We start from the raw sequence: 56,407 nt of genomic DNA on the forward strand, positions 1-56,407 counted from the left end.
CCCCCCCCCCCCCCCCCCCCGCGTCCGTCGGTCAGTCGCGGGTGAGGCCGAGGGCCGGCTGGAGCGTGCGCTCCTGGTCCTCGACACCGAAAATGCCGCCCCGCGTTTCGCCGGTGGCGCTGCCGAGCTCGATCAGCTCTTCATGCTTGCAGTCGTGCTTCATCATCTCTCTCCTTTCATGGACGTCATGGCCATGACGGAAGAAATATAGCCTCCAGTACATTCGATAATAACATTATAGGACGATTGCAGCGGGATTGTTCGGTGTGCTCATCGCGAGCGCCAAATCTGGTCGCACAGAGCCCCGGTTCCTGCGACTTGCGTCGTCCTCGACGGGCAGTTGGAGGCCGTTTCGGCCAAGAGAAAAGGGGTGCGCGCCGCTGGACGCGCACCCGTGGAGATCAGTCGTCCGACAGACCCGATCCATGGAGCCACTTGGTGCGCTCATAATCCTCCGCACCTTCCATCCCGCCCCTCGTGACGACGCTGGCGGTGCCGAGATCGAGTTCGTGGTCGTGCTGTTCGCAATGCATGACAATCCTCCTTCTGGGGTGAAGTCATGGCCATGACCAGCCTATCCTAGAGCACCGAATGTTGGATTACGCAGTTATAATACGGCAACTCTGCGAATGTATGAAAATGCGCGATCCATCGCGCGGTCGGATATGGAAGAGAAGCCGGGCGATGAGGACATGCCTGAACATGCGCCGACACCTTTAACCTTGCAGTCTGGACATTCGCATCGGCGACCCGGCAGCCCCATTCCGGCCCACTCCCCTCGTTGGGGATTGGCTCAGCCTGTTTCTGATTGGATTCAGTTTAAAACTCAAGCGCTTCTTGCCCTCTGGGAGAAGCGCAGTGACAATAGAGCCGGATTGACTCATTCCGCTGCGCACGACGGCGATTTGTTCACCGCGATACTCGCAGTCCTGGCGAGCACGTGCAGCTGTCAGCTGTCTCACCGCCGGGCGCCGCCGTATCAAAGCTGTCTTTCCGACGTGCCCTTCCGGCGGAACAGTAGCGGGCAGCCTTCTTCTTCTCGCCCCCGGTCGTGTACACTGCTCCTCCGCGGCCGGCGCGACTCGCGACGAGTAAACGGAAGTACAATCTTGGCTGTTGTCGATCTGGAGAACAGCGATGGCTCGTTACCGCCTGTACCGACTGGATGCACGAAGCGGCCGCATCCTCGACTTCGAGGAAATCGACGCCATCGATCACGAGGCGGCGGCAACCGCGAGCATCGCCCGGCTGGGCACTCATCCGCTCGAACTGTGGTCCGGCAAACAGAAGGTCGCCAGATTCGAAGTCGGTCAGATGACCTTTGCGAGCCGGTCAGGGTGGGGGTGATCTAGCAATAGGGACCGGCGCCGGCGGGATGCACTACAGCTTCCCGGTCCGGATGATCCTCGATGAGATTACCGATGAAAGCCCCGGCGGAGCGAGCATGACCGCCCGCGGCGACGGATCATGCCAGCCGAGCGTGAACGCGTTCGCCGACGCACGATTCCAAGATCGACATGTCACCGACATTGCCAAGCACCTTCCCCCTCTCGGGCAGATCCCGCTACCGAGCGCGGCGGCGACGCATTCCTGCTGCAGCGGCAGGATTGAACCGGCTGCTGCCAGGGGTTCCCGAGCCTGCCCAGCCGATGCGCGATCTCCCATGACCGATGACGCGGAGCCCCCCTTTTGCCTCGGGAAGGGCCCCGCCGTCGTCTGCCGAGGCGGAAGTCGAGGCGACCCGGTGTTGCGTTTTTGGAAACGCCGAAGTTCGTGATCGCGGGCTGGCGAATGCGCGTTTGGCAAAGCAGATATGAACAGACGCTCGGAAGGCGCGTCGTACCGCAGGAGCACGGAATGAGCAGAACCAGCATAGCGTTAGCAGGCTTCGCGAGCGTGATTGCCGCTCTGGGAGCAGGCCAGCTCGCCAGCCAAATTGGTTCCGGGATCGCCCTCGCCCAAGTAGCACCGTCCGCCACGGATGGAGCGGCCCAAACCCCGGCAGGAACCTACCGGCTTGATGCCGACCACACCCAGGTGCTCTGGTCCGTCGACCATTTCGGTTTCTCCCGGCTGTACGGAATGGTGGGGAGCATGAGCGGTACGCTCGAGCTGGATCCGGCGCGCGTCGCGCAGTCCCGTCTGCAGGTCGACATCCCCTTGTCGGGGCTTACGGTGACCTCTGACGGCTTTGCGGAACATCTGACAACACCTGACCTGTTCGACGTGGCGCGGTTTCCGGTCGCACGCTTCGTTTCGCGCAGGGTCGAAGTGCGAGGAGAGGAAGCCACGATCACTGGCGATCTCACGCTGCGCGGCAGAACCCGCCCGGTGGTCCTTGAGGCCCGGCTTTACGGGGCTGGATCCAACCCGATGAACAGGGCGCAAACGGTTGGATTCTCGGCGCGGGGTCAGCTGAAGCGCAGCGAGTTCGGGCTCGGCTACGCCGCACCGGCGGTATCGGATCTGGTGGAGCTGGAGATTACGGCAGCCTTCGAAAAAGCGGACGGTTAGCGACTTCGGCCGATTGCAGATGAGGAGCTGCCGAGCTGCCCCGACACCGCTGGATTTCACTGGCGGGTTCGGGTGACCGCGACATCCGCCTGCCCTACCGCCTTTGGACCGCAGAAGTTCCACGTATAGGCCTGCAGGCCTCCTTCTCCTATCATCCCGGCAATCCGCCGAGGCCACACCTTCCGGTGGACAGGGGCAGAGACGAGCGCTCGTTCTCTGCCCCGTTTTGTGGGGAACCGGCATTTTCCACTACAGCTGCACTTCGAAGGCCGCACTCTGGGGGATACCCGCTGGCCAGCGGCATCAAGCGAGCAGACTGTCCTTCACCTGACCACGTCTCAGTGCATGCGGGCTCTCCGATGGAACCGTTCCTGGAGGAGTGCAGCCAGGTTTACCAGCTATTAGGCACTGCGAATTAGCTCCAGTAACGAAGGCGGCACTCGAACGCGCCAACTGCTGCTGCAGGCCTTCGGGGAGGGGAACCGATCATTGTACGAACGAGTAAAACGTCGTGCAGTCTCCGCCGCTCAGCCATTCGCATGGCCACACGGCGATGAGCCTGAACAGACCGTTGTCAGCATCAGCAAGACTTCGCGACCAATGGCTTCGACCCGAAGTCAGTCCATTCTACAAGCGGCAGCCGTCATCAAAAGGTCGCGCTTACCCGTCACCGAGTTACTCAACCAGGTTCGGCTGGGCAAAGCGATCGAAATAGATACTGTATTGAATGTAGTCAAAGATGTACAAAGGTCTGTTGAGCAAAGTCCCTCGGCTTTGATTAGTCTTACGCGGATCCGATCGAAGGACGAGTTCACGTACATGCACTCCATTGCGGTGTGCGCATTGATGATAAATTTAGGACGTGAACTGGATTTTCCTGCTTCATCTCTCCAGGAGATAGGGATTGCGGGGCTCCTGCACGACATCGGCAAGATGCTGATCCCGGAAGCAGTTCTGAACAAGGCCGGCGCGCTTTCGCCAGCTGAAACGAATATTGTCCGCACCCATGCCGAGCGAGGTTACGAGATCCTTCAACGATCAAGGCACCTGCCCGAGGTAGCCATGGACGTCTGCCTGAGCCATCATGAAAAGATAGATGGGTCAGGCTATCCCCGTCGTTTGGCGGGAGCCGGAATTAGCCTTCCTGCACGGATGGCCGCCGTGTGTGACGTCTATGATGCGATGTCCTCGAAGCGACCCTACAAGGAGGCAGGGACTCCGTCCGAGTGCCTGCAACATATGTTCAGCTGGCAGGGTCACTTCGATGACAAGATATTGGCTGCATTCATCAAGAGCATAGGAATCTATCCGGTCGGATCGCTTGTGAAACTGGAATCAGCACACCTCGCTTTGGTAGTTGATCAGCATAAACAAAATTTGACCCGCCCTATCGTTCGCGCCTTTTATAATATTCATAAACGGACGAAGATACAAAGTTTCGAAATCGATCTTGCGAGCGAATCGGATCGAGTGGTCTCAAGGGAGGATCCAAGGAGGTGGGGTTTCCTGGATTGGGACAGGCAGTGGCCGAGGATGATCCGCTGAGCCTGGCGGACTCGATCACAGAAGAGTGGCCGTGTGCTCGTTGCAACAACCTTTCTCTCGTCAGCTGTCGGTGAGTTTAGAGGAGCAAGCGTCGCTGGTTGCGTGAGGATTCTCGCTCAAACGGGGCCTTCCCCGGACTCAACCTTCCAGGCGAGGGGCCGCGCTGACGGCATACATCGTAAAACCGGCTCACGATCTACCGGCGCGGGCCCTTCAGCAGCTCAGCGGGAGCAACAAGCCCTTCCGTCACGAGGTCCGCCCACTCCTGTGCGATCTCCCGACGCCGCTCCATGTACGCTGCGCGATTGTACGCTCCCTCAACGGTGTTCGGCGGGATGTGCGCGAGCATGAGATCGATGACAGCGCGATCTCCAGGGCGGCCAGCCCGCTCGGCCCGCTCGTTCATGATGGTCGAGAATGCAGCGCGCCACCCGTGCGGGACATGGCGCCCATGATAGCCCTCGCGATTATAGAGGTAGCCGATCGCATTCTCGCTGAGTGGCCGATGGAGGTGGCGCGCGCTCGGGAACACGATTGGGAGCCGCTTAGTCAGCGGCCAGATCGCCGACAGCACCTCCACGGCCTGACTTGATAGCGGGACCAGATGCTCGAACGCGTCATCCCCTTTCCGATCCAGCACCAATTTCATCCGATCGGACGGGATACGCCAGAGCGGGTCTTTCGCCTCCTCGGGATGTGCCGATTCCCAGTCGATGCCCTCGAACTCGCCCCAGCCTATGCCTCGCAGGACGCCCGGTCTGACGGCAGTCAGTGCAAGCAGTCTCGAAGCAAGCTTCGTCACCGGCGTCGCACCAGAAGCCTCCACCTTCCGAAGGAGCGCGCGGAGATCCTCCAGGTCGGTGATGGCCGGCTGCCTCGTCTTTTTCGGCGCCGGGCGGAGTGCCTTGGTCACGCGAGCGGCCGGGTCGTCGCCGCAGACGCCCGTAGCGATGCCGTGGACGAACACAGCCGACATGCGCTGCCGGACACGTTTCGCAGTCTCCAAGGCTCCTCGCTTCTCGATCTTTCGAAGGACGGCGAGAACCAAGGGCGCGTCAATCTCCCTGAGAGGAACAGACCCGAGATAGGGGAACACTTCCGCCTCAAGGCTCTTCAGGACATCGGCGGCGTGAACGGGAACCCACCGTGGCGTCTGCATCTCGTGCCATTCGCGGGCGACCTTCTCGAAAGTGGCTTGGGCCGCCGTGGCCGCGATGAGGCGCCGCTTCTGAGCTTCCACCGCCGGATCGCGATACTCCCGCAGCATCTTTCTTGCCTCGTCCCGGCGATCGCGTGCCTCAGCAAGGGAGACCTCCGGATATCTGCCGAAGACGATCCGCTTCTCTTTCCCGCCAAAACGGTATTTGAAGCGCCAGGACTTTGCCCCGGCCTTGGTGACGAACAGGTAGAGGCCTCCTGCATCGCCCAGCCTGTAATCGGCCCCATTCGGCTGGGCCTTTCTCACCTTTAGGTCGGTAAGCATCCGATGCCCCCAAAGTCCTGATTTCGGTGCCCCCAAATGCCCCCACTCCACTCCGGAAATGGGCGCATCGCGGCGGCCACCAATGGACACAGGCTAGCTGTAAAGCCGCGGAAAACCTAGGTTTTTGGGGTCGGAGATGGACGCGTGTGGACAGGAAAATGGCGGAGAGGGAGGGATTCGAACCCTCGGTACCCGTGAGGGCACAACGGTTTTCGAGACCGCCCCGTTCGACCGCTCCGGCACCTCTCCGCATGGGGGACGGCCGCGCCCTGGAAGGGCCGGCCGGGTCGATGAGCCGCGCGCATTAGACCAAGGAAAGCCGCTTGCCAAGCATGCTTTCTTGCCTCCCGCCCGCCGCCTCCTACATAAGGAGGGCATGAACGGCAGGCACACTCCCACCGGTTCCGAACCGCGCGGCATTCCCGAGGCGCCGCCGGTCTCGCACGCCGGCTTCGCGATCGGCGACGTCGTGCGCCATCGCATGTTCGATTTTCGCGGCGTGATCTTCGACGTCGATCCGGTCTTCGCCAATACCGACGAATGGTACGAGGCGATCCCGGAGGAGATCCGGCCGGCCAAGAACCAGCCTTTCTACCACCTCCTCGCCGAGAATGGAGAGACGAGCTACGTCGCTTATGTCAGCCAGCAGAATCTGGTGCCCGACGACAGCGACGAGCCGGTCGACCATCCGGCGATCGGCGGCATTTTCGATCGCTTCGCGGACGGCCGCTACCGGCTGCGCCGCGAGCATCGGCACTGAGCGTTCGGGCGGGGCTTTTCCGGCCCCGCTCGGTTGACAAGCGAGGCGGCCTTATGTAGCAGCCCGGTTCCCGCGCGGAACCTCCGGGTTGCCGCGCGTCACGCTATGTAAGGTCATTGGAAAAAGCCATGTTCGCAGTCGTGCGCACGGGCGGCAAGCAGTATCGCGTCGCCCCCGGAGACAAGATCGTCGTTGAAAAGCTCGCCGGCGAGGCGGGGGAAACCATTGAGCTCGGCGATGTCCTGCTCGCGGGCGAAGGCTCGGAGCTGAAGGCGACCGACGGCCTCACCGTCTCGGCCGAGATCATCGCCCAGGCCAAGGGCGAGAAGGTCATCGTCTTCAAGAAGAGGCGCCGGCACAATTACCGCCGCAAGAACGGCCACCGCCAGCTGCACACGATCCTGAAGATCACCGCGATCGGCGACCATCGCGCCGATGCGGCCGACCAGAAGCCGAAGAAGGCGAAGAAGGAGGCTCCGGCCGCCGACGCCGCTCCGGCCGCCGAAACGGGTGCCGAAGCTCCGGCCGAGGCGCCGAAGAAGAGCCGCAAGAAGGCTGCCGCGCCGGCCCAGACCGAGGCCCATGTTCAGGAGCCGCTCAAGGTCCATGGCGAAGAAAGCCCGATGACGGACACTCCGACCGAAGACAAGAACACCGACGCGTGAAGCGGCGGCAGGCTGAGAAGGCAGAGTAGAGATGGCACATAAGAAAGCAGGCGGTTCGTCGCGCAACGGCCGCGATTCGGCGGGCCGGCGCTTGGGCGTCAAGAAGTTCGGCGGCGAAGCGGTCGTCCCGGGCAACATCATCGTGCGCCAGCGCGGCACCAAATATTATCCGGGCCAGAATGTCGGCATGGGCAAGGATCACACGCTGTTCGCGCTGACCGGCGGCCGCGTCGCCTTCCGCGACGGCAAGCTCGGCCGCAAATATGTGTGCGTCGACATGGCCGTGGAAGCGGCCGAATAGACGGTCCTCGCGGCCGTCCCGGGGACGGCCCGCGCGGGTACCAGCGACACGCGATCCAAGGGAGAGGGGCCGCCCCCCTCTCCCTTTTTCGCGTCTCTCCCCCGCCTCTGTCGCCGGCCTGTAACGGCCCGCGTGCAAAGGCGGCGCGACAGGAGGAGAGAGAGATGTTCGCGCGTACCCCAAGACTGCTGCTCAGGCCCCCGTTCGCCGAGGACGCCCCTGCCCTGTTCCGCGCGGTCGCGGACGAAGGGATCGTGCGCCAGCTCGCCAGCGCGCCCTGGCCCTATCTGCCGGAGCATGCCGAAGCCTTTGTCGGGACCGAGCGCACGGCGGACCAGCCCGCCTGCCTCGTCTTCCGCCGCACGATGGGCGCGCCGCGCCTGATCGGCGCCGCCGGCCTCGGGCGGCGCCCGACCGGCGAGACCGAGCTCGGATACTGGATCGCACGGCCCTATTGGGGACTCGGCTACGCCACCGAAGCGGCGGAGGCGCTCGTCGGCTATGCCCGCGAGACGCTGCGCCTGCCGCGGCTCGGCGCCGCCCACTTCATCGACAATCCGGCCTCGGGCCGGGTCTTACGCAAGCTCGGCTTCGTCCCGACCGACGAAATCGCCGCCCGCTTCAGCGCCGGGCGCGGCGGGGCGGCGGCGTGCCGTGTCTATGCGCTGGACCTGGCGAACGTCGCGCAACGGCCCGCGCTGGAGAAGGTCGCGGCCTGAACAGCCTCTTCAGGCGTAGGCCGGTTCGGCCTTCAGCTCGCCCTCGGCCGCGGCGATGAGATCGCGGTCGTCATGGTTCCAGGGGTGGAAGCCGGGCAGGAAGAAGCTCGCCCAGGCGGCCGCCACCTTGCGGAACATGCCGGGGCGCACCCAGACGTACCAGAACAGCCGCGCCCAGGCCTTGGGACCCGTGATCCCGTCCTGCCGCAGCAGCTCGAGCGCGCCGGCGGTGCGGTCGACGACGAAGTTGCGGGTGACGAGCAGCATCACCTTCGCCTTCACCGACCAGCGCTTGAACCGCGGCCAGTCGCGGGTGGCGTGCAGCCAGGTGTCGTAGGCGACGCCCTTATGCTCGATCTCCTCGATCGCGTGCCAGCGCCACAGCGCCCGCGACTCCGGATCGGCGGCGGCGAGATGGCGCGGATCGCGCAGCAGCTCGTGAGCGAGGATGGCGGTGAAATGCTCCAGCGCCATGGTGGCGGCCAGGCTCGCGATCGGCGGGCGCGACTTCACCAGCTCCAGCCGCTCGTCCACCCGCCGGTCGAGCGGTCCGAGGTCGTAGCCCGCCTCCACGGCGCGCTTGTTGAAGGCGACATGCTCGCGGCTGTGCATCACCTCCTGGGTGACAAAGGCGCGGATCTCCGCCTCCAGCTTCGGCGGCGTGCCGTCGCGGAAGGCGCGCACGCTTTCGACGAAGAAGGCCTCGCCCTTGGGGAAGGTGGCGGACAGCGCATTGTAGAGCGCGGTCGCGACGGGATCGCCGTCCATCCACCAGCGTTCCTGCCGCGTGCCGCGTCCGAAGCGCCGGTCGCGCGGCGTGATGGTGAGGTCGGAGGGTGTGATTTCACGCGCCATTGTGTATCTCCCTAGCCGAACGAACTAATTGGTACTTACAACTATGTCAATAGCAGTGCGTGAACGCCTGTCCCCCGAGGAGAGCCGCGCGGCGGCGCTGGAGGCGGCACGGCGGCTGCTGATCGACCATGGCCCGCAGGCGGTGACGCTGAAGGCGGTGGCGGCCGAAATCGGCAAGACCCACGCCAACCTCCTCCACCATTTCGGATCGGCCGCCGGGCTGCAGGGCGAGCTCGCCCGCTTCATCGGACGCCGGGTCACGGCCGAGATCGCCGAGGCGGTCGCGAGGGCGCGGCAGGGCGAGGCCGATCCGATCGAGATCGTCGACCGCACCTTCGACGCGTTCGGCCGGGAGGGCGCCGGCGCGCTTGCCGCCTGGATGATCCTGTCGGGCAACCGCGATGCGCTGAACCCCATCCTGGAAGCCATTCACGAGCTGGTCGATCAGCTCGGCGAGGGGCATGAGGACAAGCCGGTCCACGACCACACCCTGTGGCTGGTGCTCGCCGCGCTCGGCGACTCGCTGCTCGGCGGGCCGATGGCGGAAGCGCTCGGCCTGCCGCGGGAGCGGGCCAGAGAGCTGGCCCGCGCGCACCTGATCGCCGGCATGCCCCGCGAAGACGAAGGCGGCGGCGCCTAGGCGTGGGCCCGCCCGTCCAGCTCCTCCCGGATGCGGGCGGCGAGCTGGTGGAGCGCGAACGGCTTCTGGAGGACGGCCCCGTCCGCCGCATCGCCGGCATTGTCCGGTGAGTAGCCGGTGGTGAACAGGATCGGCAGGTCCGGCCGCAGCCGCCGCGCCGCTTCGGCCAACCGGCCGCCGGTCATTTCCGGCATCACCATGTCGGTGAACAGCAGGGCGATGTCCGGATGGCGTTCGAGCAGCGCCAGCGCCTCGACGCCGTTCGCCGCTTCGAGCGTGCGATAGCCGAGATCGCGCAGGCTCCCGGCGCTGAGCTCGCGCAACTGCTCCTCGTCCTCCACGACGAGCACCAGCTCGCCCCGGCCGCGCGGCAGAGCCTCCGGCACGGCCTCCTCGTCGACCGGTCCCGCGGCGTCGGGTCCGTCATGGCGGGGCAGATGGATCTCGACCGTCGTGCCGGCGCCGGGCGAGGACAGGAGGCGGAACGCGCCGCCCGATTGGCGCACGAAGCCGTAGACCTGGCTGAGGCCGAGCCCGGTTCCCCGTCCGACCTCCTTGGTGGTGAAGAAGGGTTCGATGGCGCGCTCGGCGATGTCGGGGCTCATGCCGTGGCCGGTGTCGGACACGGCGATCGTCACCCAGCTCCCCCCCTGCCCCTGCGGCCCGCGCGCCGTCGTCTCGATCTTCAGCACGCCGCCGTCCGGCATCGCGTCCCGCGCGTTGATGGCGAGATTGAGGATCGCGTTCTCGAGCTGGGTGGGATCGGCGAAGACGGGTCCCACGTCCTTGCCGAGCGCCGCTTCCAGCCGGATCGTCTCGCCGATCGTGCGGCGGATAAGCTCGGACATGGAGGCGACGAGAAGGTTCGGGGCGAGAACCCGGGGCGACAGCGCCTGCTGGCGCCCGAAGGCGAGCAGGCGGGCGGTGAGGTCGGCGGCCTTCTCGGCGCCGGCACGGGCGTTGTGCACCGCCCGCGCCATCTTCTCCGGATCGCCGAGGCGCCGCTCGACGATGTCGAGATTGCCGATCACGACCGCCAGCATGTTGTTGAAATCGTGGGCGATGCCGCCGGTCAGCTGGCCGATCGCCTCCATCTTCTGCATCTGCCGCACCTGCGCCTCGGCGGCTTCGCGGGCTTCCGCCTCGGCGACGAGGCTGCGGTTGGCGGCGGTGAGCTCCGCGGTGCGCAGGGCGACCTCCTGCTCGGTCCGGGCGCGGGCGCGGGTTTGCTGCAGCATGAGCGCCGCGATCAGCAGGGTGACGAGCGTTCCCGCCAGGCCGGCGATGACGGAGGCGGTCAGCGGCGACTGGCTCTGGAATTGCGGGCCCGGCGCGACGCGCACCAGCCATGTGTGTCCCGCCGTCTCGATCTCGCGCACCGTCTCGCGGGACGGCGCGTCCGCGATTTCGCCCGTGCGGAAAAGGAGGCGGTCGGGCCGGATTTCCTGATCGTAGATCTCGAGCACGGCGCCATCCAGGTCGTCCTCGTCGAAGATCGCGTCGAACAGATCATAGGCACGCAGCGGACTGTACACCCATCCGATCAGCGCGTCCGGGTCCAGCCGCTCGCCCGCTTCGCCGTTCTGCCCTTCGTAGATTGGGACGTAGATGAGAAAGCCCGGCTGCTTCACCGGGTCGATCTCCTGGACGAGCTGCACCCGGCCGCTCAACTGCGCGCGTCCCGTGCGCCGTGCTTCCGCCATGGCCGCCCGCCGGGTCGCCTCCGACATCATGTCGAAGCCGAGCGCCGCCCGGTTCATCCGGTTCATCGGTTCCAGATAGAGGATGGTCGAATAGCCCGGCCGCGCGCCGTCCGGCCAGGCGCGAAACTCCGCCCCCTGCTCCGCCCGCCCGCGCGCGGTCACCATGCCCAGCTGTGCCGCATCCTGCGACCAGGCGGAAAAGCCGATGCCCAGCACGCCGGGATAATTCTGGTCCAGCCGCAACCGCGCGACGAACGCCCGGAAATCCTCACGCGTCACCTCGTCCGAGCCGTTGAAGAAACCCGCCGTTCCGCGCAGCAAGGTCAGCTGCACCAGCATGCGGCTCTCGATCGCGCCGACGATCCGGCCGGCGACGCTTTCGAAGCGGATCGCGCGCCGTTCCTCGTCCGCGCGCGCCAGCAGCCAGGCCGCGAACAGGCTGGCGAGAAGGCCCAGGAGGAGGGTAACGATCGGCAATGCCCGCCGGTGCTGCATCGTGGCGGAGTAGCAGCGCGCGCCGCACCGTCAACCGGGCCGCCGTTTGATTTCGCCGCCAATGCGCCTAAGTGGCCGCAATGCATTTCCTCGATCAGGCCAAAATCTACGTCCGCTCCGGCTCCGGCGGCCCGGGCGCGGTCAGCTTCCGGCGCGAGAAGTTCGTCGAATATGGCGGGCCCGACGGCGGCGACGGCGGCAAGGGCGGCGATATCGTGTTCGAAGCGGTCGAGGGCCTGAACACCCTGATCGACTTCCGCTACACGCAGCATTTCAAGGCGCCGCGCGGCAAGGGCGGCGCGGGGCGCAACCAGACCGGCGCCTCTGGCAAGGATCTCGTCATCAAGGTTCCGGTGGGGACACAGGTCCTGTCCGACGACAGGGAACATGTGCTCGCCGACTTCACCGAGATCGGTCAGCGCATCGTGCTGCTTCGCGGTGGCGACGGCGGGCGCGGCAATGCGAGCTACAAGACGTCGACCAACCGGGCGCCGCGCCAGCACGGCACCGGCTGGCCGGGCGAAGAGGCCTGGGTGTGGCTGCGGCTGAAGCTGCTTGCCGACGTCGGCCTGGTCGGGCTTCCCAATGCCGGCAAATCGACCTTCCTCAACGCCGTGTCCAACGCCAAGGCGAAGGTCGGCGACTATCCCTTCACGACGCTCCACCCCAAGCTCGGCGCGATCCGGCACAAGGGCCGCGACTTCGTCCTTGCCGACATTCCCGGCCTGATCGAAGGCGCGGCGGAAGGCGCCGGGATCGGCGACCGCTTCCTCGGCCATATCGAGCGGACCCGGGTCCTGCTCCACCTCGTCGACGCCAACCATGAAGATGTGGCGGGCGCCTACCGCACCGTGCGCGACGAGCTCGAAGCCTATGGCGCGGGCCTCGAGGACAAGGTGGAGATCCTCTGCCTCAACAAGGTGGATACGATCGACGCGGAGCTGACGGACGCGCTGGCCGCGGAACTCGAGGAGGAAAGCGGCAGCCGCCCCTTCCCCGTCTCCGGCGCGACCGGCGCGGGCGTGGAGGCGGTGCTCGACGCCATCATACGGCATCTCGATCCGTCGGCGGCCGCCGAGGAAGCCCCGGAGGACGAGGGCCGATGGTCGCCCCTCTAGCGCCGGGGCGCCGGCCGCCGGGCGCCTTCCAGACCCTGGCGGTGACCGGCGGCACCGGCTTCGTCGGCGGGCATCTCCTGCGGATGGCGCCGGCCGCAGGCCACGACGTGCGCGCGCTGACGCGCGGCTGGAAGCCGCCGGAACCGGAAATCGCCTGGGTGGACGGCGCGCTCGACCGGTCGGACAGCCTGGTGAAGCTCTGCCAGGGGGCGGATGCCGTCATCCATATCGCCGGCCTGATCAACGGCCGCGACCGCGCCGCCTTCGAGAAGGTGAATGTCGGCGGGACCGCCAACATGATCGACGCCGCGCGGCGGGCGGGCGTGCGGCGCTTCATCCACATCTCCTCGCTGGCCGCGCGAGAGCCGGAGCTGTCCGATTACGGCTGGTCCAAGATGAAGTCGGAGCGCCTCGTCGCGGCGTCCGGCCTCGATTGGACGATCGTCCGCCCGCCCGCCGTCTACGGCCCCGGCGACAAGGAGACGTTCGAGCTGTTCCGGATGGCGCGGCGCGGCTTCGTGGCGCTGCCGCCGCCCGGCCGCTTCTCGATCATCCATGTCGCGGACCTGTGCCGCCTGATCCTCGCCATCCTGGACCAGCCCGACACGACCTCCGAGACCTACGAGCCCGACGACGGGCGCCTCGACGGCTGGGAGCACCGGCACTTCGCCCGCACGCTCGCCCAGGCGATCGGGCGCCGCGCCGCGACCCTGTCCGTGCCGCGGCTGGTGATGCGCGGCGCCTCCCGGCTCGACAGGCTGTTCCGGCGCGGCAACGCGAAGCTGACGGCGGACCGGGTGCGCTATTTCTGCCATCCGGACTGGGTGGTGACCGCCGGCCGCCGGCCGCCCGCGGCGCTCTGGGCGCCGGAGGTCGATACCCCGATCGGGCTCCGCGACACGGCCGAATGGTACCGCCGCGAAGGCTGGCTGCGCTGAGCCCGGTGCCGCAAAAAGCCGCTTTGTTGCCCCAATCGCTTGGCAGAGCCGTGCCGCAGACGTAAGGGCGAGCCCATGACCGACCGAGAAGAAACTTTCGCCAAGGTGGCCGAGCTGATCCGTCCCTTCAACAAGAAGGAGGTGGAGCTGAAGGAGGAGACGACCTTCGCCGGCGACCTTGAATGGGACAGCCTGATCGTCATGGATTTCGTCGCCTCGGTCGAGGACGAATTCGACATCCTGATCACGATGAACATGCAGGCCGAGATCGAGACCGTCGGACAGCTCGTCGACGCGGTCGAGGAATTGAAGAGCGAGGGATGAGGGGGATCTGAGGGACACGGGCGCGCCCCATCCTCCCTGCCGCGCAGCGGTGGGGAAGGGGACCATGCGAAGCATGGTGGAGGGGCAGCAGGCGCCCGTCGCCCCTCCACCGGCTTTCAGCCGGTCCCCCTCCCCACGAGGCCGCGCCTCGCAGGGAGGAATTTATGACTGAAGCCGTTCGCACGCCGTTCGATCCCGCCGACGAGACCGGAGTCGCGCCGTCCGGCGGGCGCGACCTTTTTTCCAAGTTCGACGCCTTGATCGCCGAGCGGCAGGCGCTGCTCGACACCGGCGTGCGCGATCCGTTCGGGCTGGTGATGGAGAAGGTGCTCTCCCCCACCCGGGCGATCATCAAGGGCAAGGAGACGATCCTCCTCGGCACCTACAATTATATGGGCATGACCTTCGATCCGGACGTGATCGCGGCCGGCAAGAAGGCGCTGGACGAATATGGCTCGGGCACCACCGGCAGCCGCGTCCTCAACGGCACCTATCAGGGCCATACCGAGGTCGAGGAGGCGCTGAAGGAATTTTACGGCACGCGCCACGCCATGGTCTTCTCGACCGGCTACCAGGCCAATCTGGGGCTGATGGCGACGATCGCCGGCAAGGAGGATTACATCATCCTCGACGCCGACAGCCACGCCTCCATCTACGACGGCTGCGCGATGGGCAACGCCCAGATCGTGCGCTTCCGCCACAACAGCGTCGAGGACCTGGAGAAGCGCCTGAAGCGGCTGCCGGCCGACGGCGGACGGCTGGTCGTGCTGGAAGGCGTCTATTCGATGCTCGGCGACATCGCGCCCCTCAAAGAGATGGTCGAGGTCTCCAAGCGCCACGGCGCGATGGTGGTGGTGGACGAGGCCCACGGCATGGGCTTCTTCGGCCCGAACGGCCGCGGCGTGTTCGAGGAAGCGGGCGTCGAGGATCAGGTCGACTTCGTGGTCGGCACCTTCTCCAAATCGGTCGGCACGGTCGGCGGCTTCGTCGTATCGAACCATCCCAAGTTCGAAGTGCTGCGCCTCGTCTGCCGCCCTTACGTCTTCACCGCCTCGCTGCCGCCGAGCGTGGTCGCGACCGCCGCCACCTCGATCCGCAAGCTGATGCATGCCGGGAACAAGCGGGCGCATCTCTGGGAGAACAGCCGCCGCCTCCACCAGGGGCTGCGCGATCTCGGCTACAAGCTCGCCACCGACACGGCGGAAAGCGCGATCATCGCCGTGCTGCTCCCCGACCAGCAGACCACGGTCATCACCTGGCAGGCGCTGCTCGAGGCCGGGGTCTATGTGAACATGGCCCGCCCGCCCGCGACCCCGGCCGGCATGTTCCTGCTGCGCTGCTCGCTCTGCGCCGAGCACAGCGCGGACGAGGTCGAGCAGATCCTCGCCATGTTCGAAGCGGCCGGCAAGGCGACCGGCGTCATCTGACCCGAACGCCGACCCAGGGCCAAAAGGAGACCGCCCCGCCCGCCGAAGCGGACGAGGCGGCCCTCACAGCAGGTGGTTTCGATCAGGCCTTGCGGCGGCCGAAGCGCCAGCCGAGACCGGCAAGACCCGCCGCGAACAGCCACAGGCCGGCCGGCGCCGGGATCGGATGTCCGCCCGTCGAGGTGGTGCCACCGGTGGAGGTGGTGCCGCCCGAGGAGGTGCTGCCGCCCGGCGTTCCGCGTCCGATCGCCGACGTCGGGGCGTGGGCGCCCTCGATCGACTGATAGCGGACGAAGAAGTTGCTGAGCGTCAGTTCCGACGGGAGCGACGAGAAGTTCAGCGTCAGCGTGCCCGTCGCCGTGTCGCCCATCTGGACGCCGACGCCGCCGCCGCCGCTGCAGTTCGGTCCGCCGGCGCCCTTGAAGCAGACGTCGACCCGGCCGAAGCCGCTCGGCACGTTGCTGTTGGTGGCGGTGCGGCTGAACAGGCCGGTCGAGGTCGCGCCGGTGATGTTCGGATCGGTGTCGAACCCGAAGATCGAGATGCGCGAGGCGTCGATCGGCGCCGCGGACGTGTTGGTGACGGAATAGTTGAAATTGTAGCTGTTGCCCGACACGCCGGTCAGCGTGAAGGTGGCTTGGCCGGTGAGGCCCGCGATCACGCTCCCGTCGGCAAAGCCGTCATAATTGACGGTGTAACTCTGACCGATATTGCTCGGGTTGACGGTGATGACGCTGGCATTGGCCGCAGTCGCGGTCGCCATGAAGGCGGCGGCTGCCAATGCAAATTTGGTGAACGACATAGCCTGCTCCTCGCTTCGCTGCTGTGTGGCGGCAGAGGAGCAACAAGCGTGCCAGACACGGAAAAGCGCGGCTGTCGATGGTAAACGCAGCGGCCAGTGTAAAGGATTTCGACGGGTAAAAAGGTTAATCAGCGCACCGGCACGATCGTGGCCGTGGGCCGCTCCGAGGTCCGGCCCGGAGCCGGCGCGCCTGCAAGCGCGGCGAGGAACGTCTTCCGCCAGCCGGCGAGATCCTCCCGCACCAGCCCGTCGAACAGGGCCTGCCAGCGCGCGATGCGCTCCGACCGGGGCATGGCGAGCGCGCGGGCAATGGCGTCCGCCACATCCTCCCGGCTGTAGGGATTGACCAGCAGGGCCTGGCGCATCTGCACGGCGGCGCCGGCGAAGCGCGACAGGATGAGGACGCCGGGATCGTCCGGGTCCTGCGCCGCCACATATTCCTTGGCCACGAGGTTCATGCCGTCGCGTAGCGGGGTCACCAGGGCGGCGCGGGCAGCCCGGAAGATGCCGGCGAGCTCCTCCCGGTCGTGGGCCGAGGTGATGTAGCGCAACGGCACCCAGCCCCGGGTACCGTAGGCGCCGTTGATCCGTCCCGCCGAGGCCTCCAGCGACTGGCGGATGGCGGAGTTGGACGGATCTTCGAGCCGAGGCTGACCGATCTGAAGCATGAAGACGCGGCCATGGGCCTCGTCATGCTGGGCGAGGAAATGCTCATAGCCGGCGAATTTCTGGTCGAGGCCCTTGGCCGGATCGATCCGGTCGACCGAGACGATCATCGCCCGCCCGGCGGCGCTGTCCACCATCTCGCGATAGGCGCGTTTGCCGCTTTCGGTCAGCGCCAGCCGCCGGAACTGGTCGACATCGATGCCCATCGGGAAGGCGCCGGCCGCGGTGGTCTGGCCGCCGAAGGTGACGCGGCCGTCCGGCTCCACCGTTCCACCGATCTCGTCGCGCACATAGGTGCAGAAGGCCTTCAGCCATTGTTCCGTCTGGAAGCCGACCAGATCGTAATCGAACAGCGCCCGGACGAATTCATGATGGCGCGGCAGCGTCGCCAGGATGTCGGCCGGCGGCCAGGGGATATGGAGGAAGAAGCCGATCCGGTTGCGTACGCCGGCCTTGCGAAGCTCTCCGGCGAGCGGAATGAGATGGTAATCGTGCACCCAGATGAGGTCGTCCTCGCGCAGGAACGGGCGCAGGGCATGGGCGAGACGCTCGTTCACCCGCTGATATCCGGCGGAGAAGGAGCGCTCGTAGGCGGCGAGATCGATGCGGTAATGGCACAGCGGCCACAAGGTGCGAGCCGCGAAGCCGTTATGATATTCCTCGACGTCCTGGCGGTCGAGATCGACCATCGCCAGCGTGGCGCGGCCGTGCTGGCGGATGGAAAGCTTGCCGGTGAACTGATCGACCGCTTCTCCGCTCCAGCCGAACCAGAGGCCGCCTTTCTCGTGCAGCTCGCTGCTGATCGCCATGGTGAGGCCGTCGGCGGCGGCGCCTCCGCCGGGATGGTCGAGCGCCGTGACCCTGTTCGAGACCACCACCAAACGACCCATGACCGCCATCCTCTGCTGCGTTAAGGATGAACGTTCCAGCGGACCGTCCGCTCCGCTGGACCGTATAAAAGGCGGGGACGGGCCGTGGAACGATGCCGCGCCGCGCCGAGTTGACTGGAGAGGAACCGCACACGCCACGGGAGGAGGCAAATATCCTATCGCGAATCCTGACCATCGAGTCCGCCGACCGCTTGCCGATCAGCGCGGAGACCGCGCGCGATCTCGGTTTCGAGGCGCTGCTTCTGACCGCACCCGACCAGGGTTTTCCGGACGCGCTCGCGGATGAAGCCCGCGAGGCCGGCCTGACCCTGCTCCTGGACGTCGAGCTCGACCGTTTCCCGATCGATCATCCCCTGGTCGCCCAGGCGCCGGAGGCGTTCGCGATCCGGCGGCAGCCGCCGGGCGGCACCCCGATCGATCCGCGCCTCCCGGGTCCGGCGGCGGGCGAGGCACGGGCGCGCCTCAAATCCGGGGAGGCGGCCGAGCGGCTGCTTCCCGCGCTCCGCGCGCGGCTCGCCGACCTGGCGGGCGCGGGCGCGGGCGGCTTCCGCATCCTCCGCCCCGACACCGCGGATCCCGGCCTGCTGCGCGATCTGGTCGCGGAACTGCGCCGGGATATCGAGGGACTGACGATCATCGCGCAGACGACCGGCCTGCCGCGCGAGGCGGCGCTGAAGCTTGCTGGAGTGGGCTTCGACCATGTGACGAGCTCGCTCGGCTATTGGGACCTGAAGTCGCCCTGGCTGGCCGAGGAGTATGAGGCGTTGCGCTCGGTGGCGCCGCCGCTCGCGGAGATCGCGCCGGAGGCGGCGCGGCGTCAGGCACGCGGCTCCGCGGCGGAACGGTTGATGGTGCTGGCCGGCGCCGCCGCCGCCGGCCTCATCGTACCGGCCGAACTGGTCGCCCGCGTTCCGCGGCAAACGGTCGAACGCGCCTTCGCCACTCTCGATCTCGGACGCCGCTTCGGCGGCGAGATGCGGCTCTTCTCCTTGCCGGTGTCGAAGGCGACCGCGCTGATCCGCGCCGACGCGCCGGATATCCGCCGGTCGGGCGAGGCGTTGCTGCTGCTGATCAACCAGAGCGCCGATGCGGCCGCCCTCCCCCACCAGTGGGAAATCCTCGCCGCGGCCGGCGCCGATTTCCAGCCGTTCCGGCGGGTGAAGGGCAGCCTGCCCGCCTTCGCGCCGCTGGCCGAGGGCGAAGTGCGCACGCTCACCGCCCGTCGCGCCAAACCGATCGCGGCCAAAAGGGTCGGCGGCACGCGCGAGGCGCGCGAGGCCGGCCAGGCGCCCCGGCTCGCCATCGAGTCCCTGTCGCCCGAGGTGGACGACGGCCTGTTTTCGGTGAAGCGGACGATCGGAGAGGTGGTGACGGTGGAGGCCGACCTGTTCGGCGACGGACACGACCTGCTCGCCGCCGAGCTGCGCTGGCGCGCCATGGACGACAAGAGCTGGCGCTCCGCGCGCATGCGGGAAATGGGCAACGACCGCTGGTCCGCCTCTTTCCCGCTCGAACGGCTCGGCCGCTATGAATATGTCGTCGAAGGCTGGCTCGACCGGTTCGGAAGCTGGCGCCGCGATTTCCGGAAGAAGCTCGACGCCGGCGTCGCGCAGAAGGTCGATTATCAGGAAGGCCGCGCCTTGATCGAGGCGGCGCGCAAGCGGGCGGCCGATGCGCCGGGCCTGCGTCTCGAAGCCTTTCTCTCCCGGCTCGACGCGGCGGAGGACGCCGAGGGAGCGGCGGCGATCCTGCTCGACACCGAACTCCAGCTCGTCATGGACGACGTGGACGAACGCGCCTTCCGCATTGCATCGGCCCCGCGGCCGGTGGACTCCGAGCGGCTCGCCGCCCGTTTCTCCTCCTGGTACGAGCTCTTCCCCCGTTCCCAGACCGACGATCCCGCCCGCCACGGCACGTTCGACGACGTGGTGGCGCGGCTGCCCGCCATTCGCGCGATGGGCTTCGACACGCTTTATTTCCCGCCCATCCATCCGATCGGCCGCACCCACCGCAAGGGGCCGAACAACAGCCTCGAGGCGGGGCCGGACGATCCGGGCAGCCCCTATGCGATCGGTTCCGAGGATGGCGGGCATGACGCCGTCCATCCGCAGCTCGGCACACTGGAGGATTTCCGCCGTCTCGTCGCCGCCGCGCACGATCACGGTCTGGAGATCGCGCTCGACTTCGCGATCCAATGCTCGCCGGACCATCCCTGGCTGAAGGACCATCCCGGCTGGTTCGACTGGCGGCCGGACGGCACGATCAAATATGCCGAGAATCCGCCGAAGAAATATCAGGATATCGTCAATGTCGACTTCTACCGGAAGGACGCCGTGCCGGCCTTGTGGGTGGCGCTGCGCGACGTGGTGCTGTTCTGGATCGAGCAGGGGGTGAAGACCTTCCGGGTCGACAATCCGCACACCAAGCCCTTCCCCTTCTGGCAGTGGATGATCGGCGACATCCGCGCCGTCCGTCCCGACGTCATCTTCCTGTCGGAAGCCTTCACCCGGCCGAAGGTGATGTACCGGCTCGCCAAGATCGGCTTCTCGCAAAGCTACACCTATTTCACCTGGCGCAATCACAAGCAGGAGCTGACCGACTATCTGACGGAGCTGACCACGACGGCGCCGAAGGATTTTTTCCGCCCGCACTTCTTCGTGAACACGCCCGACATCAATCCGACCTTCCTGCAAACCTCCGGCCGCGCCGGATTCCAGATCCGGGCGGTGCTCGCCGCGACGCTGTCGGGCCTGTTCGGCGTCTATTCGGGGTTCGAGCTGTGCGAAGGGCAGCCGGTGCCGGGGAAGGAAGAATATTGGGACAGCGAGAAATATATCGTGAAGCCGCGTGACTGGAACGCGCCCGGCAACATCATCGCCGACATCACGCTCCTCAACCGGCTGCGCCGCGCCTATCCGGCGCTGCAGACGCATCTCAACGTCACCTTCTACAACGCGTTCAACGACAACATCCTCTATTACGGCAAGCCTTCACCGGACGGCGCGGAGATGATCCTGGTTGCCGTCAGCCTCGATCCGCACAATCCGCAGGAGGCGGATTTCGAGGCCCCGCTCTGGGAATGGGGTCTCGGCGATCACGACAGCCTGGACGTGGAGGATCTCGTCGGCGGGGCGCGCCTTACCTGGCACGGCAAGATGCAGCGCATCCGCCTCGATCCGGATCGACCCTACGCCATCTGGCGCGTCGCCCCGCCAGGAGAGAAGGCATGAAGCGGGCGGTGCAGATCCCCTCTCTTTCCGGGAGGGGCGAATTATGAGCCATGTCATCACCCGGGACCCGCTGTGGTACAGGGACGCGGTCATCTACCAGCTCCACGTCAAGAGCTTCTTCGATTCCAACAATGACGGGATCGGCGACTTCGCCGGCCTGCTGCAGAAGCTCGATTACATCGCCGATCTCGGCGTCACGGCGGTGTGGCTGCTCCCTTTCTATCCGAGCCCGCGGCGGGACGACGGCTACGACATCGCCGAATATCGGGGCGTCAGTCCGGATTACGGCACGCTCGAGGACGCCCGCCGCTTCGTCGAGGAGGCGCACAAGCGCGGCCTCAGAGTGATCACCGAACTGGTGATCAATCACACCTCCGCCGAACATCCCTGGTTCCAGGCCGCGCGCCGGGCGCCGCCGGGCAGCCCGGAGCGGGACTTCTACGTCTGGTCGGACAATGACGAGCTCTACTCCGGCACCCGCATCATCTTCTGCGACACCGAGAAATCGAACTGGACGTGGGACGAGGTGGCGGGCGCCTATTACTGGCACCGCTTCTATTCGCACCAGCCCGACCTCAATTTCGACAATCCCAGGGTGCTGGAGGAAGTGCTGTCGGTGATGCACTTCTGGCTCGATATGGGCATCGACGGCCTTCGCCTCGACGCCATCCCCTACCTCATCGAGCGGGACGGCACGTCCAACGAGAACCTGCCCGAGACCCACGACGTCCTGAAGAAGATCCGCGCCGATCTCGACACCCATTATCCGGACAGGATGCTGCTCGCCGAGGCCAATATGTGGCCGGAGGACACCCAGCAATATTTCGGGGAGACGGGCGACGAATGCCACATGGCGTTCCACTTCCCGCTGATGCCGCGCATGTACATGGCGGTGGCGCAGGAAGACCGCTTCCCGATCACCGACATCATGCGCCAGACGCCGGAGATACCGGAAAACAGCCAGTGGGCGATCTTCCTGCGCAACCATGACGAGTTGACGCTGGAGATGGTGACCGACGCGGAGCGCGACTATCTGTGGAACACCTATGCCTCCGACCGGCGGGCGCGGATCAATCTCGGCATCCGCCGGCGCCTCGCGCCGCTGATGGAGCGGGACCGCCGCCGCGTCGAGCTGATGAACGCGATGCTGCTTACCATGCCCGGCACGCCCGTCCTTTATTATGGCGACGAGATCGGGATGGGCGACAACATCCACCTCGGCGACCGCGACGGGGTGAGAACGCCGATGCAATGGTCGCCGGACCGCAACGGCGGCTTTTCCCGCGCCGACCCGGCCGCCCTGACCCTGCCGCCGATCATGGACCCGCTCTACGGCTATCAGGTGCTGAACGTGGAGGCGCAGGAGCGGGACAATCACTCGCTGCTCAACTGGACCAAGCGCATGCTGGCGGTCCGGCGCCAGCATCCCGCCTTCGGCCGCGGCACGCAGCGCTTCCTGCGCCCGGCCAACCGCAAGATCCTGGCTTATCTGCGCGAACATGAAGGCGACGTCATCCTGTTCGTCGCCAATCTCGCCCGCACCGCGCAGGCGGTGGAGCTTGATCTCGGCGAGTTCGCCGGCCGTACTCCGGTCGAGCTGACCGGTCAGATCGCCTTCCCGCCGATCGGGCAGCTCCCCTATCTGCTGACGCTGCCGCCGTACGGCTTCTACTGGTTCATGCTGAGCGAGGCCGCCAAGGCGCCGGACTGGAGCAGCACCGCGCCGTCCGCCGAGGCCGAGCAGCACACCTTCGTGCTGCGCGAGCGGCTGGAGGACCTGCTGCGGCCCGGCAATCGCGAGGTGCTGGAGCGCGAGGTGCTGCCCGATTACATCCCCCACCGCCGCTGGTTCGGGGCGCGCGACGAGGAGCTGCGTTCGACCCGCGTGGTGAGCGCCGTCGCCGCGCCGGGCGTCGAGGAACTGCTGTTCACCGAGATCGAGGTGACCACCGACCGCGGCACCGGCCTTTTCACACTGCCGCTCGGCATCGCCTGGGAGGGCGAGCATTCGGGGCCGTTCGCGCCCAATCTCGCGCTCGGGCGGGTCAGGCGCGGACGGCATGTCGGGCTGCTGACCGACGGCTTCGCGGTGCCCGCTTTCGCCGAAGCGGTCCTCCACGGCCTGCGCACCAGCGCCGAGATCGAGGCGGACAACGGGACGATCCGCTTCCTCCCAGCCGAGGAACTGGCCAAGACCGCCACGATGGATCCCGAATGGATCGCGGCGGAACAGTCGAACAGCACCCTGATCCTCGGCCGGCGGGCGGTGGTGAAGCTGCTCCGGCGGGTGCAGCCGGGCATCCATCCGGAAGCGGAGATGACCCGCTATCTGCGCGAACATGGCTTCAGCTCGGTGCCGCCGCTCTATGGCGAGGCGGTCCGGTTCGACGCGGAAGGACGGCCGCACACTTTGCTCCTGTCGCAGGGCTTCGTCCACAATCAGGGCGACGGCTGGCAATGGACGCTGGAGATGCTGTCGCGGCTCGCCACCGACACCGGCAAGAGCTCGATCGACTTCCAGAACTACGAGAGCTTCGCCGAGCGTCTCGGCAACCGGCTCGCGGAAATGCATGCGCTGCTCGCCCAGGCGAAGGGCGATCCGGACTTCGAGCCGGTGGCGATGAGCGAGGAGGAAGCGCAGCGGCTCGGCCAGCGGATCGGCGGCGAAGTCGCGGGCGCGCTCGACTATCTCGAGACGTTGCAATGGGAGAATGCGGCGGACGGGGAGCGCGCCGCCTATCTGCTGTCGAAGCGCGACCGGCTGCTGCCGGCGATCGAGGCGCTGGCCGCGCAGACGGCGGGCAAGCTGCGCACCCGCATCCATGGCGACCTCCATCTCGGCCAGGTGCTGGTGGCGGGCAGCGACGTCGTCATCATCGATTTCGAGGGCGAGCCTTCGAAGCCGCTCGAGGAGCGCCGCGCCAAGGACCTGCCGCTGCGCGACGTGGCCGGCGTGATCCGCTCGTTCGATTATGCCTCGGCCGTGGCGGAACAGCGCATGCCGGCGGTCGCCGACACCACCCATGCCCATGCGGAGCAGGTGTTCGAGCGCTTCTGCGAGTGCGCGGTGAGCGCCTTCCTGAAGGGCTATTCGGACGTGACCGGCCGCGCGCTCGGTCCGCTGCTCGACCTCTTCCTCGTAGAGAAGGCGGCTTACGAGCTTCGCTACGAAGCCGCCAACCGGCCGGATTGGCTGAGCGTCCCGCTCGCCGGCCTCGCGCGGATCGCCGCCCGACTGGCCGGAGAGGAAACGGAATGACGCTCGACCACGGCCTCGAACATGCCGCGGCGGCCGCCATGTCCGGCCGCCTGCACGATCCCTTCGCCGTGCTCGGCCCGCACGGCGGCACCGTGCGCAGCTTCCAGCCGGGCGCCGACCGGATCGAACTCGCCGCGCGCGAGGACGGGCGGCCGCTCGGGCGACTGGACCATCTCGACGGCGGGCTGTTCACCGGCCGGCTTGAGGAGGAGGTGCCTTATCTGCTCCGGATCGGTTGGCCGGACGGCACGGTGCAGGAAACGGAGGACCCGTACGCCTTCCCGCCGATCCTCGGCGACTTCGACATCCACCTTCTGCGGGAGGGCCGCCACTTCCGGATTGCGGACGTGCTCGGCGCGCAGCCGCGCGCGGTGGACGGCGTGGAGGGCGTCGCCTTCGCCGTCTGGGCGCCCAATGCCCGGCGCGTATCGGTGGTCGGCGATTTCAACAATTGGGACGGCCGCCGACACCCGATGCGCCTCCGCCACGACGCGGGCGTGTGGGAGCTGTTCGTGCCGCGCCTCCGGCCCGGAGAGCGCTACAAATTCGAGATCGCGGGCGCCGACAACCGCGTCGTCCAGAAGGCCGATCCGGTCGCCCGCGCCACCGAGGTGCCGCCCGGCACCGCCTCGATCGTCGCGCCCCGCCCGGACTTCGCATGGAGCGACCGGGACTGGATGGAAGAGCGCGCCCGCCGCCACGCGCCGGATGCGCCGATGTCCATCTACGAAGTCCATGCCGGCTCCTGGCTGCGTCCGCACGGGCCGGACTCCACGCTCGACTGGCAGGGCCTTGCGGAGCGGCTCGTCCCCTATGTGGCGCAGATGGGCTTCACCCATGTCGAGCTGCTGCCGATCATGGAGCATCCGTTCGGCGGCTCCTGGGGCTATCAGCCGCTCTCGCAATTCGCGCCTTCCGCCCGCTTCGGCCGGCCGGAGGACTTCGCCCGCTTCGTCGACGCCTGCCACCGCGAGGGGATCGGGGTGATCCTCGACTGGGTGCCCGCCCACTTTCCGACCGACGAGCACGGCCTCGCCTGCTTCGACGGCACCCATCTCTACGAACATGCCGACCCGCGCGAGGGCTTCCACCAGGACTGGAACACCCTCATCTACAATCTCGGCCGGCGCGAAGTGTCGGGCTTTCTGCTCGCGTCCGCGGTGTGGTGGCTGGAAACCTTTCACATCGACGGTCTCAGGGTCGATGCCGTCGCCTCGATGCTCTACCGCGACTACAGCCGCAAATCGGGCGAATGGGTGCCGAACGTCCATGGCGGGCGCGAAAATCTGGAAAGCGTCGCCTTCCTGAAGGAGCTGAACCGGATCGTCCGCGAGCGCTGCCCCGGGGCGGTGACGATCGCGGAGGAGTCGACGGCCTGGCCGGGCGTCTCCGCCCCGCTCGACCAGGGTGGGCTCGGCTTCGACTACAAATGGAACATGGGCTGGATGCACGACACGCTGCAATATGCGTCGCGCGATCCGATGTACCGCAGCTGGCACCATGGCGAGATGACCTTCTCGATGGTCTATGCCTGGTCGGAGAAGTTCGTCCTCCCGATCAGCCATGACGAGGTGGTGCACGGCAAGGGATCGCTGCTCGGCAAGATGCCGGGCGACCGCTGGCGCCAGCTCGCCACCCTTCGCGCCTATCTCGCCTTCATGTGGGCGCATCCGGGCAAGAAGCTGCTCTTCATGGGCTGCGAACTCGGCCAGGAAAGCGAGTGGGACCATGACGGCGAGATCGCCTGGCACCTGCTTGAACGGCCGGATCATGCCGCGGTCCAGCGCCTCGTCGCCGATCTCAACCGCCTCTACGCAGGCGAGCCCGCGCTCCACCGCTTCGACAGCGATCCGAGGGGCTTCGAATGGATCGACGGCGGGGATTCGGCGAACAGCATTTTTTCCTTTGTTCGCAAAGGGAACGAAGGTGACCCGCCGATTGTATTCGTGCTCAACATGACCCCCCAGCCCCATCCCGACTTCCGGATCGGCCTGCCCCATCCGGGCCGGTGGACCGAACTCCTCAACACCGACGCCGCCGTCTATGGCGGGTCGAACCGCGGCAATGCCGGGGCGGTCGAGGCGGAGGCGCGGCCCCATCACGGCCGGCCCTGCTCGGCGCCCCTGGTCGTCCCGCCGCTCGGCGCGGTGGTGCTGCGCTACGACGGAGCCCGCGATTGATCCCCCGCCCCAGCCGGCTCGAGCCCGGCTCCCCCTATCCGCTCGGCGCCACGTTCGACGGGCTCGGCACCAACTTCGCCATCTTCTCCGCCCATGCCGAGAAGATCGAACTGTGCATCTTCGACCCGCAGGGGCGGCGCGAGATCGCGCGCTACGAGCTGCCCGAATGGACCGACGAAGTCTGGCACGGCTATCTGCCGGACGCGCTGCCGGGCCTCGTCTACGGCTATCGCGCCTACGGTCCCTACCGGCCGGAGGAGGGGCATCGCTTCAATCCCAACAAGCTGCTGCTCGATCCTTACGCCAAGAAGCTGGTCGGCAATCTGCGCTGGACCGACGCCCTGTTCGGCTACCGCGTCCGCAGCCCGCGCGCGGACCTGAGCTTCGACCGGCGCGACAGCGCCCCCGCCATGCCCAAGGCGGTGGTCACCCACGATGCGTTCGACTGGTCGGCGGACGTGCGGCCGAACACGCCCTGGTCGGAAACGGTGATCTACGAGACCCACGTCCGCGGCCTCACCCGCCTGTTCGAGGAGGTGGCGCCCGCCGACCGCGGCACCTTCGCCGGCCTCGCCAGCGGACCCGTCATCGAACATCTGAAGCGGCTCGGCGTCACCGCGGTCGAGCTGCTGCCGATCCATTCCTACGTGCAGGACCGTTTCCTCCAGGAAAAGAGCCTGTCCAATTACTGGGGCTACAACACCCTCTCGTTCTTCGCGCCGGAGCAGCGTTATTTCGCCGGCGACAGCCATGACGAGCTGCGCCTCGCCGTGCGCCGCCTCCACGCGGCGGGCATCGAGGTGATCCTGGACGTCGTCTACAACCACACCGCCGAAGGATCGGAACAGGGTCCCACTTTGTCCTGGCGCGGCCTCGACAACGCCACTTACTACCGGCTGCAGCGCGACAACCCGCGCTACACGGTGAACGACACCGGCACCGGCAACACGGTGAACGCGTCCAAGGCGCGCGTCATCCAGATGATCGCCGACAGCCTGCGTTACTGGGTGACCTCGTTCGGCATCGACGGCTTCCGCTTCGATCTCGGCACCATCCTCGGCCGCACCGACGAGGGGTTCAAGCCGGGCGCCGCCTTCTTCGACGTGCTGCGCCAGGATCCGGTGCTGCAGAAGGTGAAGCTCATCTCCGAACCGTGGGACGTGGGGCCGGGCGGGTATCAGCTCGGCAATCATCCGCCCGGCTTCGCCGAATGGAACGACCGCTATCGCGACGCGGTGCGCCGCTACTGGCGCGGCGACAGCGCGATGCGCGGCGAGCTCGCGGCGCGGCTGGCGGGATCGGGCGACCTGTTCGACCGCCGCGCCCGGCGCCCCTGGGCCAGCGTCAACTTCCTGACCTCGCACGACGGCTTCACCCTCGCCGACCTCACCGCCTACGAGCAGCGGCACAACGAGGCGAACCTGGAGAACAACCAGGACGGCCATGGCGAGAACCTGTCCCGCAACTGGGGCGCCGAAGGACCGACCCACGATCCCGCGATCGAGGAGATGCGCCGCCGCGTCCGCCGGTCGATGCTGATCACCCTGCTCGGCTCGCTCGGCACGCCGATGCTGCTCGGCGGCGACGAGTTCGGCCGCACGCAAAAAGGCAACAACAACGCTTATTGCCAGGACAACGACATCAGCTGGTTCGACTGGAACCAGGCGCGGTCGCCCGAGGGCGAGGCGATGATCGATTTCACCCGCCGGCTGATCGACATTCGCAAGCGCTATCCCCTGCTGCGCAGCCGTTCCTACCTGTATGGCGAGGAGCTGGCGCCCGACATCCCGGACATCGACTGGTGGGACGAGCGCGGCATGCGGCTCGACCAGTCCGACTGGGACAATATGGAGGGCCGGGCGCTGATCATGCGGCTGGTCGAAAAGCGCGAGGACGGACGGCTCGACGTCGTCTGCGTGCTGCTCAACAGCTCGCCCGAACCGCTGGTCTACAACCTCCCGCCGCCGGCGGCGGCACGGCGCCTGCTGATCGACAGCGCCCATCCCCATGTGAAGGAGCATGAGATCGGCGATCGCTATTATCTGTTCAACCAGGCGGCGGCGATCATCGCCTGGACCGGCGACGCGCCGTGAGATGGGGACCGGAGCCGCTCGGCGGCGGTCGCTGGCGCTTCAACCTGTGGGCGCCGGGCGTGGAGCGGGTCAACTTGGAAATAGCCGCTCCCTCTGAAAGAGAGGGGCTTGAGGTAGCCATGTCCCAGAGCGGCGACGGCTGGTTCTCCGCCGAAGCCGAAGCGCGTTCCGGCACCCGCTACCGTTTCCGCGTCTCGCCCGACCTCGCCGTCCCCGACCCCGCGTCCCGCGCGCAGGCGGAGGACGTCCACGGCTGGAGCCTCCTCGTCGATCCGGACAGCTACCGCTGGCAAGCCGCCGACTGGGCCGGGCGGCCCTGGGAAGAGACGGTCATCTACGAACTGCATGCCGGCCTGCTCGGCGGCTTTCGCGGCGTCGCGGACCGGCTGCCCGACATCGCGGCGCTCGGCGTCACGGCGGTGGAGCTGATGCCGGTGGCGGCGTTTTCCGGCACCCGCAACTGGGGCTATGACGGGGTGCTGCCTTATGCGCCCGCCGCCGCCTATGGCAGCCCGGACGATCTGAAGGCGCTGGTGGACAAAGCGCACGCGCTTGGCCTCTCCATCTATCTCGACGTGGTCTACAACCATTTCGGACCGGACGGGAATTATCTCCACGCTTACGCCAATGACTTCTTCCATCCCGAGATCCGCACGCCCTGGGGAGACGCGATCGCGTTCGACCGGGAGCCGGTGCGCCGCTTCTTCATCGACAATGCCTTGATGTGGCTCACCGAATATCGCTTCGACGGCCTGCGCTTCGATGCGGTGCACGCGATTGGCGATGTGGGCTTCCTCGACGCCATGGCCGCAGAGCTCCGCGCGGCGACGGTCGGCCGGCATGTCCATCTGATGCTGGAGAATGAGGCGAACGATGCGGAGCGGCTGGAGCGCGGCTTTGACGCGCAGTGGAACGACGATTTCCACAACACGATCCACGTGATGCTGACCGGCGAGAGCGAAGCCTATTATGGCGGCTTCGCCGAGCGGCCGGCGGAGAAGCTGGCGCGCTGCCTGGCCGAAGGATTCGTCTACCAGGGCGAGACCCCGCCGGGCGGCGACCATCCGCGCGGCGCGCCGAGCGGCCATCTGCGCAGCACCGCCTTCATCCCCTTCCTCCAGAATCACGACCAGATCGGCAATCGCGCGATGGGCGAGCGGCTGACCCGGCTGACGTCGCGCGAGCGGCTGCGCGCCGCCACGGCCCTGCTGCTGCTGATGCCGCAGGTGCCGCTCCTGTTCATGGGCGACGAGACGGGATCGGAGAGCCCCTTCCTGTTTTTCACCGATTTCCACGACGAACTCGCCGACGCGGTGCGCGAGGGGCGGCGCCGAGAGTTCGCGAAGTTCGCCGCCTTCGCCGACCCGGAGGCGCGGGCGCGCATCCCCGATCCCAATGCCGAAGCCACCTTCGCCGGCTCGCGCCCGGAACCGGGACCGGCAGCGGCCGAATGGCGGGCCTTCTACGCCGATCTGCTCGATCTTCGCCGGCGCGAGATCGTGCCGCGACTGAAGGGCGCGCGCGGAGACGGCGCGCGTGCGCTGTCCGAAACGGCGGTGCTGGCCCATTGGCGGCTCGGCGACGGCAGCCGGCTTACCATCTTCGCCGATCTCGGCGAAACGCCGACGGACCCATCCTCCCTGTCCGCGAAGCGGATGGGGAGGGGGACCGCACGAAGTGCGGTGGAGGGGCAGCCGGCGCCTTCGCCCCTCCACCATGCTTCGCATGGTCCCCCTCCCCACGGCTTCGCCGCAGGGAGGATGGGTGCCCCCCTCCTCACCATTCCCGGCTTCGCCGCCTGGCTGGAGCGGGCATGAGCGCGCTCCACGATCTCGCCCGCGCGGCGGGGCTCTCCCGCGACTGGAAGGACGCGTCGGGGAAGGAGCAGCGCGTGTCCGACGACACGTTGGTGGCCGTGCTCGAGGCGCTGGGCCTTCCCGCGGACAGCGAGGCACGCATTCGCGACAGCCTCGCCCGGCTGCGCGAGGAAGCCGAGCCGGAAGAGCCGGCGGCGGAGCCCGCGCGCGGTTTTGCGCCGCCGGGCCGGCTGTGGGGGCCGGCCGTGCAGATCACGTCGCTCCGCGACCGCCGCGGGGCGGCCTTTGGGGATTTCGGCGCGCTCGCCTCCTTCGCCGCCGCCGCCGCCCGCAGCGGCGCCGATCTGCTGGCGATGAGCCCGGTCCACGCGCTGTTCCCCGGCGATCCGAACAGTTTCAGCCCTTATGGCCCGTCCACGCGCTTGTTCCTGAACGTCCTGCTGGGCGATCCTTCGCTGCTCGGCGACGAGGGCGGCGGGTGCGATGACGATGGCGACCTCATCGACTGGCAGCGCGCCATTCCGGAGCGCATGAAGCGGCTGCGCGGGCTCTACGACGCCCGCTCCGAGGCGACGGAGGCGAAGGTCGCCGCCTTTGCCGCGGCCGAAGGCGAGCCGCTGCGCCGCCACGCCATCTTCGATGCGCTGTTCGCCCGCTTCGGAACGGGCTGGCAGGACTGGCCCGCGGAGTATCGCGACTGCTCCGGCGCGGCGGTCGCCCGCTTCGCCGCCGAACAGGCCGAGGAAGTCGGCTTCTACATCTTCCTGCAATGGCTGGCCGATGCGAGCCTTGCCCGCGCCCAGCGGGCGGCGCGGGACGGCGGGATGAAGCTCGGCCTCATCGCCGACATGGCGGTTGGCATGAGCCCCGGCGGAAGCCAGGCGTGGAGCCGCCCCGAAGGGCTGCTGCAGGGCCTGTCGGTCGGCGCCCCGCCCGACCCGCTCGGCCCGGACGGGCAGGACTGGGGCATCACCACCTTTTCGCCGCGCGGGCTGAAAGCGACCGGCTATCGCGACTTCACCGACACGATCCGCGCCGCGCTGCGCCATGCCGGCGGCATCCGAATCGACCATGCGATGAGCCTGAGACGCCTCTGGGTCATCCCGCGCGGCGCGCCGGCGACCGAGGGCGTCTACCTCGCTTATCCGCAGGGGCGACTGATGGACATCCTCGCCGAGGAGAGCCGGCGCGCCGAGACGGTGGTGGTGGGCGAGGATCTCGGCACCGTCCCCCTCGGCTTCCGCGAGGAGATGGAGGCGCGAAACTTCCTCGGCATGCGGGTGCTGTGGTTCGAACGCACAGGGCGTGGGGGCTTCCGGAAGCCGGAGAGCTACAGCAAGAGCGCGGCCGCGATGACGTCCACCCACGATTTGCCGACCGTCGCCGGCTGGTGGTCGGGGCGCGACATCGACTGGGGCTGGAAGATCGGCCGCACCAGCGCGCATGACAGCGAAGCGGCGGAGCGCGCGGCCCGTGAACAGGACAAGGCGCGGCTGAAACGCGCCTTCCGCGGGGCCGGCATCGACCCGGGGGATCCGGTCGGCGCCGCCTGCGCCTTCGTCGCGCAATCGGCGTCGGACCTCGCCATCATCCCGGCCGAGGATCTGATCGGCGAGCCGGAGCAGCCCAACCTTCCAGGCACGATCGACGAGCATCCCAACTGGCGCCGCCGCCTTCCCGGATTGGCCGAGGACATGCTGTCGGCGCCCGACGTGGCGGCGCGGATCGTCCGCATCAACGAGGGCCGCGGCGCATGACGGTGCTTTCCACCTACCGCCTGCAATTCCATCGCGATTTCACCTTCGCCGATGCGGAGCGGATCGTCCCCTATCTCGCCGCGCTCGGCATCAGCCATGTCTATGCCGCGCCGATCACCGTCGCGCAGCCCGGCTCCACGCACGGCTATGACGTGGTCGATCCGACCCGCGTCAATCCGGAACTCGGCGGCGAGGACGGGCTGAGGCGCTTCGTCGCGGCGCTGAGGCGGCACGGGCTTGGCCTCGTCGTCGACATCGTGCCGAACCATATGGGCGTTGCCGGTCATGCCAACGCCTGGTGGCAGGATGTGCTCGCGAACGGGCCGGACAGCGCCTACGCGCGCTTCTTCGACATCGACTGGCGCGAGAAGCTCCTCCTCCCCTTCCTCGGCGAACCCCTGCCCGACGCGCTGGCGAATGGCGCGCTGGAGCTGAAGCGGGACGAAGGCGGCCTTGCCGTCTGGGCCTATGACACGCACCGCTTCGCCGTCCGCCCGGACGATCCCGGCGGGCCGCTGGAAGACGTGCTGGCGCGGCAGCACTGGCGGCTGGCCTGGTGGCGCAGCGGCAACGACCGGCTGAACTGGCGCCGCTTCTTCACCATCACCGAGCTCGCCGGCTTGCGCGCCGAGGATCCGGACGTGTTCGAAGCCACTCACGCGCTCTACTTCCGCCTGCACGCGGAAGGGCTGATCGACGGACTGCGGATCGACCATGTCGATGGCCTCACCGACCCGATCGGCTATTGCCGCCGGCTGCGGGAGCGGTTGCCGGACGCCTATATCGTGATCGAGAAGATCCTGGCGCCCGACGAGCCGCTCGACGATGCCTGGCGGGTCGACGGCACCAGCGGCTACGACTTCATGGCCGAGGTCGCGGCGCTGCTCCACGAGCCGGCGGGCGCCGAGCCGCTCGGGCGGCACTTGGCGGCGATCAGCGGCCGGCCGGCCGACTTTCCCGAGGAGGAGTTCGAAGCCCGGCGCGACATGCTGTCCTGGGAGTTCGAAGGCCAGCTTCTTTCCTGCGTCGTCGCCTTCGCCGAACTGGCCGTCGAGGAGGAGCTGACCGCCGGCATGCTCCGCCGCGCGATCGAGCGGCTGCTGTGGGTCTTCCCCGTCTACCGCACCTATGGACCCGACGCTCCCGCCGGCGACGAGGCGATCCGCGAGGTCGCGCGCGCCCGCGCCCTGCCCCTGGCCGCGCCGGGGGAGCGGGGCGTGATCGAACGGATGCTGGAGTGGCTGGCCGGCCGCGGGCCGGGCGATCCCGCCCTGCGCGCCGAAGCGGTTCGCCGCTTCCAGCAACTCTCCGCGCCGATCGCCGCCAAGGCTGTCGAGGACACCGCTTTCTACCGCTATGGCCACCTGCTCTCGCGCAACGATGTCGGCTTCGACCCCGGCCGGTTCGCGATGGCGGCGGACGAATTCCATCGCCGGATGGAGCGACGCGCCGCCGACTGGCCGCGGGCGATGCTCGCCACGGCAACGCACGACCACAAAAGAGGCGAGGACGTTCGCGCCCGCCTGGCCGTTCTGAGCGAGATTTCCGAGGAATGGATCGCCGCCACCCGCCGCTGGGATGCGCTCATGCCCGCCGCCGAAGCGGGAGTGGAGCCGGGCGATGCCTATATGCTGTGGCAGACCCTCGTCGGAGCCTGGCCGGCGCCGCTCGACGGCTTCGAAGAACGCGTCGCCGCCTGGCAGGAGAAGGCGCTTCGGGAGGCCAAGCTCCGTTCCTCATGGGCGGAGCCGGACGGTGGTTATGAAGGCGCCGCCCGCGCCTATCTGTCGCGCATCCTCTCGAACGAACCGCTGGTGAGCGATCTCTCCGGCTTCGTCGCCCGCCTGCGTCCGGCCGGCGAGGCGAACGGCCTCGTCCAGGCGTTCCTTCGCTGCACCGCGCCCGGAGTGCCCGATCTGTATCAGGGGTGCGAGTTCGAGGATCTCAGCCTGGTCGATCCCGACAATCGGCGGCCCGTCGACTATGAGGCGCGGCAGCGGGCGCTAGGAGGCGAGGAGCGAAGCTTCGACGCGCGCAAGCAGCGACTGATCGCCGATCTGCTGCAACTTCGACGGGCGCAACCGAACCTGTTCGTGGAAGGCGGCTGGGAGCAGGTGCCCGCCGATGGGCCGCGGGCCGGGCATGTGCTGGCATTCGTCCGCCGCCGCGATGGCATGAGCTTCGAGGGCGCGGCCGCGATCCGCTGCGCCCGCGCGATCATCGCCTGCGGAGGCTCCGTCCCGGCTGCCGAATGGTGGGGCGAGACCCGCATCCTCTTCCCCTCGGGCGCGCGCCGCGCAGCGGAAGTCTTCGCGAACGCGCCGGTCTGCTGGAGAAGCTAGCGGCGCCAGGGCGGCCGCACGCGCGAGGCCGTCTCCCACGCCCAGGGACTGCGCACCGCCGCCGCCGGCCGGGGCTCGGGCTTCGACTGGTCGAGATCGGGAGTGGTTTGCGGCGCCTGGGTGCGGATATCGGTCATGGTCTTCGTGCCTCCGACGATCGGATGTCGTCCGACTCCCTCACACTGGCATTAACATCCATCAGGAATGATCCGGATGCGGGCACGAACGGACACAATCCGTCGCCGAAACGTGAGCGGAACAGAAGCTGAGGAAGTCAGGCCGCTTGGCGTGCCGCATAGATGGCGGGACGATAGCGAGGCTCCGGGATCGGCAAGCCTGCCGCCCGGGCGGTTTCGAGCCAGAGCTCGACCGCGACCTGCGCCTCCCCTGCCGCTTCGGCCGGTGTCTCGCCATGGGCCGAGCAGCCCTTCAGATCGGGCACGTCCCCGATCCAGCAATCGTCCTCGTCCGACCAGAACAGGTTGATGTGATAATGGGCAGTCATCAGCCTTCAAGCTCTAAACCATGTTCCTCCATCATAGCGAGAAACTTGCGTACTTGGTAGCGCCGTGCCTCGCTGCCGTGCGGCTGAACCGTCAGCACTTCCGCCACGGCAGGGTGACGATAGGCTCTGTGGCTGCCTTTCTGCCGTTCGAACTGAAAGCCGGCGGCGAGGAGCAGCGCCTCGAAATCGCGGAAGGCTACCGTCCTGGAGGGGTTCTCCAGCAGCTGCAGGTACAGTTTGGCGGGCCTCGTCATCGCTGCTCCTTTCGAAGAGCAGCCTATTCTTCGCATATTTGAATCGCACGCAATTGGGCCTCGTTGCAACGGCGGGGTTACAACAGGGTCAACGCCGCGGCCTCTTGTTCATCCGCATCTGCTGCTGCTTGCCGAACCGCGTCTTCCTTGTCCCCGGCTTGCCCTCGTTGGAGCGGCCGAGGAGGGGGGCCTTCTTCTCGTGCTCGGGGAGGCCGAGTTCGTCGGCCTCGAGGCGGCGGATCTCGTCGCGCAGGCGGCCGGCTTCCTCGAATTCGAGGTCGGCGGCGGCCTTGCGCATGCGCTGCTCCAGCTCCTCGATGTACGCGCGCAGATTGTGGCCGACGAGGTGCGGCGCCTCCTCGTCACCGGTGTCGACAAGCACGCCGTCGCGCTGCGACACGTCGGCGAGGATATCGGAGATGTTGCGCTTGATCGTGGTCGGCGTGATGCCGTGCGCCTCGTTGTAGGCGACCTGCTTCTCCCGGCGCCGGGCGGTCTCGTTGAGCGCGCGCTCCATCGAGCCGGTCACCCGGTCGGCGTAGAGGATCACCTTGCCCTCGACGTTGCGGGCGGCGCGGCCGATCGTCTGGATGAGCGAGGTTTCGGAGCGCAGGAACCCTTCCTTGTCGGCATCGAGGATGGCGACCAGACCGCATTCCGGAATGTCGAGCCCCTCGCGCAGCAGGTTGATGCCGACCAGCACGTCGTAGACGCCGAGCCTCAGGTCGCGGATCAGCTCGATTCGCTCCAGCGTCTCGACGTCCGAATGCATGTAGCGGACCCTGAGCCCCGCCTCGTGGAGGAATTCGGTGAGGTCCTCGGCCATGCGTTTGGTGAGGGTGGTTACGAGCGTGCGATAGCCCTTCTTCGCCGTCGCCCGCGCTTCGGCGATCAGATCGTCGACCTGGTCCTCGACCGGCTTGATCTCGACCGGCGGGTCGATGAGGCCGGTGGGGCGAATGACCTGCTCGACGAACACGCCGCCGGTCTGCTCCATCTCCCAGGGGCCGGGAGTCGCCGACACCGCCACCGTCTGCGGGCGCATCGCGTCCCATTCGTTGAAGCGCAGCGGCCGGTTGTCGATGCAGCTCGGCAGGCGGAAGCCATATTCGGCGAGCGTGATCTTGCGGCGATGGTCGCCGCGCGCCATCGCGCCGATCTGCGGCACCGTCTGGTGGCTCTCGTCGACGAACAGCAGAGCGTTGTCCGGCAGATATTCGAACAAGGTGGGCGGCGGTTCGCCGGGGAGCCGGCCGGTGAGGAAGCGGCTGTAATTCTCGATGCCGGCGCAGGAGCCGGTGGCGGCGATCATCTCCAGATCGAAATTGGTGCGCTGCTCCAGCCGCTGCGCCTCGAGCAGCTTGCCTTCCGCCTGGAGCTCCTTCAGCCGCTCGGCGAGTTCGTGGCGGATCGCCTCCATCGCCTGCTTCAGCGTGGGGCCGGGCGTCACATAGTGCGAATTGGCATAGACCTTCACATAATCGAGGCTCGCCACCTTCTTGCCCGTCAAGGGATCGAATTCGACGATCTCCTCGATCTCGTCGCCGAAGAAGGCGATACGCCAGGCGGTGTCCTCATAATGCGAGGGGAAGATTTCCAGATTGTCGCCCCGCACCCGGAAATTGCCGCGCGCGAAGGCGGCGTCGTTGCGCTTGTACTGAAGCGCAACCAGCTTCCGCACGATCTCCCGTTGGTCGACCGTCTCGCCCTTCTTCAGGCTGAAGACCATCGCCGAATAGGTTTCGACCGATCCGATGCCGTAGAGGCAGGAGACGGAGGCGACGATGATCACGTCGTCCCGTTCCAGAAGCGCCCGCGTCGCCGAGTGACGCATGCGGTCGATCGCCTCGTTTACCGAGCTTTCCTTCTCGATATAGGTGTCGGAGCGGGGGACGTAGGCCTCCGGCTGGTAATAGTCGTAGTAGCTGACGAAATATTCGACCGCATTGTCCGGGAAGAAGCTCTTGAACTCGCCGTAGAGCTGCGCCGCGAGGATCTTGTTCGGCGCCAGGACGAGGGCCGGCCGCTGCAGTTGCTCGATCACCTTGGCCATGGTGAAGGTCTTGCCCGATCCGGTGACGCCGAGCAGCACCTGCGTCTTCTCGCCCTGCAGCGCTTCGCCGGTCAGCTCGGCGATGGCGCGCGGCTGGTCGCCCGACGGATGGTAGTCGGACACCAGCTTGAAGCGCTTGCCGCCCTCCGCCTTTTCGGGGCGCTGCGGACGATGGGGGATGAAGTTCTCGCCGGTCTCGGGTTCCTGGAGGCCGGTACGGATCGCGATCGCCATGGCTTTCATATGGTCATTGCAGCCGCGACGCGCTAGCTTCCCCCGGATAATAAGGAGAGGGGCTTAACCATGCGCATCCATGCACTTGCCTTGCTGCCGCTTCTGGCCGTGTCGGCCTGTTCCGAAAATCCGCAGACCTCCAAGGCCGAAGCGGCGACTCGCGCCGCGTCGATTGACGGCGGCATGTGGGAAACGATCGCGGAAGTGAAGGACCTGAAGTCCACCGATTCGGGCACGCCGAAGATCGACACGCCGGCCGGAACGCGGCTCACCTCCAGCCTGTGCGTCGGCGAGGGCGATGCCGCGCGGCCGTCGCCCGCTTTGTTCGTCGGCGCCGATTACGATTGCACCTACAGCAATTTCTACATGCGGTCCGGCCGCATCAACGCGCAGATGATGTGCACCCGCAAGGGGCTGCAGGGCGATATCGGGGTGACCGTCGACGGCACCTTCACCGCCGACGCGTTCGAAGGAACGATCGACACCGTGTCCTATCTCACCACCGACGGCGACGTGCAGATCAAGTCGCAGATGACCGGCCGCCGGACCGGCGACTGCGCGCCCGAAGCGGAGGCGCAGTCCTAGGCTTGCCGACGATCCCGTGTCAGCGCGCGCTGTTCGACATCGAACGGGAGCGCGCCTATCTCGACTGCGCCAAGATGTCGCCGCTGCTCCGCTCCGCGCTGGAGGCGGGGCAGCGGGGGCTCGCCCGCAAGGCCCATCCTTGGGACATCGAGGCGCCCGACTTCTTCGACGAGGCGGAGCGGGTGCGCGGCCTGTTCGCCCGCCTGATCGGCGCCGGCGCGGGCGACGTCGCCATCATCCCCTCGGTCAGCTACGGCCTCGCCGTCGTGATGGCGAACGTCTCGCCCGCGCCTGGCCAGACCATCGTCACCATCGCGGAGGATTTTCCATCGACCGTGTTCGCCACCCGCGCGCTCGCCGAACGCAGCGGGGCACGGCTGGTGACGGTGGACCGGCCCGGCGCCGACGGGGGCTGGACCGAGGCGATCCTGGCCGCGATCGGCGAGGAAACGGCGCTCGTCTGCTGTCCGCACGTCCATTGGGTATGCGGCGGCCTGATCGACCTCGCCGCCGTGGGCCGCCGCTGCCGCGCCGTCGGAGCGGAGCTTGTGCTGGACACCACCCAGTCCTGCGGCGCGCTGCCGCTGGACCTGACTTCGGTCGATCCGGACTGGATGGTGGCCGCGTCCTACAAATGGCTGCTCGGCCCCTATTCGCTCGGCTTCCTCTATGCCGCGCCGCGCCGGCAATGCGGCGTCCCGGTCGAGCAGGGCTGGATCACGCGGCGCGGCGCCGAGGACTTCCGCCGTCTGATCGACTATCCCTCCGAGCTGCAGCCCGACGCCCGCCGCTACGACATGGGCGAGCGTTCCAACTTCGCTTTGCTCCCCGTCGCCGGCGCCGCCATCGCCCAGCTGCTCGACTGGGGAGTCGCCGACATCTCCGCGACGCTCGGCGCCTATAACGAGACCCTGGCGGCGCGGCTGCGCGGGATCGGCCTCGACGTGCCGGAAGGACGCGCGCCCCATTATGTGTCCGCGCGCTTCCCCGGCGGCCTTCCCGACGACATCGGCGAGCGACTCGCCTTCGCCAAGGTCCATGTCAGCCTGCGCGGCGACCGCATGCGCATCACGCCCCACCTCTACAATGACGAGGCGGACGCGGACAAACTGGTGCGCGAGCTTTCTCGCTGACGGCAACCGGCTCAGGCGCCGGCGGCGGCCTGGATGATGGGGACGAACTGGGCGGCGGTGAGGCTGGCGCCGCCGACCAGCGCGCCGTCGACATCGTCGACCGCGAACAGCTCGGCCGCATTCTCGGCCTTGACCGAGCCGCCGTAGAGGATGCGGATCCGCCCGCCGGCATCGCCGAACCGGGCGGTCAGCGCTGCGCGGATCGCATGGTGCATGTCGGCGACGTCGTAGGGAGTGGCGGTGCGGCCGGTGCCGATCGCCCAGATCGGCTCATAGGCGACGACCAGCTCGCCGCCGCTCCAATGATCGGGCAGCGAGCCGGCGAGCTGAGCCGCGACCACTTCGACATGGCGTCCGGCCTCGCGCTCCGCCTCGCTCTCGCCGACGCAGACGATCGTCGTCAGGCCCCCGGCGAGCGCGGCCTCAGCCTTGGCGCGGACTTCCGCATCGGTCTCGTGCTGGTCGGCGCGGCGCTCGGAATGGCCGACGATGACCAGCTTCGCGCCCGCTTCCTTCAGCATCGCCACCGACACGCAGCCGGTATGGGCGCCGCTGCCCCGCGCATGGCAGTCCTGCGCGCCGACCGGCACGCCGCCGGCTCGGGTCACCGCCGCAGAAATGAGCGTGAAGGGCGGGCACACCGCCACGTCGACGCTCGCCGCCGCTCGGGCTGCTTCCGCGATCGCCGCCAGTTCCTTCAGCTGCGCGAGGCTGCCGTTCATCTTCCAATTGCCGGCGACGAGCTTGCGGCGGTCGTGCACGTTCATTCCTTTCGCATATCATCCAGTCGGATGCCGCGCCTACCAAGGCGCGGGCGGCCCGCCAAGCCGGTTGCGCTTGCGGGGGGCGGCGGCCTTTTCTATGAGTGCGCGCCACAGGACCGCCCCGGGGGGCGCCCACCCTTCCCTTCGACACGAGTTGATTGATGAGCCGCTCTTCCCGCAGTCCGCTGAAGTCCTTCGTCATGATGGGGATCCTCGGGATCGCGCTCATCGCTCTGGTGGTGACCGGCTTCGGCACCGGCGGCATGGGCGGCCTGACGCCGGGCGCGAGCGCGGAGGAACTGGCGCGGGTCGAGGGCGATCGCGTCATCGAGCCCGAAGTGGCCGATCTCGTCAACCGGCAGTTCCGCCAGGCGCAGCAGCAGCAGCCCGGGCTCGACATGGCGACCTTCCTCGACGCGGGCGCGTTCGACGAAGTGCTGCGCCAGGTGATCGCCGGCCGCGCGCTCACGTCCTTTGGCCGCGACCAGGGCCTCGCCGTCACCGACCGGATGATCGACCAGGTGATCGTGCAGATCCCGGCCTTCCGCAACTTCGCCGGCCAGTTCGACGACGCCGCCTTCCGCGAGATCCTGCGGCGCGAGAACATCACCGAGCAGCAGCTGCGCCGCGACATCGCCGACCAGCTGATGCAGCGCCAGATGCTGGCGCCGATCGGCGGCGCCGCGACCGCGCCGCAGGGCGTGGCGCTGCAGCTCGCCTCCGCCCGGCTGGAGCAGCGGCGCGGATCGATCGGCATCGTGCCGAGCGGCGCCTTCGCCGAGGGCATCGCCCCCACCGACGAGGAAGTGGCCAATCACTATCGCCAGAACCAGGCACGCTACACCGTGCCGGAGCGGCGGGTGGTGCGCTATGCGATGATCGGCCGGGAGCAGGTGGCGAACCAGACTCGCGCCACCGACCAGGAGATCGAAGCCTTTTACCGCGAGAATGCCGCCACCTATGGCGGCAGCGAGACCCGCAATCTCAGCCATGTCGTGCTCCGTGACGAAGCGGCGGCGCGCGCCTTCGCGGCGCGGCTGCGCGAAGGGATGAGCTTCCAGCAGGCGGCGCAGCAGGCGGGCTTCAGCGCCGCGGACATCGCCTTCCCGAACCAGACGCGCCAGGCGTTCGCCAACGTCACTTCGCCGGCCGTCGCCGACGCCGCCTTCTCGGCCGCCCAGGGCGCCGTGGCGGGCCCGATCCGGTCCGAACTCGGCTTCCACGTGGTGCGGGTCGACGCACTGAACCAGACGGGCGCCCGCCCGCTCGCCGCCGTGCGCGAGGAGATCCGGGAGCAGGTCGAGCAGCGCAAGCTGCAGGACGCGCTCGCCGGCCTCGTCGGGCGGGTCGAGGACCGGCTCGCCGAGGGCGCCAATTTCACCGAAGTCGCCCGCGCCGAAGGGCTCAGCATCCAGGAGACGCCGCCGATCACGGCCGGCGGCCAGGCGCCGGGCACCGCCTTCCAGCTTCCGCCCGAACTGCAGCCGCTGCTGGGCGAGGTGTTCCAGCTCGGCCAGGACGACGATTATGCGGTGCTGACGGTCGAACAGAACGAGCGCTTCGCCGCCGTGACCGTGGCGCGCGTGCTGCCCGCCGCGCCGCCGCCGCTCCAGGAAATCCAGGCCGAGGTGCGCGAGGACCTGATCCGCCGCCGCGCGTCCGAACGCGCCCGCGCGGTCGCGCAGAACATCATCGAGCGGATCAACGGCGGCGCCGCTCCGGCCGCCGCCTTCGCCGCGGCCGGCGCGCGCCTGCCGCCGCCGCAACCGGTGGAGGCGCGTCGGATCGAGCTCATCGAAGCGGGCGGGCAGGTGCCGGCTCCGATCGCGCTGATGTTCGCCATTCCCCAGGGCAATGCCCGCTTGCTCGAAGCACCGAACGGCGCCGGCTGGTTCGTGGTCCACCTCGCCGAGCGGATACCGGGCAACGCGGCCGACAATCAGGCGGCGATCCAGGCGGCGCGCCGCGAACTGAACCAGAGTGCCGGCCAGGAGCTGACCGAGCAGTTCGTCCGCGCCGTCCAGGCCCGCGCCGACGTCCGCCGCAACGACGCCGCGATCGAGCGGGCGCGCCAGCGCCTGCGCGGCAATGCGCCGGTACAATAAGGCGGCGGCCGGCGGTTCCCCGCACCCCGCGCGGTAGCCCCGCCTTAACCGACCCGCCGCTATCCCGAGGCGTCTCCGGGGGGAGAACCGAAGGAAGAACGTGCGCTTGAGCCTCAGACATGCCGCCGCGTCGCTGATCGATTCGGTCCGCGGCCGCGGCACCGCCGGATGCCCCCGCCGCCTGCTGCGCGCCACCTCTCCGCGCAGGGCGGAGTCCCCTCTCCCCGCCGAACCCGACGCGCTCGTCATCGAGCCGGTTTACGAGCCGAGCGTCTACGGCTTCGACGCCGGCCGGCGCTGACGCGCCTCAGCCGAGCTTGAACAGGTCGCGGGCGGCCTCGACCTCGTCGGTGATGAAGCGCAGCACCGCCCGGATGCGGGCGAGCTCGGCGAGATCCTGGTGGACGATCAGCCAGAGCGGGCGGGTCAGGCGGACTTCGTCGGCCAGCACCCGCACCAGCCCCGGCTGCTCGCGGGCGAGGAAGGCGGGAAGGATGCACAGCCCCGCCCCGCCCAAAGTCGCCTTGAGCTGCGCGACGAGGTTGGAGCTTTCGAGTGCGGTGGCGCCATTGGGCGCCACATGCTGGAGGAAGTCGAGTTCAGGGAAATTGAGCAGGTCGCCGATATAGGAGACGAAGCGGTGCCCCGACAAATCGGCGGTGTTCCCGATCGGCGGATGACCGGCGAGGTAGCGCGGCGCCGCATAGAGGGCGAGGTCATAGTCGATCAGCTTGGCCGCGCTCAGCCGGCCCGCCGGCGGCTTGCTGACCGAGACGACAAGGTCCGCATCGCGCTTCGACAGGCTGAACACCGACGGCGCGGCGACGAGCTGCACCGTCAAGTCCGGATAGCGGTCCTTGAGGCAGGCGACCCGCGGCGCCAGGAAGTAGGAGCCGAAGCCTTCCGGCGATCCGATCCGCACCGTCCCCTCGACGCATGCGGCGGTCCCGCCCACCGTGTCGCCCGCGCCGATCGCCAGCCGCTCCATCTCCTCCGCGATCGGCAGCAACCGCCGCCCCTGCTCCGTCAGCGTGTATCCCGTCGGGCTGCGATCGAACAATTTGGCCTTCAGCGCATGTTCGAGCGCGGCGATGCGGCGGGAGAGGGTCGTATGGTCGAGCCGCGCCCGCGCGGCGGCGAGGGTCAGGCGCCCGGTCCGTGCGATGGCGAGAAAGGAGCGCAGGTTGTTCCAGTCGAACTCGGCCAAGGGTCTGTGAACTTTCGCACGACGGTTGCGGCAAAATCCAAATGGATTTCAGGCCGCGACTATGAGAGAGGCGCCGCACACCAGCAAGAGGATTGTCTCATGACCTTCGAGGCTCAGGCGGCCGCGATCTGCGAGCACGCGGAAATTGCGTTCGACACCGCCCCGGCGCTGCCGCTGCGGGCACCCGCCAACGACCTGATGCCGGCCGACCCGGAGGCAGGCTGGGCGACGGCCAATCCCGAAAAGGCGATGCTGTTCCTGTTCGTGACCCCGCGCGACTGCACCGCGGTGGACGAGCTGCTGGCGCTCTGAGCATGATCGCGGATCTCTGGAAGCCCGCCGCCGACGCCCCCAGCCCGGAACAGTTCGCCGACGCCTGGGGCCGGGTGCTGACCGGCGCGCTCGACCTGGCCCGCGCCTCCGCGACGCGCGCGTTCGATCCGCACGTCCCCCTGCCCTACGATCCGTCCGCGCCGGCGCGCGCCTTCGCCGATTTCTTCGCTCACCTCGCCGCCAATCCGGCGCCGCTGTTCAAGGTGCAAGCGGACGCCGCCGCCGACTGGATGAAGCTGTGGTCCGCCACCGCCGCGCGTCTGGCCGGCGGCGAGGCCCGGCCGCTGATCGAGCCGGAGCGGGGCGACCGCCGCTTCAAGGATGAAGCCTGGTCCGAACAGCCGGCGTTCGATTATCTGAAGCAGGCCTATCTGCTCGCCTCCCGCCGCGCGCAGGAGGTGATCGACAATGCGGAGGGCCTGGACGAAGGCACCCGCACCCGCGTCGAATTCTTCACCCAGCAATTCCTGCAGGCGATCTCGCCCGCCAATTTCGCCTTCACCAACCCCGAAGCGATCAAGCGGGCGATCGACACCAACAGCCTCAGCCTCGTGTCCGGCCTCGCCAATCTGCTCTCCGACGCGGCCGAAGCGGGCGCGGTGCAGCGCCGCGCGGCCGACGAGTTCGAGCTGGGCGTCAACATCGCCGCCACCCCGGGCAGCGTGGTCTACCAGAACGAGCTGATGCAGCTCATCCAATATGCCCCCGTCACCGACAAGGCGTACCGCCGGCCGCTCCTCTACGTGCCGCCGCTGGTCAACAAATATTATCTGCTCGATCTCCAGCCGAAATCCTCGCTGATCCGCTGGCTGGTGGAGCAGGGCCACACCGTTTTCGTCATCTCCTGGGTCAATGCGGGTCCCGAGCTCGCCGACAAGGATATCGGCGACTATATCCGGCAGGGGCCGATCGAAGCGCTGGACGCGATCGAGCAGGCGACCGGCGAGCGGCAGGTCGACATGTTCGGCTTCTGCATGGGCGGGACGCTGATCGCCATCGCGCTCGCCTGGCTGGCCGCAAAGGGCCAGGGCGACCGGGTCGCCTCCACCACGACCATCGGCACGCTGTTCGACTTCTCCCGCCTCGGCCAGTGGGCGACCTTCTCGGAGCCGGAGCAGCTGCGCGCGATGGAGCGCCACCTCCTCCACAAGGGCTTCATGGCCGCGCAGGACCTGCAGGCGCTGTTTTCGGCGGTGCGCGCCAACGACCTCATCTGGTCCTCGGTCGTGAACCATTATCTGCTCGACCGCGAAGCGCCGCCCAGCGACATCCTCTACTGGTTCGCCGACGGCGCCCACATCCCGCGCGCCTTCCTGCTCAGCTGGGCCAAGGACATCCTCAACGGCAACAAGCTCGCCAAGGGCGGCCTTGTCGTCGACGGCGTGAAGATCGACCTCGGACGGGTGAAGACGCCGCTCACCGCCATTTCGCTCAAGGACGACCATGTGTCGGCCTGGAACGCGACCTATGACAGCGCGCGGCTGATGGGCGGCGAGGTTCGCTTCCTGCTCGGCGGATCCGGTCACAATGCCGGCGTCATCAACCCGCCGTCCGCGAACAAGCACGGCTATTGGGTGAACGACGCGCTCCCGGCGACGGCGGAGCAATGGCTGGACGGCGCCGAGCGCAAGGACGGCAGCTGGTGGCCGCACTGGCAGCACATGCTCGCCGCGGGACAGGACAAGGTCGCCGCCCGCCAGCCCGGCACCGGCAAGCTGAAGGCGATCGAGCCCGCGCCGGGCTCCTACGTCCGCAGCCGCGCCTAGACGGCCCGGCTTGCCGGGAGGCAAGCGGGGCCGCTACACGCCGTTCCATGTTCAGGGAAATTCCGGATCTCCTCGGCCGAAGCGAGGTGGAGCGGCTGCGCGCGATCGCGGCGCGGGCGCAGTTCGTCGACGGGCGGATCAGCAATCCGCATTCGACGGTGAAGAACAACCTCCAGCTCAACGACGCCGGCGCCTATCAGCAAAGCTCGCAGATCGTCCTCGACGCGATGGCCGCGCATGAGGATTTCCAGAATTTCGCCTTTCCCGTCGCGATCGCGCCGCCGCTGATGACCCGCTACACGGCGGGCATGCGCTACGGCGCCCATCACGACATGGCCTATATCCGCGGCCCGCAGGGCCTGGTCCGCTCCGATCTCAGCTGCACCGTGTTTCTCGGCGATCCGGACAGCTACGAGGGGGGAGCGCTGCGCGTCACGCTCGGCAGCGCCGAGCTGCGGTTCAAGGGCAAGCCGGGCAGCGCGATCGTCTACCCGTCCGACACGCTCCACGAGGTGGAGGAGGTGACATCGGGCGAGCGCTGGGTCGCGATCACCTTCATGCAGAGCCGGATCAAGGACCCCTGGCGGCGTGCGATGCTCTATGAGCTGAACGAGGTGGCGGCGCTGGAGGGCCTCAAGATGGACCCGGCCAATTATGCCCGGCTTCAGCTCGTCCAGCAGAACCTGCTGCGCTATTGGGGCGACCAGCCTTAGGGGGTTGAGGGGCGGCCTTCGACTAACCCGCCATCCCCCTCACCGACCCATCAGTGCCAGCACCTCGCGCCGGCTGCGCTCGTCGGAGCGGAAGACGCCCATCATCCGGCTGGTGGTCATCATCACGCCGGGTGTGTTGACGCCGCGCGCGGTCATGCAGGCATGGCTCGCCTCGATCACCACCGCCACGCCCTTGGGCTCCAGATGCTCCCAGATGCAGTCGGCGACCTGGGCGGTGAGCCGTTCCTGCACCTGCAGGCGCCGCGCGAAGCCGTGCAGCACGCGGGCGAGCTTGGAGATGCCGACCACCCGGTCGCGGGGCAGATAGGCAATCGACGCCTTGCCGATGATCGGCGCCATATGATGTTCGCAATGCGACTGGAAGGGGATGTCCTTCAGCAGCACGATCTCGTCATATCCGCCCACCTCGTCGAAGGTGCGGCTGAGATGATGCGCCGGATCCTCTTCATAGCCCCTGGCATATTCGCGCCAGGCGCGGGCGACCCTGAGCGGCGTGTCGGCAAGGCCCTCGCGGCCGGGATCGTCGCCGGCCCAGCGGATCAGGGTCCGTACCGCTTCCGCGACCTCGTCCGGCACCGGGACCTTGGGCGCGCCGCGCACCAGATCGCCGTCTTCGGGCTCGCTTCCCGTCACTTCCACCCCTCCATCGCAGGCCGAAGCGGTGCCCTACCAGCGGCGGCCGGCGAGGGAAACCGTCAGATCGGCGTGGCGTTGCGGCGCCAGCGGCCGCGGCCGGCGGGATCGGCGTCGGGGCCGGAGTCGCTGTCGCTCGCTTCCTCGTCCTCACCCTCCTCGCTTGAGCCGCGTCCGCGTCCCACGGGATCGGCGAGCGGGCCGGAGTCGCTGTCCGAAGTGCCGCCGCCGCCGCTTCCGCGCCCGCCCCCCGCCGGATCGGCGTCGGGGCCGCTGTCGCTGTCGGTCACTCCGCCCTCGCCCCGCTCGGCGGCGCGGCCGCAGCCCCGCGCGTCCGTTGGATCGCTGTCGGTCGTCCCGCTGCCGCGGCCGATCCCGGCGCGGTCGCTGTTCGGCCCCTGATCGGTGTCGGTGCAGCCCTTTTTCGGCCGGCGCGGGCCGAGGCCACGCCCCGCGCCCATCGGATCGGAAGGATCGGAATCGGACAGGCCGGTGGTCGCGCAGCCGGTCAGCGCCATCGCGCCGCCGCTCAGCACCACGCCGCCGGCCACCCTCGCCAGGAAGGAGCGCCTGCTCAAGCTCCGCTTCGGCTTCATCTACGCTCCCCCTTTACAGCACCCTCGCAGGTCACCCGCTTTGCGCGAGTCGCGCAAGCGCTTTCATGTTCTCAGCCGGCGGCCGGCGCCACCAGCGGAAAGCGGGGGATCGCCACCGGAAAGACGGAGCCGTCGGCGCCCACCATATGGTAGCGCCCCTCCATATGGCCCGTGGGCGTGGTGAGCGGACAGCCCGACACATAGTCGAAAGCCCCGCCCGGCTCGATCACCGGCTGTTCGCCGACGACGCCTTCGCCCTGCACCTCGTGGGAAGCGCCGCGCCCGTCGCTGATCACCCATTCCCGGCTGACGAGCTGCACCGCCTTGGCGCCGCCATTCTCGATCCGGATATGATAGGCCCAGAACCAGCGCCCCTTACCCGGCTCCGACTGTTCGGGAAGATAGGAGACCGACACGCGGACGGTGATGTCGCGCGTCGTCGCGCTGTGGGGGAAGAAGCCTTTCACGACACGCTTCCTCTATTGCTCCGGCCCGCGCGTCAACGGCCGCCTGCATCCGGGCCTTCAATCCGTTTCAGCCGCTCGACCAGCCGTTCGCGGGCGGCGAAGACTTCGGCCAGCCGCGCGATCGGCAGGTCGCGGGCCAGGAAGTGACCGGTGAGGCGCAGCCCGTCGATGACCTCGCCCCAGTCGCGCGCGACGCCCCCCGCCAGCAGATAAGGCGGCAGAGGCAGCAGCCGGTCGCGATAGGCCCCCGCCCCTTCCCCGCTCACCGCCCGCCCGCTCTTCGGGCTCACGAAGGCAAGATCGGTTCGCGCGCCGGTCGCCGCGCATTCGGACAAATCGAGCCCGAAGCCGAGTTCGGAGAGAAGCAAAAGCTCGTAGCGGACCAGCGCCGCACTCCAGCCGCGCGCGCTCGGCGCCGCCTCGATCGCCGAGAGGAGGCCGTCCAGCGCTTCGAACAGGCGGGGATAAGGCTGCGCCTCCGGCAAGGCGGCGGCGGTCAGCGCGCAGGCCCAGTCGAGGCCGGCCGCGGCCAGCGGCTCGGTCATCAGCGGCGCGCGGCTGTGGACGAGCTCCACCGAGGCCTGCGGCAGCTGTTCCTCGGTGCGCGCGCGGAATTCGGCGACGACGAGGTTGCCGGGCACCAACACCGGCCGCAGCCGGCGCGAGCGGCCGCCGCGCACGAAACCCGGGCGGAGCCCCTCGTGGGGCGTCAGCGCGCGCAGGATCGCGCCATGCTCGCCATGGGCCCGCACCGCGCAGACGATCGCCCGTGTCTCCAGCCGCATCGGGGAACGTTAGACGCTCACCCGCGGGGATGGAAATAATCGTAGATCCCCCGCGCCATCGCCTTCGAGATGCCGGGCACCTTTTCCAGGTCCTCCAGCGCTGCTCCCTTGACGGCGCGGCCCGTTCCGAAATGCATCAACAAGGCGCGCTTGCGGGCGGGGCCGATGCCGGGCACGTCGTCGAGCGGGCTCGCCGCCATGCTCTTCGCGCGCTTCTGGCGGTGGGCGCCGATCGCGAAGCGGTGCGCCTCGTCCCGTAGCCGCTGGAGGTAGAAGAGGACGGGCGAATTGGTCGGCAGCGTCAGCTCGCGTCCGCCAGGAAGGTGCATCACTTCGCGCCCGGCGTTGCGGTCCGGCCCCTTCGAGATGCCGACCACCGGCACGTCGTGGATGCCGGCGCATTCGAGCGTCTCGAGAACGGCATTGAGCTGCCCCTTGCCGCCGTCGATCAGGAGAAGGTCGGGCCAGTCGCCGCGCGACCGGTCCGGATCCTCCTTCTCCAGGCGGGCGAAGCGGCGCGACAGCACTTCGCGCATCATCGCGAAATCGTCGCCGGGCGCGGTCTCCGGCCGCTTGATGTTGAACTTCCTGTAGGCGTTCTTGCGGAAGCCCTCCGGCCCGGCGACGATCATCGCGCCGACCGCGTTCGTCCCCATCACATGGCTGTTGTCATAGACTTCGATCCGCTGCGGCGGCTCGGCCAGCTCGAACATCTCGGCGATGGCGCGCAGCGCCTTGGCCTGGGTGCCGGTCTCGGCGAGGCGGCGTTCGAGCGCCTCCTCGGCATTGCGGGTCGCCTGGCGCACCAGCCGCGCCTGATCACCACGCTGCGGTCGCTTGAGCTGCACCTTGCGGCCTGCCCGTTCCGACAGCGCCTCGCACAGCAGGTCCGCCTCCGGCACGTCGCGGTCGATCAGCACCAGCCGCGGCGGCGGCACCTCTTCGTAGAATTGCATCAGGAAGGCGGTCATCACTTCCTCTTCCGGCACGTCGGCGGTGTGCGCCGGGAAGAAGCTGCGATGCCCCCAATTGCTGCCGCCGCGGATGAAGAAGGCCTGGATCGAGATCGTCCCGCCTTTCGCGGCCAGCGCGAAGATGTCGGCATCGCCCACGCCTTCCGCGGCGATGGTCTGCGTACCCTGGATGAAAGTCAGCGCGCGAAGCCGGTCGCGGTAGACGGCGGCGAGCTCGAAATCCATCGCGTCCGACGCGGCCTGCATGGAAACCGCCAACTTCTGCTGCACCCGCGTCGACTTGCCGGCCAGATAGTCCTTCGCGTCCTGCACCAGCTCGGCATAATCTTCTTCCGATATCCGCCCGACGCAGGGCGCGCTGCAGCGGCGGATCTGGTGGAGCAGGCAGGGGCGCTTGCGCGTGGCGAGGAAGCTGTCGGTGCAACTTCTCAGCAGGAACAGCTTCTGCAGCGCGTTCAGCGTCCGCGTCACCGATCCGGCGCTGGCGAAGGGGCCGTAATATTGCCCCTTGTGGCGCCGCGCGCCGCGATGCTTGCGGATCTGCGGAAAGCCGTGATCCTCGCGCAGCAGGATGAAGGGGAAGCTTTTGTCGTCCCGCAGCAGCACGTTGTAGGGTGGGCGGAAGCGCTTGATGAGCTGCGCCTCCAGCAGCAGCGCCTCGGCTTCGGTATTCGTGGTGACGATCGTCATGTCGCGGGTCTGGGCGACCATCCGCTGCAGCCGCTTGGTGAGCCGCGCGACTTGGGTATAGTTCGACACCCGGTTCTTCAGCGCCCGCGCCTTGCCGACATATAGGACCTCGCCGCGCGCATCGACCATGCGGTAGACGCCCGGCCGCACCGGCAGCGTCTTCACCACGCGCCGGATCGCGGCGACTCCCGCCTCGAGATCGGGCTGGTCGCTGCCGCGCACCGTGTAGGCGGATTTTTCCTCGCTGAAGCGGTCGGACGAAGTGGGATCGTTCACGCCCCGCCATTTAGGGCGCCCCGTCCCCCGACGCCACCCTCGCGGCAGGGGGTGCGAACGATGGTTCACGCAAAGCCGCGAAGGACCGCGGAGAAGGAGACAGGCGGCGCAGCCACCTTCACCGAGGGTCGCTTCCACCGAAGCCTGTGCGCCCTTCGCGCATCTTTGCGTCTTTGCGTGAAATATAACGAGGGCCGTACGACCCGCAGTTCACCAAACCATCCGCTCGGCCGATCCGACGCTGGGCGCGACCGGGGCCGGTCTGCTGATGCTGGCGCCCGACCCCTTTCCCGGCCGCTTCCGCTTCGGCTTGAGCTGGGACGAGGGTCACGAGCCGATCGTGCGTGCCACCCCCGACATCGCCGACGCGGCCGAGCGGCAGCAGCGGGCGATCACCTTCCGCTTCGACGATCCACCGACGCTGGTCCCGCCGGCCGACGCGCCGGCGCGGTTCCGCTGGCAGCGCGTCGTCGAATATAGCGACTTCGCGGATTGGAAAGCGATCTCGCGCCACTTCGCGCCGCTCTACGTCACGGCCGCCGCGCCCGGCGCCGGATCGACGCTGAAGAGCGAGATCGACCGCATCGCGGCCGCGCATGCCGATCCTCTGGCGCGGGCAAAGGCCGCGCTCCGGCTGGTCCAGCAGGAGGTGCGCTACATCTATGTCGGCCTGGACGGGGGCAACCTAATGCCGGCGTCTGCGGACGAGACCTGGCAGCGCCGCTACGGCGACTGCAAGGGCAAGACGGCGTTGCTGCTGGCGCTGCTCGCCGGGCTCGGCATCCAGGCCGAAGCGGTGCTCGCCAACAATGCCGGTGCCGACGACGGGCTGGACGAGCGGCTGCCCAATCCGGGCCTATTCGATCACGTGCTCGTGCGGGCGAAGATCGGCGGCAAGACCTACTGGCTCGACGGCACGTTGCCGCCGGTCGCCGGCCCGGATCAGGCCCCGGTCTTCCCCTATCGCTGGGTCCTGCCGCTGTCCGCGGCCGGAAGCACGATCGAGCGGGTGGCGTGGACGGCTCCCGTCACGCCCGACGAACTGGAGCTGATCGAGATCGACGCGCGCGCCGGCTTCGACGAGCCCGCCCGGGTCACCACCACCTCCATCAAGCGCGGACTTCCCGCGCTCGAGATGCAGTCTCAAATGTCGGCACTGACGCCGAACCAGCTGGTCAGCCTGTTCCGCCAGCATATGGTCGGCTCGACCTGGCAGACGGTCGATGATGTCCGCTGGCGCTATGACGAAGCCGCCCGCGCGGGCGTGCTCACCATCACGGGGACCTGGACGGTCGATTGGGACAGCGGGTCGAACGGCAGCCGCTGGCTCTCTTTACCCGGCGGCGGGTTCTCGCCACCCGAGCGCCGGGTGCGGCCGGCCGAGCAGAACCAGGACCTGCCCTACTACTCGGCGCCGGGCTATTCCTGCAACGTGACGACGGTTCGGCTCCCGGAGGAGACGCGACCCACGCAATGGTCGTTCAACAGCAGCATCGACACGCTGATCTTCGGGCGTAACTATTATCGCGCGTTCGGCATGAGGGACGGCGCGATCCGGATGGCGCGCGGGTCGCGCGTCACCCAGCCGGAGATCGACGCGGCGACAGCACGGCGCGCCAACGGGCGGATCGCCAATTTCGACAACAGCATGGCCAGGATTGGATACAGTCCGACGGGCGGAAGCCTTGCCGCGCGCTTCAGCGGCAACGTCCCCACCACCTCGGAGATCGACTGGACCGCGGACCGGGTGCCCTGCCTGCCGCCCGACGAGCTGGGGAAGGTTGACGCCGGGCGGCGGACGGCGCGCCGAGCGCGCGTCTGCACTGTTTCTGCTGGTAAGTTTCACCACAAGCGCACGCGGCGCTCACCACGGTCGCACCCAGCCCCTGTAGACCCCCTGCATCGGCCGCGCTGGTCGATGTAGGATGTCGGCCAAGCCGACCGTTCAAGGAGTTAGGGAAATGGTGCATGCCTTCGCCGATCGGCCGCAGCGGGTGCGGTCGTTCGCCTGGATCGCCGCCGCGGCGCTGATCCTGGTTCCGCTGTTCGCCATGAAGATTGCCGATCCGGCCGCCTGGGAACTCGCCGACCTGCCCTTCGCCTTCATCATGATCGCCGCCGTGGGCCTGGCCTTCGAGCTCGCGCTCAGGGTCCCGGCGCGCTTCGCCTATCGCTTCGGAGCGGCGATCGCGCTCGGAACGGCGTTCCTGCTGATCTGGGGGAATCTGGCGGTCGGCTTCGCGGGATCGGAGGAGAACAGGATCAACATCATCTTCTTCGCGGTCCCGGCACTGGCGCTTGCTGGCGGACTGCTCGGCGGCTTTCGCCCGGGCGGCCTTGCCGCCGCGATGGCGGGCGCGGCGACGGCCCAGTTACTCGCCGGCCTGATCGCCCTCGCTTACGGCTACTTCACTGGCCCCCTGACCGTCGCCTTCACCGGCCTGTGGCTCGCCTCATCCCTGACCTTCCTCCGGGCGCGGACGGCGACGGCGGCGAGGAACGAGGGGTAGACCTAGTGGGCGCGGCCAAGCCCCGCGATCGCCTGGTCCACCATCGCCCGATCCGCGCCGGCGTCGTGCCGCTCGCGGATCAGGCGCTCCGCCGCTGCTGCTGCGGCGGCGGCGGCCTGGGCGCGGACCTGGTCGAGGGCGGCGCGTTCGGCGGCGGCGATCTTGTCCTCGGCGATGCGGCCGCGGCGCTCGACCAAGGCGGCGGCGTCGGTCTCGGCCTGGCGGAGGATAGAATCGGCCTCGCTGCGGGCGCGCTCGATCATCGCTTCGGCCTCGGCGCCGGCGGCGGCGGCCTTGGCTTCATATTCGGCCTTCAGCGCCTCGGCATCGGCGCGAAGGCGAGCGGCCTCGTCCAGCTGCTCGCGGATCGCGGCGATCTTCTTGTCGAGCGCGCGGCCGATCGCGGCCGGCACCTTCTTCCAGAGGAGGATGCCGATCACCACCAGCATCGACAGCGCGACCCAGGCTGTGGCGTTGAGGCCCAGCGCGGTCGGATCGGCATGATGCTCGCCCGGCGGCACGTCGGCCTGGGCGGCGGTGGTGGCGTGGGTGCCGGTTTCCGGCAGGCCCATTTCCCGGTGCGGATCGGTGAGGTTATGGGTCACCAGAGCCGTATTGGGATCGATCGTCCGGACGTCAGCCATGGAGCGCGGCCTTCACTGCCTGGGCGGCCTCGTCGCGCGACACCGCCGCGCCCGAAAGCTTGGCCACCATGTCCTGCGCGGCGTCGGCCGCCACGTCTTCGATTTCGGCAAGGGCCGCGTCGGTCGCGGCGCGGATTCGCGCCTCGGCCGACGCGATCCGTTCGCCGATCGCCGCGTCGGCGGCGGCGAGCTTGCGCGCATTTTCCTCTGCGGCGGCGTCCTTGGCGGCCTGGGTCACCTTCAGCGCCTCGGCCCGGTTCGCTTCGGTCCGGGCACGGTAAGCTTCCTCGGTCCGGTCGGCTTCGGCGCGTGCGCGCTCCGCCTCGGCGAGGTCCTCGGATATGCGCCGGTCGCGCGCGTCCACGGTCGCTTCGATCTTCGGGAGCATGCCACGGCCGATCGCAAAATAGATGAGGCCGAAGACGATGAAGAGCCAGAAGAATTGCGACGCGTAGGTCGATGCGATCTGGGCTATCTGAGGCATAAGCTTACCGCCCGTCCTTGATACGCTGTGTCAGGAAAGGTGCGTCAGGCGACGAACAGCAGGATCATCGCGACGACGAACGCCAGCAGGCCGAGAAGCTCGGCGGCGGCGAAGCCGATGAACAGGCGGCCCTGCTGGCCGTCGGCGGCGGCGGGGTTGCGCAGCGCGCTCTCAAGGAACGAGCCGAACACGTTGCCGACGCCCAGCGCGGCCATGCCGACGCCGATCGCGGCGAGACCGGCACCCAACAGCTTAGCGGCTTCTGCGTCCATGATGTAACTCCTTTGTGTAAAACTTTGAAAAGGTTGGTGGGAAACTCAGTGAAGATTGACCGCGTCGTTGAGGTAGAGCGAGGTCAGAAGCGCGAACACATAAGCCTGGATGGCGGCGACCAGCAGCTCCAGCGCGCTGATGCCGATCATCAGGATGAAGCTCGGCAGCGCGACGACCGGCGCCACCCACAGAGCCTCGGCATTGGTGCCGTTGATGACGAAGCCGGCCAGCACCTTGAGGAGGATGTGCCCCGCCGTCATCGCCACGAACAGACGCAGCGCGAGGCTGAACGGGCGGACCATGAAGGACACGAATTCGACCGGGATCAGGATCGGCAGCATCCACCAGGGCGCGCCGTGCGGCACGAACAGCGAGAAGAAGTGGAAGCCGTGGCGCAGGAAGCCGACCGCGAGCACGATGCCGAAGCTGACGATCGCCAGCACGCCGGTGATGGTGAGGTGGCTCGTCACGGTGAAGGGGTGAAGGCCGACGATCCCGAACGGCATCAGGCCGAGCAGGTTCGCGATCAGGATGAACATGAACAGCGAGAAGACGTAAGGGGTGAACCTGCGCCCCTCCGGCCCGATATTGGTCGTCATCATCGACGAGATGAAGCCGGTCACGCCCTCCACCGCCGCCTGCCAGCGGCCGGGGACGAGCTGGCGCTTCATCCCGCCCAGCATGAACAGCCACAGCACGCCCAGCGTCACCAGCATCCACAAAGCGGAGTTGGTGAAGGCGATCGGCTGCCCGCCGATCGTGAACAGGTCTGCGAAACTGTGCACCTCGAACTGGTGCATCGGGTCGATTCTGCCCTCTTCGGTGGCCACGCGTCTGTCCCGTTTGATAGCCGAACGCCCGGGGTTAATCCGGGCGCTTGCTTGAAATCTTGACGATATTCCAGAACCCGGCCGCCATTCCGAGGAACAGCAGCACGAGCAGGAGCCAGGGCGCCGTGCCGAACCAGCGGTCGAGGACCCAGCCGATCAGCGCGCCGCCTGCCGGACCCCCGATCAGATAGGAGATCACCTGATTGCCGAGTCGATAATTGGCATCGACCGGCTTTCGCGACCGTCCCGTCCGCGCGGCCTCCTGATCCTCGGCCTGACGTAGCCGCTCTTCGAGCGATGTCAGGCGCCGATCCTGAGATGCGGGGTCCTGCCGGGATCCGTCTTCCGCCATGTCTTCAGCCCATGTGAGAGGCCCGCCGGGACGAGGTCTCAAGAGGGCGTGGGACATGCCGGCGAACCGACCCGCCAAGGCGCCGCCCCTTTAGGAAGGGGTGGGGACCAAGTCAACAGCCGCAAATCCCCGGCAGGGCGGAGAAGTCAGCCGCCGGGCGCGCCCGTCCGGCTCAGCTGCACCAGGCGGGGCGCGGCACCGGCTCGTTGCCGTTGCGCTGGCGCCAGACGCCGTCGGGCAGGCGGTAATATTGGCCGGGGCCGACGCGGCTGGCGAAGATTTCGCAGGCGGTGGCGGCGGCCACTTCCTCGATGGTGGCGCGGCGCTGGGCGGCGAGTTCGGTGTAGAGCGCGCGGCGCCGGATGTTGACCGAATCGACCTGCGCGCGCGTCTGGGCGGAGGCGTTGCCGACCACGCCCATATAGCCGTCCGCCTGCTCGCCGGCCTGCCCGGCCTGGCGGAGCGCCGCGGCGGCGTCCTGCTGCATGGCGACGGCGGCCCCGCCGGCCGCCAGCACCAGCGCCGCCGTCCCCAGCGCCAGCGCGATCCCGTATGTCATCCCCCTGGTCATCTTACGTTCCCTCCAAAATCGTTCCGCCCGGCGGCGGCGTCAGAAGACGCCCGGCTGCCGCTGGATGAGGTCGCGCACGTCCTGCTGGAGCCGCACCACCACTTCCTGGCGGATATTGATGTTGAG

At 68.1% G+C, this 56,407-nt stretch carries 52 protein-coding genes, 1 tRNA gene and 1 pseudogene (1 of these 54 only partly in view); 28 read left to right on the forward strand and 26 right to left on the reverse strand.

Going from position 1 to position 56,407, the window contains the following annotated elements:
* Positions 1–31: 31 nt before the first annotated feature.
* Entirely contained in the window at positions 32–166 is a 135-nt protein-coding gene (locus tag ACK4K7_RS11955) for a hypothetical protein (protein ID WP_431866278.1), read from the reverse strand.
* A 235-nt stretch (positions 167–401) separates the two neighbouring features.
* Positions 402–533: a hypothetical protein gene (locus tag ACK4K7_RS11960; RefSeq protein WP_431866279.1), complete on the reverse strand. Its 132-nt coding sequence runs from the start codon at positions 531–533 to the stop codon at positions 402–404.
* A 604-nt stretch (positions 534–1,137) separates the two neighbouring features.
* Here ACK4K7_RS11960 and ACK4K7_RS11965 point away from each other — a divergent pair.
* The 3 genes from ACK4K7_RS11965 (at position 1,138) to ACK4K7_RS11975 (ending at position 4,059) form a co-directional block, all read left to right on the forward strand.
* On the forward strand, positions 1,138–1,347 hold the full coding sequence (locus ACK4K7_RS11965; protein ID WP_431866281.1) for a hypothetical protein: 210 nt from the start codon (positions 1,138–1,140) through the stop codon (positions 1,345–1,347).
* Positions 1,348–1,857: 510 nt separating this feature from the next.
* Positions 1,858–2,514: a YceI family protein gene (locus ACK4K7_RS11970; RefSeq protein ID WP_431866283.1), complete on the forward strand. Its 657-nt coding sequence runs from the start codon at positions 1,858–1,860 to the stop codon at positions 2,512–2,514.
* A 489-nt stretch (positions 2,515–3,003) separates the two neighbouring features.
* On the forward strand, positions 3,004–4,059 hold the full coding sequence (locus ACK4K7_RS11975; protein WP_431866285.1) for an HD-GYP domain-containing protein: 1,056 nt from the start codon (positions 3,004–3,006) through the stop codon (positions 4,057–4,059).
* 196 nt (positions 4,060–4,255) lie between these two features.
* On the opposite strand, the gene ACK4K7_RS11980 is transcribed toward ACK4K7_RS11975, so the two are convergent.
* Entirely contained in the window at positions 4,256–5,542 is a 1,287-nt protein-coding gene (locus ACK4K7_RS11980; RefSeq protein WP_431866286.1) for a tyrosine-type recombinase/integrase, read from the reverse strand.
* Between the two features lie 159 nt (positions 5,543–5,701).
* Positions 5,702–5,791 (reverse strand) — tRNA-Ser (locus tag ACK4K7_RS11985).
* Positions 5,792–5,918: 127 nt separating this feature from the next.
* Between ACK4K7_RS11985 and hspQ the strand changes: the two genes are divergently transcribed.
* The 4 genes and pseudogenes from hspQ (at position 5,919) to ACK4K7_RS12005 (ending at position 7,987) form a co-directional block, all read left to right on the forward strand.
* Positions 5,919–6,302: a heat shock protein HspQ gene (hspQ, locus tag ACK4K7_RS11990; protein WP_431866288.1), complete on the forward strand. Its 384-nt coding sequence runs from the start codon at positions 5,919–5,921 to the stop codon at positions 6,300–6,302.
* A 128-nt stretch (positions 6,303–6,430) separates the two neighbouring features.
* Positions 6,431–6,796 (forward strand): annotated as a pseudogene (gene rplU / locus ACK4K7_RS11995) (50S ribosomal protein L21); the annotation flags it as partial.
* Between the two features lie 202 nt (positions 6,797–6,998).
* A complete protein-coding gene (gene rpmA, locus ACK4K7_RS12000; RefSeq protein WP_431866290.1) occupies positions 6,999–7,268 on the forward strand; it encodes a 50S ribosomal protein L27 in 270 nt (89 codons plus the stop codon).
* A 164-nt stretch (positions 7,269–7,432) separates the two neighbouring features.
* Entirely contained in the window at positions 7,433–7,987 is a 555-nt protein-coding gene (locus ACK4K7_RS12005; RefSeq protein ID WP_431866292.1) for a GNAT family N-acetyltransferase, read from the forward strand.
* 9 nt (positions 7,988–7,996) lie between these two features.
* On the opposite strand, the gene ACK4K7_RS12010 is transcribed toward ACK4K7_RS12005, so the two are convergent.
* Entirely contained in the window at positions 7,997–8,842 is an 846-nt protein-coding gene (locus ACK4K7_RS12010) for a metal-dependent hydrolase (RefSeq protein ID WP_431866294.1), read from the reverse strand.
* A gap of 43 nt (positions 8,843–8,885) precedes the next feature.
* On the opposite strand from ACK4K7_RS12010, the gene ACK4K7_RS12015 reads away from it, so the two are divergent.
* Complete coding sequence (locus ACK4K7_RS12015) at positions 8,886–9,482, forward strand: TetR family transcriptional regulator (protein ID WP_431866296.1); 597 nt, start codon at positions 8,886–8,888, stop codon at positions 9,480–9,482.
* Here the strand turns inward: ACK4K7_RS12015 and ACK4K7_RS12020 are convergent.
* A complete protein-coding gene (locus ACK4K7_RS12020; protein WP_431866297.1) occupies positions 9,479–11,680 on the reverse strand; it encodes a CHASE domain-containing protein in 2,202 nt (733 codons plus the stop codon). The genes ACK4K7_RS12015 and ACK4K7_RS12020 overlap by 4 nt on opposite strands.
* Before the next feature lie 80 nt (positions 11,681–11,760).
* Between ACK4K7_RS12020 and obgE the strand changes: the two genes are divergently transcribed.
* The 4 genes from obgE to spt all read left to right on the forward strand — a co-directional run bounded on the left by obgE (position 11,761) and on the right by spt (position 15,487).
* The gene (obgE, locus tag ACK4K7_RS12025) at positions 11,761–12,798 is read left to right on the forward strand and encodes a GTPase ObgE (RefSeq protein WP_431866298.1); all 1,038 of its coding nucleotides are present in this window, start codon (positions 11,761–11,763) and stop codon (positions 12,796–12,798) included.
* Positions 12,783–13,736, forward strand: coding sequence for an NAD-dependent epimerase/dehydratase family protein (locus ACK4K7_RS12030; RefSeq protein ID WP_431866300.1), 954 nt, complete (start codon positions 12,783–12,785; stop codon positions 13,734–13,736). Before obgE ends, ACK4K7_RS12030 begins: the two co-directional genes overlap by 16 nt.
* A 75-nt stretch (positions 13,737–13,811) precedes the next feature.
* On the forward strand, positions 13,812–14,060 hold the full coding sequence (locus ACK4K7_RS12035; RefSeq protein ID WP_431866302.1) for an acyl carrier protein: 249 nt from the start codon (positions 13,812–13,814) through the stop codon (positions 14,058–14,060).
* A gap of 164 nt (positions 14,061–14,224) precedes the next feature.
* Entirely contained in the window at positions 14,225–15,487 is a 1,263-nt protein-coding gene (gene spt, locus ACK4K7_RS12040) for a serine palmitoyltransferase (protein WP_431866304.1), read from the forward strand.
* An 82-nt stretch (positions 15,488–15,569) separates the two neighbouring features.
* On the opposite strand, the gene ACK4K7_RS12045 is transcribed toward spt, so the two are convergent.
* Together ACK4K7_RS12045 and ACK4K7_RS12050 are read right to left on the reverse strand one after the other, a co-directional pair.
* On the reverse strand, positions 15,570–16,289 hold the full coding sequence (locus tag ACK4K7_RS12045; protein WP_431866305.1) for a cistern family PEP-CTERM protein: 720 nt from the start codon (positions 16,287–16,289) through the stop codon (positions 15,570–15,572).
* A gap of 128 nt (positions 16,290–16,417) precedes the next feature.
* Positions 16,418–17,845: an alpha,alpha-trehalose-phosphate synthase (UDP-forming) gene (locus tag ACK4K7_RS12050; RefSeq protein WP_431866306.1), complete on the reverse strand. Its 1,428-nt coding sequence runs from the start codon at positions 17,843–17,845 to the stop codon at positions 16,418–16,420.
* A gap of 191 nt (positions 17,846–18,036) precedes the next feature.
* Between ACK4K7_RS12050 and ACK4K7_RS12055 the strand changes: the two genes are divergently transcribed.
* Genes ACK4K7_RS12055 through treY form a run of 7 tightly spaced genes read left to right on the forward strand, consistent with a single transcriptional unit; the run spans position 18,037 to position 34,523 of the window.
* Positions 18,037–21,075: an alpha-1,4-glucan--maltose-1-phosphate maltosyltransferase gene (locus ACK4K7_RS12055; protein WP_431866307.1), complete on the forward strand. Its 3,039-nt coding sequence runs from the start codon at positions 18,037–18,039 to the stop codon at positions 21,073–21,075.
* A gap of 43 nt (positions 21,076–21,118) precedes the next feature.
* Entirely contained in the window at positions 21,119–24,334 is a 3,216-nt protein-coding gene (treS, locus tag ACK4K7_RS12060; RefSeq protein WP_431866308.1) for a maltose alpha-D-glucosyltransferase, read from the forward strand.
* The gene (glgB, locus tag ACK4K7_RS12065; protein WP_431866309.1) at positions 24,331–26,514 is read left to right on the forward strand and encodes a 1,4-alpha-glucan branching protein GlgB; all 2,184 of its coding nucleotides are present in this window, start codon (positions 24,331–24,333) and stop codon (positions 26,512–26,514) included. The genes treS and glgB overlap by 4 nt, the downstream gene beginning before the upstream one ends.
* Entirely contained in the window at positions 26,511–28,607 is a 2,097-nt protein-coding gene (glgX, locus tag ACK4K7_RS12070; protein WP_431866310.1) for a glycogen debranching protein GlgX, read from the forward strand. Before glgB ends, glgX begins: the two co-directional genes overlap by 4 nt.
* The gene (treZ, locus tag ACK4K7_RS12075) at positions 28,604–30,424 is read left to right on the forward strand and encodes a malto-oligosyltrehalose trehalohydrolase (RefSeq protein WP_431866311.1); all 1,821 of its coding nucleotides are present in this window, start codon (positions 28,604–28,606) and stop codon (positions 30,422–30,424) included. Before glgX ends, treZ begins: the two co-directional genes overlap by 4 nt.
* A complete protein-coding gene (malQ, locus tag ACK4K7_RS12080; protein WP_431866312.1) occupies positions 30,421–32,181 on the forward strand; it encodes a 4-alpha-glucanotransferase in 1,761 nt (586 codons plus the stop codon). Before treZ ends, malQ begins: the two co-directional genes overlap by 4 nt.
* On the forward strand, positions 32,178–34,523 hold the full coding sequence (gene treY / locus ACK4K7_RS12085; protein WP_431866313.1) for a malto-oligosyltrehalose synthase: 2,346 nt from the start codon (positions 32,178–32,180) through the stop codon (positions 34,521–34,523). Before malQ ends, treY begins: the two co-directional genes overlap by 4 nt.
* Here treY and ACK4K7_RS12090 read toward each other — a convergent pair.
* From ACK4K7_RS12090 to uvrB, 4 genes are all read right to left on the reverse strand, one after another.
* Positions 34,520–34,660 (reverse strand): hypothetical protein, encoded by a 141-nt coding sequence (locus ACK4K7_RS12090; protein WP_431866314.1) that lies wholly within the window; start codon positions 34,658–34,660, stop codon positions 34,520–34,522. The two genes, treY and ACK4K7_RS12090, sit on opposite strands and share 4 nt — an antisense overlap.
* 137 nt (positions 34,661–34,797) lie before the next feature.
* The gene (locus ACK4K7_RS12095) at positions 34,798–35,028 is read right to left on the reverse strand and encodes a type II toxin-antitoxin system HicB family antitoxin (RefSeq protein ID WP_431866316.1); all 231 of its coding nucleotides are present in this window, start codon (positions 35,026–35,028) and stop codon (positions 34,798–34,800) included.
* A complete protein-coding gene (locus tag ACK4K7_RS12100) occupies positions 35,028–35,282 on the reverse strand; it encodes a type II toxin-antitoxin system HicA family toxin (protein WP_431866317.1) in 255 nt (84 codons plus the stop codon). The genes ACK4K7_RS12095 and ACK4K7_RS12100 overlap by 1 nt, the downstream gene beginning before the upstream one ends.
* Before the next feature lie 88 nt (positions 35,283–35,370).
* Positions 35,371–37,569 (reverse strand): excinuclease ABC subunit UvrB, encoded by a 2,199-nt coding sequence (uvrB, locus tag ACK4K7_RS12105; protein WP_431866319.1) that lies wholly within the window; start codon positions 37,567–37,569, stop codon positions 35,371–35,373.
* A gap of 69 nt (positions 37,570–37,638) precedes the next feature.
* Between uvrB and ACK4K7_RS12110 the strand changes: the two genes are divergently transcribed.
* Both ACK4K7_RS12110 and ACK4K7_RS12115 read left to right on the forward strand, forming a co-directional pair.
* On the forward strand, positions 37,639–38,154 hold the full coding sequence (locus ACK4K7_RS12110; protein ID WP_431866320.1) for a DUF3617 domain-containing protein: 516 nt from the start codon (positions 37,639–37,641) through the stop codon (positions 38,152–38,154).
* 2 nt (positions 38,155–38,156) lie between these two features.
* Positions 38,157–39,287: an aminotransferase class V-fold PLP-dependent enzyme gene (locus ACK4K7_RS12115; RefSeq protein WP_431866322.1), complete on the forward strand. Its 1,131-nt coding sequence runs from the start codon at positions 38,157–38,159 to the stop codon at positions 39,285–39,287.
* Between the two features lie 11 nt (positions 39,288–39,298).
* On the opposite strand, the gene tpiA is transcribed toward ACK4K7_RS12115, so the two are convergent.
* Positions 39,299–40,054 carry a triose-phosphate isomerase gene (tpiA, locus tag ACK4K7_RS12120; protein ID WP_431866324.1) on the reverse strand — a complete coding sequence of 252 codons (756 nt, stop codon included), beginning with the start codon at positions 40,052–40,054 and terminating at the stop codon, positions 39,299–39,301.
* Between the two features lie 158 nt (positions 40,055–40,212).
* Between tpiA and ACK4K7_RS12125 the strand changes: the two genes are divergently transcribed.
* Positions 40,213–42,156 (forward strand): SurA N-terminal domain-containing protein, encoded by a 1,944-nt coding sequence (locus tag ACK4K7_RS12125; RefSeq protein ID WP_431866326.1) that lies wholly within the window; start codon positions 40,213–40,215, stop codon positions 42,154–42,156.
* Positions 42,157–42,262: 106 nt separating this feature from the next.
* Positions 42,263–42,457 carry a hypothetical protein gene (locus tag ACK4K7_RS12130; protein ID WP_431866328.1) on the forward strand — a complete coding sequence of 65 codons (195 nt, stop codon included), beginning with the start codon at positions 42,263–42,265 and terminating at the stop codon, positions 42,455–42,457.
* 6 nt (positions 42,458–42,463) lie between these two features.
* On the opposite strand, the gene ACK4K7_RS12135 is transcribed toward ACK4K7_RS12130, so the two are convergent.
* Positions 42,464–43,363, reverse strand: a complete 900-nt coding sequence (locus ACK4K7_RS12135) for a LysR family transcriptional regulator (protein ID WP_431866330.1) — start codon at positions 43,361–43,363, stop codon at positions 42,464–42,466.
* 99 nt (positions 43,364–43,462) lie between these two features.
* On the opposite strand from ACK4K7_RS12135, the gene ACK4K7_RS12140 reads away from it, so the two are divergent.
* From ACK4K7_RS12140 to ACK4K7_RS12150, 3 genes are read left to right on the forward strand one after another with little or no spacing between them, the layout of a single operon-like run.
* A complete protein-coding gene (locus ACK4K7_RS12140; RefSeq protein WP_431866331.1) occupies positions 43,463–43,675 on the forward strand; it encodes a hypothetical protein in 213 nt (70 codons plus the stop codon).
* 2 nt (positions 43,676–43,677) lie between these two features.
* Positions 43,678–45,462 carry a class I poly(R)-hydroxyalkanoic acid synthase gene (phaC, locus tag ACK4K7_RS12145; protein WP_431866333.1) on the forward strand — a complete coding sequence of 595 codons (1,785 nt, stop codon included), beginning with the start codon at positions 43,678–43,680 and terminating at the stop codon, positions 45,460–45,462.
* A 47-nt stretch (positions 45,463–45,509) separates the two neighbouring features.
* Positions 45,510–46,175 carry a Fe2+-dependent dioxygenase gene (locus tag ACK4K7_RS12150; protein ID WP_431866335.1) on the forward strand — a complete coding sequence of 222 codons (666 nt, stop codon included), beginning with the start codon at positions 45,510–45,512 and terminating at the stop codon, positions 46,173–46,175.
* A gap of 39 nt (positions 46,176–46,214) precedes the next feature.
* On the opposite strand, the gene folE is transcribed toward ACK4K7_RS12150, so the two are convergent.
* The 5 genes from folE to uvrC all read right to left on the reverse strand — a co-directional run bounded on the left by folE (position 46,215) and on the right by uvrC (position 50,617).
* Entirely contained in the window at positions 46,215–46,829 is a 615-nt protein-coding gene (folE, locus tag ACK4K7_RS12155; RefSeq protein WP_431866337.1) for a GTP cyclohydrolase I FolE, read from the reverse strand.
* A gap of 62 nt (positions 46,830–46,891) precedes the next feature.
* The gene (locus ACK4K7_RS12160) at positions 46,892–47,425 is read right to left on the reverse strand and encodes a hypothetical protein (RefSeq protein ID WP_431866338.1); all 534 of its coding nucleotides are present in this window, start codon (positions 47,423–47,425) and stop codon (positions 46,892–46,894) included.
* A 71-nt stretch (positions 47,426–47,496) separates the two neighbouring features.
* The gene (gene apaG / locus ACK4K7_RS12165; RefSeq protein WP_431866339.1) at positions 47,497–47,892 is read right to left on the reverse strand and encodes a Co2+/Mg2+ efflux protein ApaG; all 396 of its coding nucleotides are present in this window, start codon (positions 47,890–47,892) and stop codon (positions 47,497–47,499) included.
* Positions 47,893–47,924: 32 nt separating this feature from the next.
* The gene (gene recO, locus ACK4K7_RS12170; RefSeq protein ID WP_431866340.1) at positions 47,925–48,677 is read right to left on the reverse strand and encodes a DNA repair protein RecO; all 753 of its coding nucleotides are present in this window, start codon (positions 48,675–48,677) and stop codon (positions 47,925–47,927) included.
* Positions 48,678–48,694: 17 nt separating this feature from the next.
* A complete protein-coding gene (gene uvrC / locus ACK4K7_RS12175) occupies positions 48,695–50,617 on the reverse strand; it encodes an excinuclease ABC subunit UvrC (RefSeq protein ID WP_431866342.1) in 1,923 nt (640 codons plus the stop codon).
* A gap of 268 nt (positions 50,618–50,885) precedes the next feature.
* Between uvrC and ACK4K7_RS12180 the strand changes: the two genes are divergently transcribed.
* Positions 50,886–52,541 carry a transglutaminase domain-containing protein gene (locus ACK4K7_RS12180; RefSeq protein WP_431866344.1) on the forward strand — a complete coding sequence of 552 codons (1,656 nt, stop codon included), beginning with the start codon at positions 50,886–50,888 and terminating at the stop codon, positions 52,539–52,541.
* A gap of 37 nt (positions 52,542–52,578) precedes the next feature.
* Positions 52,579–53,127 carry a hypothetical protein gene (locus ACK4K7_RS12185; RefSeq protein ID WP_431866345.1) on the forward strand — a complete coding sequence of 183 codons (549 nt, stop codon included), beginning with the start codon at positions 52,579–52,581 and terminating at the stop codon, positions 53,125–53,127.
* A gap of 2 nt (positions 53,128–53,129) precedes the next feature.
* On the opposite strand, the gene ACK4K7_RS12190 is transcribed toward ACK4K7_RS12185, so the two are convergent.
* The 7 genes from ACK4K7_RS12190 to ACK4K7_RS12220 all read right to left on the reverse strand — a co-directional run.
* Positions 53,130–53,771 carry a F0F1 ATP synthase subunit B gene (locus ACK4K7_RS12190; protein ID WP_431866347.1) on the reverse strand — a complete coding sequence of 214 codons (642 nt, stop codon included), beginning with the start codon at positions 53,769–53,771 and terminating at the stop codon, positions 53,130–53,132.
* The gene (locus tag ACK4K7_RS12195) at positions 53,764–54,255 is read right to left on the reverse strand and encodes an ATPase (RefSeq protein ID WP_431866348.1); all 492 of its coding nucleotides are present in this window, start codon (positions 54,253–54,255) and stop codon (positions 53,764–53,766) included. Before ACK4K7_RS12195 ends, ACK4K7_RS12190 begins: the two co-directional genes overlap by 8 nt.
* 44 nt (positions 54,256–54,299) lie before the next feature.
* A complete protein-coding gene (locus ACK4K7_RS12200; RefSeq protein ID WP_085217225.1) occupies positions 54,300–54,527 on the reverse strand; it encodes a F0F1 ATP synthase subunit C in 228 nt (75 codons plus the stop codon).
* Positions 54,528–54,572: 45 nt separating this feature from the next.
* Positions 54,573–55,358 carry a F0F1 ATP synthase subunit A gene (locus tag ACK4K7_RS12205; protein ID WP_431866350.1) on the reverse strand — a complete coding sequence of 262 codons (786 nt, stop codon included), beginning with the start codon at positions 55,356–55,358 and terminating at the stop codon, positions 54,573–54,575.
* A gap of 34 nt (positions 55,359–55,392) precedes the next feature.
* Positions 55,393–55,710: an AtpZ/AtpI family protein gene (locus tag ACK4K7_RS12210; protein ID WP_431866351.1), complete on the reverse strand. Its 318-nt coding sequence runs from the start codon at positions 55,708–55,710 to the stop codon at positions 55,393–55,395.
* 172 nt (positions 55,711–55,882) lie between these two features.
* Entirely contained in the window at positions 55,883–56,281 is a 399-nt protein-coding gene (locus ACK4K7_RS12215) for a YdbL family protein (protein ID WP_431866352.1), read from the reverse strand.
* A 39-nt stretch (positions 56,282–56,320) separates the two neighbouring features.
* Positions 56,321–56,407 carry the 3' portion of a YnbE family lipoprotein gene (locus ACK4K7_RS12220; RefSeq protein WP_431866455.1) on the reverse strand. 78 nt of this gene lie beyond the right edge of the window, so 87 of the gene's 165 nt are visible here — the last part of the coding sequence; its start codon lies off the right edge, out of view; its stop codon occupies positions 56,321–56,323.

The organism is Allosphingosinicella sp., assembly GCF_046295735.1.
Classification (GTDB): domain Bacteria; phylum Pseudomonadota; class Alphaproteobacteria; order Sphingomonadales; family Sphingomonadaceae; genus Allosphingosinicella.

Coding starts and splice junctions, on each gene's coding strand:
- hspQ (WP_431866288.1), top strand. CDS start 5,919: ATGAACGGCAGGCACACTCCCACCGGTTCCGAACCGCGCGGCATTCCC.
- ACK4K7_RS12020 (WP_431866297.1), bottom strand. CDS start 11,680: ATGCAGCACCGGCGGGCATTGCCGATCGTTACCCTCCTCCTGGGCCTT.
- ACK4K7_RS12210 (WP_431866351.1), bottom strand. CDS start 55,710: ATGGCGGAAGACGGATCCCGGCAGGACCCCGCATCTCAGGATCGGCGC.
- ACK4K7_RS12045 (WP_431866305.1), bottom strand. CDS start 16,289: ATGTCGTTCACCAAATTTGCATTGGCAGCCGCCGCCTTCATGGCGACC.
- ACK4K7_RS12190 (WP_431866347.1), bottom strand. CDS start 53,771: ATGGCTGACGTCCGGACGATCGATCCCAATACGGCTCTGGTGACCCAT.
- spt (WP_431866304.1), top strand. CDS start 14,225: ATGACTGAAGCCGTTCGCACGCCGTTCGATCCCGCCGACGAGACCGGA.
- treY (WP_431866313.1), top strand. CDS start 32,178: ATGACGGTGCTTTCCACCTACCGCCTGCAATTCCATCGCGATTTCACC.
- ACK4K7_RS12110 (WP_431866320.1), top strand. CDS start 37,639: ATGCGCATCCATGCACTTGCCTTGCTGCCGCTTCTGGCCGTGTCGGCC.
- ACK4K7_RS12090 (WP_431866314.1), bottom strand. CDS start 34,660: ATGACCGATATCCGCACCCAGGCGCCGCAAACCACTCCCGATCTCGAC.
- ACK4K7_RS11980 (WP_431866286.1), bottom strand. CDS start 5,542: ATGCTTACCGACCTAAAGGTGAGAAAGGCCCAGCCGAATGGGGCCGAT.
- ACK4K7_RS12095 (WP_431866316.1), bottom strand. CDS start 35,028: ATGACTGCCCATTATCACATCAACCTGTTCTGGTCGGACGAGGACGAT.
- ACK4K7_RS12035 (WP_431866302.1), top strand. CDS start 13,812: ATGACCGACCGAGAAGAAACTTTCGCCAAGGTGGCCGAGCTGATCCGT.
- ACK4K7_RS12050 (WP_431866306.1), bottom strand. CDS start 17,845: ATGGGTCGTTTGGTGGTGGTCTCGAACAGGGTCACGGCGCTCGACCAT.
- tpiA (WP_431866324.1), bottom strand. CDS start 40,054: ATGAACGTGCACGACCGCCGCAAGCTCGTCGCCGGCAATTGGAAGATG.
- ACK4K7_RS12100 (WP_431866317.1), bottom strand. CDS start 35,282: ATGACGAGGCCCGCCAAACTGTACCTGCAGCTGCTGGAGAACCCCTCC.
- ACK4K7_RS12150 (WP_431866335.1), top strand. CDS start 45,510: ATGTTCAGGGAAATTCCGGATCTCCTCGGCCGAAGCGAGGTGGAGCGG.
- uvrB (WP_431866319.1), bottom strand. CDS start 37,569: ATGGCGATCGCGATCCGTACCGGCCTCCAGGAACCCGAGACCGGCGAG.
- ACK4K7_RS12140 (WP_431866331.1), top strand. CDS start 43,463: ATGACCTTCGAGGCTCAGGCGGCCGCGATCTGCGAGCACGCGGAAATT.
- rpmA (WP_431866290.1), top strand. CDS start 6,999: ATGGCACATAAGAAAGCAGGCGGTTCGTCGCGCAACGGCCGCGATTCG.
- ACK4K7_RS12015 (WP_431866296.1), top strand. CDS start 8,886: ATGTCAATAGCAGTGCGTGAACGCCTGTCCCCCGAGGAGAGCCGCGCG.
- obgE (WP_431866298.1), top strand. CDS start 11,761: ATGCATTTCCTCGATCAGGCCAAAATCTACGTCCGCTCCGGCTCCGGC.
- ACK4K7_RS12010 (WP_431866294.1), bottom strand. CDS start 8,842: ATGGCGCGTGAAATCACACCCTCCGACCTCACCATCACGCCGCGCGAC.
- ACK4K7_RS12030 (WP_431866300.1), top strand. CDS start 12,783: ATGGTCGCCCCTCTAGCGCCGGGGCGCCGGCCGCCGGGCGCCTTCCAG.
- ACK4K7_RS12125 (WP_431866326.1), top strand. CDS start 40,213: ATGAGCCGCTCTTCCCGCAGTCCGCTGAAGTCCTTCGTCATGATGGGG.
- ACK4K7_RS12195 (WP_431866348.1), bottom strand. CDS start 54,255: ATGCCTCAGATAGCCCAGATCGCATCGACCTACGCGTCGCAATTCTTC.
- phaC (WP_431866333.1), top strand. CDS start 43,678: ATGATCGCGGATCTCTGGAAGCCCGCCGCCGACGCCCCCAGCCCGGAA.
- glgB (WP_431866309.1), top strand. CDS start 24,331: ATGACGCTCGACCACGGCCTCGAACATGCCGCGGCGGCCGCCATGTCC.
- ACK4K7_RS12185 (WP_431866345.1), top strand. CDS start 52,579: ATGGTGCATGCCTTCGCCGATCGGCCGCAGCGGGTGCGGTCGTTCGCC.
- ACK4K7_RS11960 (WP_431866279.1), bottom strand. CDS start 533: ATGCATTGCGAACAGCACGACCACGAACTCGATCTCGGCACCGCCAGC.
- ACK4K7_RS12005 (WP_431866292.1), top strand. CDS start 7,433: ATGTTCGCGCGTACCCCAAGACTGCTGCTCAGGCCCCCGTTCGCCGAG.
- ACK4K7_RS12215 (WP_431866352.1), bottom strand. CDS start 56,281: ATGACCAGGGGGATGACATACGGGATCGCGCTGGCGCTGGGGACGGCG.
- ACK4K7_RS12160 (WP_431866338.1), bottom strand. CDS start 47,425: ATGAAGCCGAAGCGGAGCTTGAGCAGGCGCTCCTTCCTGGCGAGGGTG.
- ACK4K7_RS11970 (WP_431866283.1), top strand. CDS start 1,858: ATGAGCAGAACCAGCATAGCGTTAGCAGGCTTCGCGAGCGTGATTGCC.
- recO (WP_431866340.1), bottom strand. CDS start 48,677: ATGCGGCTGGAGACACGGGCGATCGTCTGCGCGGTGCGGGCCCATGGC.
- ACK4K7_RS12200 (WP_085217225.1), bottom strand. CDS start 54,527: ATGGACGCAGAAGCCGCTAAGCTGTTGGGTGCCGGTCTCGCCGCGATC.
- treS (WP_431866308.1), top strand. CDS start 21,119: ATGAGCCATGTCATCACCCGGGACCCGCTGTGGTACAGGGACGCGGTC.
- ACK4K7_RS11965 (WP_431866281.1), top strand. CDS start 1,138: ATGGCTCGTTACCGCCTGTACCGACTGGATGCACGAAGCGGCCGCATC.
- ACK4K7_RS12180 (WP_431866344.1), top strand. CDS start 50,886: ATGCTGGCGCCCGACCCCTTTCCCGGCCGCTTCCGCTTCGGCTTGAGC.
- malQ (WP_431866312.1), top strand. CDS start 30,421: ATGAGCGCGCTCCACGATCTCGCCCGCGCGGCGGGGCTCTCCCGCGAC.
- ACK4K7_RS11955 (WP_431866278.1), bottom strand. CDS start 166: ATGATGAAGCACGACTGCAAGCATGAAGAGCTGATCGAGCTCGGCAGC.